Genomic DNA, 55,883 nt, shown 5'->3' with positions numbered 1-55,883 from the left:
TCCGCGACACCGCGGACGCCCTGAACAAGCGCAATCTCCCCCGCGCCGGAGGCGCTTATGGGCACAGCACCGAGGTGCTCCCCCTCTACGCGCGCCTCTCGCACGCCGAGCAGCACCGCGTCTTCCAGCAGCACACGGGGCGGCGGATCGTCCTCGCCACGAACGTCGCCGAGACCTCGCTGACCGTCCCGGGCATCAAGTACGTGATCGACCCGGGCACCGCCCGGATCTCCCGCTACAGCCACCGCACCAAGGTCCAGCGCCTCCCCATCGAGCGGATCTCTCAGGCCAGCGCCAACCAGCGCAAGGGCCGCTGCGGCCGCACCAGCGACGGCATCTGCATCCGGCTGTACTCCGAGGACGACTTCAACGCCCGTCCCGAGTTCACGGACGCCGAGATCCTGCGCACGAACCTCGCCTCCGTCATCCTCCAGATGACCGCGGCCGGCCTCGGCGAGATCGAGAAGTTCCCCTTCATCGACCCGCCGGACCACCGCAACATCCGCGACGGCGTGCAGCTCCTCCAGGAGCTCGGCGCCCTCGACCCGGCGGAAAAGGATCACAAGAAGCGGCTCACGCCCATGGGCCGCCAGCTCTCCCAGCTCCCGGTGGACCCGCGCCTCGCCCGCATGGTCGTGGAGGCGGACAAGAACAACTGCGTGCGCGAGGTCATGGTCATCGCGGCGGCCCTGTCCATCCAGGACCCGCGCGAGCGGCCCTCGGACAAGCAGACCCAGGCCGACCAGAACCATGCCCGGTTCAAGGACGAGACCAGCGACTTCCTGGCCTTCCTGAACATGTGGCGCTACGTCCGGGAGCAGCAGAAGGAGCGCGGCTCCTCGGCCTTCCGCCGGATGTGCAAGCAGGAGTACCTGAACTTCCTGCGGATCCGCGAGTGGCAGGACATCTACTCGCAGCTGCGCACGGTCGCCAAGACGATGGGCATCCACGTCAACGAGGCCGACGCCCCCGAGACGAGCATCCACATCTCGCTGCTGGCCGGCCTGCTCTCGCACATCGGCCTGAAGGACACCGACAAGAACGAGTACCTGGGGGCGCGGTCCGCCAAGTTCGCGGTCTTCCCCGGCTCGGCGCTCTTCAAGAAGCAGCCGAAGTTCCTGATGTCGGCGGAGCTGGTGGAGACCTCGCGGCTGTGGGCGCGGGTGAACGCCAAGGTGGAGCCCGAGTGGGTCGAGCCGCTGGCCCAGCACCTGATCAAGCGCACGTACAGCGAGCCGCACTGGGAGAAGGACCAGGCGGCCGTCATGGCGTACGAGAAGGTCACGCTGTACGGCGTGCCGATCGTCGCCCAGCGGAAGATCAACTACGGCCGCATCGACCCCGAGGTCTCGCGCGAGCTGTTCATCCGCAACGCGCTGGTCGAGGGCGACTGGCGGACCCACCACAAGTTCTACGCCGACAACCGCAAGCTCCTCACCGAGGTCGAGGAGCTGGAGAACCGGGCCCGGCGCCGCGACATCGTGGTCGACGACGAGACGCTCTTCGACTTCTACGACCAGCGGATCCCCGAACACGTGGTCTCCGGTGCGCACTTCGACTCGTGGTGGAAGCACAAGAAGCGCGACGAGCCCGAACCGCTCGACTTCGAGCGCGAGATGCTGCTGACCGAGAAGGCGGCCGGTGTCACCAAGGCCGACTACCCGGACTCCTGGCGGCAGGGGCAGCTGAAGTTCCGGGTGACCTACCAGTTCGAGCCGGGCGCGGACGCGGACGGCGTGACCGTCCACATCCCGCTCCAGGTGCTGAACCAGGTCACCGACGAGGGCTTCGACTGGCAGATCCCGGGCCTGCGCGAAGAGGTCGTCACCGAGCTGATCCGCTCGCTGCCGAAACCGATCCGCCGGCACTACGTGCCCGCGCCGAACTTCGCGACGCGCTTCCTGGCGACCGCCGTGCCCCTGCAGGAGCCCCTGCACGTGACGCTCGCGCGTGAACTCCAGCGGATGGTCGGAGTGCCGGTCACGGCCGAGGACTTCGACCTCGGCCGCATCCCGGACCACCTGAAGATCACCTTCCGGATCGTCGACGAGCGCCGCAAGAACCTCGCCGAGGCCAAGGACCTGGAGGCCCTGCGGCTCCAGCTGAAGCCCAAGGCCCGCCAGGCCCTCTCCAAGGCCGCCGCGGCCACCGCCGAGCGGGCGGGCGGGGAGTCGGTGGAGCGCACCGGGCTGACCGACTGGACGATCGGGACCCTCAGCAGGGTCTTCGAGACCCGGCGGGCCGGCCAGCCGGTGAAGGCGTACCCGGCGCTGGTGGACGAGGGCACGAGCGTCTCCGTACGGCTCTTCGACACCGAGGCCGAGCAGCAGCAGGCGATGTGGCTGGGCACCCGGCGCCTCATCCTGCTGAACATCCCGGTGAACCCGGCGAAGTTCGCCTCGGACCACCTGACCAACCAGCAGAAGCTGGCCCTGTCCAGGAACCCGCACGGCTCGATCCAGGCGCTGTTCGACGACTGCGCGACCGCGGCGACCGACAAGCTGATCGCCGACCACGGCGGCCCCGCGTGGGACGAGGCGGGCTTCCGCAAGCTCTACGAGGCCGTACGCGCCGACCTGGTGGACACGACCGTACGCACGGTGGGCCAGGTGCAGCAGGTGCTGGCCGCCTGGCAGGCCTGTGAGCGCCGTCTGAAGGCCACGAGCAGCCTGGCCCTGGTCGCCAACCTCCAGGACGTCAAGACGCAGCTGGCGGCCCTCGTACCGCCCGGTTTCGTGACACTGACCGGACTGCGCAGGCTGGCCGACCTGATGCGCTACCTGGTGGCGGCGGACCGGCGGCTCCAGCAGATGCCGACGGGCGTCCAGCGCGACACCACGCGCATGGAGAAGGTCCACGAGATGCGGGACGAGTACCTGTGGCTGCTGGAGCAGCTCCCGAAGGGGCGCCCGGTGCCGTCCGAGGTCACCGAGATCCGCTGGATGATCGAGGAACTGCGGGTCAGCTACTTCGCGCACGCGCTCGGGACGGCGTATCCGATCTCCGACAAGCGCATCGTGAAGGCGGTGGACGCGGCGGCCCCGTGATCGGGTTCGACCGCACCCCCTGAGCTGCTGTACAGTCTGATGCGTAGCCGGGAAGTCGGCAACACAGCAAGGACCTGTGGAGCAGTTGGTTAGCTCGCCACCCTGTCAAGGTGGAGGTCGCGGGTTCAAGTCCCGTCAGGTTCGCAGAAACGTCAGGGCCCGCATTCCGCAAGGAATGCGGGCCCTGACGCGTTTCCCCTGGCCGCCGGACCATCGGGACCCCCCGAGGTCGTCCGGGTCGTCCGTTCGGTGGAGCCGACCCTTCGGCCGAGTGCGCGCCGTCTCCAAGAATCCCCCATCCGCATGATGCGGTCTACGACGCGTGTCCCCTTACGGGGTGGATTACGGGATGAACAAGAGTGATCACCTGTGACGGGAGTCACCACACGAGTTTTTGAGACGCACACATTTATCAAGCCCATACGCGGCCTCGATTTAATATGTGCAATTGCACCTACCCTGCGAGGCCCCGCGCGCAGGGCCGATTCCCCCCTGACCTGGGCATAAAAAAGATCGCGCTGGACCCGGCGGAGTCCAGCGCGATCGACGACAGTCGGACCTGTTGGGGCAGGTCCGGTCGTATGAAGCTATGTGGGTTTCATCGGATTGGGGGACCCGATATAGACCCGGTATTAAGCGGTGCTGCGGGACCTCAGGCCTCGCTGCGCTGCTGCGGAATTCCCGCAAGCAGTGCGCGGACCTCAGCCTCGCGGTAACGGCGGTGTCCACCCAGGGTGCGGATGGACGTGAGCTTGCCAGCCTTTGCCCAGCGAGTGACCGTCTTCGGGTCCACGCGGAACATCGTGGCAACCTCAGCCGGGGTCAGCAGCGGCTCGGCATCAGGGGTGCGAGCGGTCATGAGCGGCCTCCTCGGGAGAACCGAACCATCTCGGTTCTTTCCTCTAAATTCTGCACCTTGGCCCGCGTTGCCCGAAATGGACATACGCGGGCCGAGTCGGTTATAGGACGAACGGCTTGTCCTCGGCACTACAACTACACCATCCGTCCAGCCTCGACGGCCAAACCGACGGAATTGCCCTCCGAGGTGTTCATCAGCGGCGGAAGCCGATGGACCGCCCCATAACGGACAGTCACCCCACTGTGACGATCAGTCACAGAGCCATCAGGAGCCGTCAGACCCCCCGTAGCGTGCAATGCCGAGCATTCCGCCCTTAGTTGGGCGGAAGGAACCCTCCCCGGACTCCTTGTCCTATTTTGGCACGAGGGTAGGGGAAGGGCGCAAGGGTGTAGATAGTGCGGTCCGTCACGCTTGGGCCAATGGCCCGTATCGGGACGTAGGTCCTGGAACTAAGTCCTGAATGAGATGATCAAGCACTCGATGGGCGACTTGCACCCACATCCTCGCGCATCGGCCGATCGGCCGATGCGCGAGGGCGGGTCCGGTCCGATCATCCGTCCGACCGATCCCCCGGTCGGGTGTCGGCCGGACGGGTTCCTAGTTGGCGAAGAGCCTCTCCCGGACCGCCCTCCAGCGCTCCGCCAGCTCCCCGTACGCCCCGGCCGCCCCCGGCGCGTCCCCGGCCCGCAGCGCGGCCAGCCCGGCCGCCAGGTCCCGCGCCGAGCGGTCGGCCGCCAGCCGGTCCGCCGGCAGCGCGTGCACCAGCCCGCCGTAGTCCAGCTCGACCATCGAGCGCGGGTGGAACTCCTCCAGCCAGCTCCCGACCTCCACCAGGCCCTCCACGAGCATCCCGTACCCCTCCGCCTCCCGCAGGGCCCGCAGCGCCCGCGCGAGGCGCCGCCGGGCCTGCACCATCGGCGTCCGGTAGCGCAGCAGCTCGCCCGGCGCGTACTCCCGCTCCTCGTCGGCCACCAGCACGAACCAGCGCAGCGGCACCTGCCACACCCCCGTACGGATCCACGGGCGCGCGTCCGGGTTCCGCTCGCGCCAGCGCTCGTAGTCCTCGGCCGCCTGTCGGCGCAGTACGGGCGGCAGGGCCGCGTCCAGCACCGGGGGCGGGAACTGTCCCACCAGCTCCTGGAGCGCCAGCCAGCCGCGCAGCCGGGTGCGCCACGGGCAGACCAGCAGCACCCCGTCCAGCTCGGCCGTGAAGGCGTCCGCGCTCTCGTGGGCCGGCACCCCCACCACGGGCACCCGTACCAAGTCGGACAGGGACCGGCGCAGTTCGTCCTGTGCGGTCGGGGCGACCCCGCGGCGGGCGTAGTCGGCCCAGTGCGTGCGCTCCGGCTCCCGGAAGGCCGCCAGGGGCTCGTAGACGCGCAGGTACGAGGCGTACGGGACGGCGGGCGCGGAACGCGCGGAGGGCAGCCTGGGATCGGCGGATTCGCTCACGCCCTCGTACTCCCCGCTTTGGGGGTCCGGTTCACCTCCGGGCGCCGGGGACTCTCCCGTACTCCGGGAGTGTCCCGATCCCCGGACAGGGCGTTCCCTCGCGCCCCACAGGTCTTACGCTGCTCCCAGCACGCCCTCCCCCACCCGCAGGGCGGGCGTCATTCCGCCGCATCTCTTCCATGGGAGTCACCACCGTGACCGAAATGACCGACGGCGTCCTGCACACCCTGTTCCGCACGGAACAGGGCGGCCACGAGCAAGTCGTGCTGTGCCAGGACCGAGCCACAGGCCTGAAGGCCGTCATCGCGATCCACTCCACCGCCCTGGGCCCCGCCCTCGGCGGTACGCGCTTCCACGCGTACGCCTCCGACGAGGAGGCCGTCCTCGACGCGCTCAACCTCTCGCGCGGCATGTCGTACAAGAACGCTCTCGCCGGGCTCGACCTCGGCGGCGGCAAGGCCGTGATCATCGGCGACCCGGACGTCCTCAAGAGCGAGGAACTCCTGCTGGCCTACGGCCGGTTCGTGGAGTCCCTCGGCGGCCGCTACGTGACCGCCTGCGACGTCGGCACCTACGTGGCGGACATGGACGTCGTGGCCCGCGAGACCCGCTGGGCGACCGGCCGCTCCCCCGAGAACGGCGGCGCCGGCGACTCCTCGGTGCTCACCGCCTTCGGCGTCTTCCAGGGCATGCGCGCCAGCGCCCAGCACCTGTGGGGCGACCCGACCCTGCGCGGCCGCAAGGTCGCGGTGGCGGGCGTCGGCAAGGTCGGCCACCACCTGGTCGAGCACCTGCTGGAGGACGGCGCCGAGGTCGTCATCACGGATGTGCGGGAAGAATCCGTCCGGCGGATCCTCGACAAGCACCCGGGCAAGGTCACCGCGGCCGCCGACACGGACGCGCTGATCCGCGTGGAGGGCCTGGACATCTACGCCCCCTGCGCGCTCGGCGGGGCCCTGAACGACGAGTCCGTGAACGCCCTGACCGCAAAGGTCGTCTGCGGCGCGGCCAACAACCAGCTCGCCCACCCGGGCGTCGAGAAGGACCTCGCGGACCGCGGGATCCTCTACGCGCCGGACTACGTGGTCAACGCGGGCGGGGTCATCCAGGTCGCCGACGAGCTGAACGGCTTCGACTTCGACCGGTGCAAGGCGAAGGCGTCGAAGATCTTCGACACCACTCTGGCCATATTCGCACGTGCGAAGACGGACGGTATTCCGCCGGCCGCCGCGGCCGACCGGATCGCCGAGCAGCGCATGGCCGACGCCCGCGCCGCGCGCCGGGTCTGACCTTTCACAGGCCCTTCACGGGGCCTTGACGGGGATCGCGGGCGGGCCCGCCGGGGCGCGGCGAGACGGAACTCACTGCGCTTCGGCGGGTCGGCCGCCAGGAAAGAGCTAAAATCGCAGCTGACCAGCGAGGACGGGGCGCCTTGCTGGTACTGCACCGGGGCGCGTCATGCGGGCGGCGTACCGTATGGCCGCGGAAGCAGGTACCGTTAAACCCCTACGGACGGTCTCTCCACGGAGAGCCCGCTCCGAACCATGAACGCGTGTCAGACTCTGGGGCCGTCGAGCCCCGTCACCGAGGGGGTCGAGCCATGGGGCGCGGCCGGGCAAAGGCCAAGCAGACGAAGGTCGCCCGCCAGCTGAAGTACAGCAGCGGCGGGACTGACTTGTCGCGTCTGGCCAACGAGCTGGGCGCATCGACCACGGAACCGCTGCCTGTCAGCGAGCCGGTCGAAGTCGATGACGAGCTGGATGACGACGATGACCCGTACGCTCGGTACGCGGAGCTGTACAACAGCGATGACGACGACGAGGACGAAGAGTCCGGTCCGTCGGCACACCGTCGTGGCGCTTGACGCGCTGAGCTGATCACCAGCACGGAATCACTGCTTTACAGCTTCACAGGGTCAAAACATTGAAACCCGGTCCAGGGCATAGCCCCGGACCGGGTTTCCGTGCTGCTCAGCTCGCGTAGGAACCGGTCATGGTCGCGCCCTCGGCGTGATCGCCGCGGTCCAGGATCTCGCCGGCGACCCAGGCGTCGACGCCCCGGTCGGCCAGTGCGGTCAGGGCCACGTCCACCGACTCCTGCGGGACCACGGCCATCATGCCGACGCCCATGTTCAGGGTCTTCTCCAGCTCCAGCTGCTCCACCTGCCCGGCCTTGCCGACCAGGTCGAAGATCGCGCCGGGGGTCCAGGTCGAGCGGTCGACCGTGGCGTGCAGGTGGTCCGGGATCACCCGGGCGAGGTTGGCCGCGAGGCCGCCGCCCGTGATGTGCGAGTACGCGTGGACCTCGGCCGTACGGGTGAGGGCCATGCAGTCCAGCGAGTAGATCTTGGTGGGCTCCAGGAGCTCCTCGCCGAGGGTCCGGCCGAGCTCCTCGACGTGGGCCTCCAGGGACATCCCGGCCCGGTCGAAGAGGACGTGGCGGACCAGCGAGTACCCGTTCGAGTGAAGGCCGGAGGACGCCATGGCGATGACGGCGTCGCCCGTACGGATACGATCCGCGCCCAGCAGCCGGTCGTACTCGACGACGCCCGTGCCCGCGCCCGCCACGTCGAAGTCGTCCGGGCCCAGCAGGCCCGGGTGCTCGGCGGTCTCGCCGCCCACCAGCGCGCAGCCGGCGAGGACGCAGCCCTCGGCGATGCCCTTGACGATCGCCGCGACACGCTCGGGGTGGACCTTGCCGACGCAGATGTAGTCGGTCATGAAGAGCGGCTCGGCGCCGCAGACGACGATGTCGTCCATGACCATCGCGACCAGGTCGTGGCCGATGGTGTCGTACACGCCCAGCTGGCGGGCGATGTCCACCTTGGTGCCGACCCCGTCGGTCGCGGAGGCGAGCAGGGGACGCTCGTAGCGCTTGAGGGCGGAGGCGTCGAAGAGGCCGGCGAAGCCGCCGAGGCCGCCGAGGACCTCGGGGCGCTGCGTCTTCTTCACCCACTCCTTCATCAACTCGACGGCGCGGTCTCCCGCTTCGATGTCGACGCCGGCGGCTGCGTAGCTGGCACCGGTGGTCTTCTCTGTCATGACAGGAGAGAGCTTTCGTGTCGTTTGCTGCGTGGGGTGCCGGGCCCCGGGAGAAGCTTGAAAGACAGGGCCCGGCGCAGGTTGAACCGGAGCTACGGACGACGGAGCGCGTCGGCGGCGTCCGTGCCGCCGGCCAGCTCGGTCTCCAGGAGCTGCTTGCCCAGGAGCTGCGGGTCGGGCAGCTCCATCGGGTACTCGCCGTCGAAGCAGGCACGGCAGAGGTTGGGCTTCTGGATGGTCGTCGCCTCGATCATCGCGTCGAGCGAGATGTAGGAGAGCGAGTCCGCGCCGAGGGACGTGGCGATCTCGTCGACCGTCATGCCGTTGGCGATCAGCTCGGCCCGGGTGGCGAAGTCGATGCCGAAGAAGCACGGCCACTTCACCGGCGGCGAGGAGATCCGGATGTGGACCTCCGCCGCGCCGGCCTCGCGGAGCATCTTCACGAGGGCGCGCTGGGTGTTGCCGCGGACGATCGAGTCGTCGACGACCACCAGGCGCTTGCCCCGGATGACTTCCTTGAGGGGATTGAGCTTCAGCCGGATGCCGAGCTGGCGGATCGTCTGCGAGGGCTGGATGAAGGTCCGGCCGACGTAGGCGTTCTTGACCAGGCCGGAGCCGTACGGGATCCCGCTCGCCTCCGCGTATCCGACGGCGGCGGGCGTGCCGGACTCCGGCGTCGCTATCACCAGGTCGGCGTCGACCGGGGCTTCCTTGGCCAGGCGGCGGCCCATCTCGACACGCGAGAGGTAGACGTTCCGGCCGGCGATGTCGGTGTCCGGGCGCGCCAGGTAGACGTACTCGAAGACACAGCCCTTGGGCTTCGCTTCCGCGAATCGAGAGGTCCGCAGACCGTTCTCGTCGATCGCGATGAGCTCGCCCGGCTCGACCTCGCGGACGAAGCTCGCACCGCAGATGTCGAGGGCGGCGGTCTCACTCGCGACCACCCAGCCGCGCTCCAGGCGGCCGAGGACCAGCGGGCGGATGCCCTGCGGGTCACGGGCGGTGTAGAGGGTCCCCTCGTCCATGAAGACGAGCGAGAACGCGCCCTTGACCTGCGGGAGGACCTTGGTGGCCGACTCCTCGATGGTCAGGGGCCTGCCGTCGTCGTCGACCTGGCCGGCCAGCAGGGCCGTCACGAGATCGGTGTCATTGGTCGCGGCCACCTGGGTGGCGCGGCCGTCCTGACGCGGGAGGTCGGCGACCATCTCGGCGAGCTCGGCGGTGTTCACCAAGTTGCCGTTGTGACCCAGGGCAATGGAGCCGTGGGCGGTCGCACGGAAGGTCGGCTGAGCGTTCTCCCAGACGGAGGCTCCGGTGGTCGAGTAGCGGGCGTGACCGACCGCGATATGACCCTGGAGCGAGCCGAGAGAGGTTTCGTCGAAGACTTGGGAAACGAGGCCCATGTCCTTGAAGACGAGGATCTGGGAACCGTTGCTCACAGCGATTCCCGCGGACTCTTGTCCACGGTGCTGCAGCGCATACAGTCCGAAGTAGGTGAGCTTGGCGACCTCTTCACCCGGAGCCCAGACACCGAAGACGCCGCAAGCGTCCTGGGGGCCTTTCTCACCGGGGAGCAGGTCGTGGTTGAGTCGTCCATCACCACGAGGCACACCACCGAGTGTAGGCGAGATCGACCACTGGTCCGAATTCGGGATGCCCGGGAAATCTCACAGCACAGAGGGTGACCGGACGGCCCCGTCTCGGTGTGCGGGGCCCTTGTCGATATCTACGAGAGCATGCGTACGGGCTCTCGGCCCGTGCCGCCTCTCGGTGACCGATCCGTCACCCTCGCAGAGCGCCGGCGCGTAGACCTGGTCCGTGTCGCGAGCGCTGGGCGGCGCTGTTCCGCGTAGCCGCAACTCGCCTTGTTCCTTTTCGCTTTTCCGGTCCGCCCGGCTCTGACCTGCCGTGCCGCGGGCCGTTCCGCGCGCCGCCCGGGGCGGGTGGGTGAGCCGCACTGGGGAGCGCCTGTGTGTTCGTACAGCTGCAGGCTCACTCCGCGGCCGAGGCGGCCTCGGCCACGATGCCCTTGGCGTCCGGGCCGGGGCCCGTGAGGGTGAGGGTGCCGCCCTGGATCTTCCAGCTGAGCGGGCTGCTTCCGAAGAGCTCGGTGAGGGCCCGCTCGACCTCGCCCTGCGCGCCCTGGCAGGCCATCCGGGTCGTCACCAGCGGCCCGAAGGTGAGCCGCGGGCCGTCGACCGTGGCCTTGGCGGAGAACCGGTTGCAGCCGAGGCTGCCGCCCGCGGACCCGTCGGCGGCGATCGTGAACCGCGCGCTGCCCTGCGCGTCGGCGGGTAGCGAGGCCGCGGTGTCGCCGCTGACCAGGGAGCTCACGATCCACGTGGTGGCGGTGAGCGGGGCGTCCGGGGTGCGGGGCTCCGTGGTCATGGTGACGCTGTCCCCCTCGGCGTTGCTGAGCGTGACGCGGCCGGGCTGTGCCTCGATGGTCAGTCGGCCCTGGAGCAGCCCCGCGAAGGCCGTCTCGAACGGCATGTCCTCGCAGGCCATCGCGGTGGTCGAGCCCGGCTTCACCGTCATCGCGGAAGCACTCTCGAAGGTGACCGCGGCGGTGAAGCCGTTGCAGCCGTAGTTGCCCGTGGCCTCGTAGGGGCGCCGGTCCCCGATGGTCAGCTGCGCAGCGGCGGGCGCGGGCAGGGTCTTCCCGTCCACGGTCAGGCTCTGCACCGACCAGGAGTGCCCGGCCGGGGCGGGCGGCATGAACGTGCCGCTCGGGGAGTGTCCCGCGCAGGCGGTGAGCGTGGGCGCGATGGTGAGTGCGAGGGCGGCGAGGACGTGCCGGTACGTACGCATGCCCCTGGGACGGATCCGCGCCGGAGCCGGTTCCGCCCGGCCCGGCCCCGTCCCGCTCAGGTCAGCTCATCAGCGGGAGCAGCGCCGACAGATCGGCCCGCTCGCCGCTCGCCCTGACCCGGGCCTCGTCCACCGCCTCGGCCCAGCCGGTACGCCCCGTGGCGAGCCGGATCCAGGTCAGCGGGTCGGTCTCCACCACGTTCGGCGGGGTGCCGCGGGTGTGCCGGGGCCCCTCGATGCACTGGACCACCGCGAAGGGCGGGACCCGTACCTCCACCGAGCCGCCCGGCGCCTTGACCGCGAGGGCGTCGGCGAGGAGGCGGCTACAGGCGGCCAGGGCCTGTCGCTCGATCGGGATGTCCAGCCCGGCGGCGCGGTTCAGGTCGTCGGTGTGGACCACGAGCTCGACGGTCCGGGTGACCAGGAAGTCGGCCAGGGTCATGTCGCCGATCCACAGGTCCAGCACGCGGCCGTCCCGGTTCGCCGCCAGCTCCTCGGCCATCCGGGCGCCGGCCCGCTCGTACAGCTCGGGCAGCGGGGCCCCGCTCAGGGTCTCCCTGGCCGCCTCGGAGATGTTCCCGGCGAGGGAGGCGGTGGCGAAGGGCCACTCGACGGCGGGCAGTTCGGCGACGGCGGCGGGCGGCCGGGCGAGGCCGGCGGCCAGCGAGTCGGCGATCCAGGCGATGTGCGCGGCGAGGTCGGCCACGCTCCAGTCCCCGAGCCCGCTGGGAAGTGCGAGCTGCTCGGGGCCCAACTCCCGTACGGCGCCGGTGACATGCGCGAACTGCGCGGTGACGGCCGTACGGATCTTCGCGGAGTCGTAGGTACGCGGCTTCTTCCTGGCGGGCGGCATGGGGCCGACCCTACGCCGCCGGGCGCGGCGCAGCCGCACACCGGCGGCCGAATCTCGACTGCCGGACCTCAGCGGCCGAACCCCGGCGGCACCTCGGGAAGGACGGTCTCGCAGCGCTGCCGGTCAGCGGAGCGCAGGGCGGCCTCCCGGGCCAGCGCGGCCAGTTCCCGGGGGTCGGCGAAGTCGAGACGCTCGTACTCGGAGGTGGCCGTGGCCCGGATGGAGGTCACCCCGGTGCCCTCGACCGCGGTGGCGCACTTCGCCGTCACCGCAACGCTGCGACCGCCGTCGTACTCGAACCGGCCGTCACCGGTGACGGGGCCCTTGGAGTTCTCCACGGTGAGCGAGAAGAACGCGTACATGTCCTCCTGGCCCTCGAACACCCCGGCCCGGCGCAGCACGCACTGGTTCCCCTGCCCGCTGCCGTCCACCTTGTCCGCGGGGCGGCCGAGGCGCATCACCCGTTCCGGGTCCACCAGGCCCTGGCAGGCCTCGATGATCTGCTTCCGGCTGTCCGCGCGGTCCATGCGGGTCAGGGTCCAGTCGTACAGGAACCAGCCGCCCACGCCCACGGCGGCCACGATCGCCAGCACCCCGACCGGACCGAGTCTTCGGCCTCTGTTCTCGGACATGTGTCCCCCCGTCGTCAGTGCGGGCATCATGCCGGAAACTACGAGCCCCCGTCCGGAGAACTCCGAACGGGGGCTCGTGCGCGAAGAGCGGTGATCAGGCGAGGAGCGCCGGGATCGTCCCCTCGTGGGCGGTACGGAGCTCGGCCAGGGGGAGCGTGAACTCGCCCTGGATCTCGATCTCCTCGCCGTCCACCACACCGATGCGCGCGGCCGGGAGGCCCCGGGCGCCGCACATGTCGGTGAAGCGGAGTTCCTCGCTGCGGGGGACGGACACGATGGCCCGGCCGGCCGACTCCGAGAACAGGAAGGTGAAGGCGTCCAGGCCCTCGGGCACCACGATCCGCGCACCGTTGCCGCCGCGCAGGCAGGACTCGGTGAGCGCCTGGATCACGCCGCCGTCGGACAGGTCGTGCGCGGCGTCGATCATGCCGTCGCGCGAGGCCGAGATCAGGATCTCGCCGAGCAGCTTCTCGCGGCCCAGGTCCACCTTCGGCGGCATGCCGCCCAGGTGGTTGTGGACGACCTCGGACCAGGCGGACCCGCCGAACTCCTCGGCCGTGTCGCCGAGCAGGTACAGCAGCTGGCCGGCCTCCGCGAACGCCATCGGCGTACGGCGGTTGACGTCGTCGATCACGCCGAGGACCGCCACGACCGGGGTCGGGTGGATCGCGGTCTCGCCGGTCTGGTTGTAGAGCGAGACGTTGCCGCCGGTCACCGGGGTGCCCAGCTCCAGGCAGCCGTCCGCGAGACCGCGGCAGGCCTCCGCGAACTGCCACATGACGTCCGGGTCCTCGGGGGAGCCGAAGTTCAGGCAGTCGGAGATCGCGAGGGGCTTGGCGCCGGTCGCGGCGACGTTGCGGTAGGACTCGGCCAGGGCCAGCTGCGCGCCCGTGTACGGGTCGAGCTTCGCGAAGCGGCCGTTGCCGTCGGTGGCCATGGCGACGCCGAGGTTGGATTCCTCGTCGATGCGGACCATGCCCGCGTCCTCGGGCTGCGACAGGACGGTGTTGCCCTGCACGAAGCGGTCGTACTGGTCGGTGATCCAGGACTTCGACGCCTGGTTCGGGGAGGAGACCAGGGCCAGGACCTGCGCGCGGAGCTCCTCGGAGGTCTGCGGGCGGGGCAGCTTGCCGGCGTCGTCCGCCTGGAGCGCGTCCTGCCAGGAGGGGCGCGCGTACGGGCGGTTGTAGACCGGGCCCTCGTGGGCGACGGTGCCCGGGGGCACGTCCACGATCTGCTCGCCGTGCCAGAAGATCTCCAGGCGCTCGCCGTCGGTCACCTCACCGATGACGGTGGCGATGACGTCCCACTTCTCGCAGATCTCCATGAAGCGGTCGACGTACTGCGGCTCGACGATCGCGCACATGCGCTCCTGCGACTCGCTCATGAGGATTTCCTCGGGCGAGAGCGTCGCGTCGCGCAGCGGGACGGTGTCGAGCTCGACGCGCATGCCGCCGGAGCCGGCGGAGGCGAGCTCGGAGGTCGCGCAGGAGAGCCCGGCGCCGCCGAGGTCCTGGATGCCCGCGACCAGCTTCTCCTTGAAGATCTCCAGGGTGCACTCGATGAGGAGCTTCTCCTGGAAGGGGTCGCCGACCTGGACGGCGGGGCGCTTGGTGGGCTTGGTGTCGTCGAAGGTCTCGGACGCGAGGACCGAGACGCCGCCGATGCCGTCGCCGCCGGTGCGGGCGCCGTAGAGGATGACCTTGTTGCCGGGGCCGGAGGCCTTGGCGAGGTGGATGTCCTCGTGCTTCATGACGCCGATGCAGCCGGCGTTGACCAGCGGGTTGCCCTGGTAGCAGGCGTCGAAGACGACCTCGCCGCCGATGTTGGGCAGGCCCAGGCAGTTGCCGTAGCCGCCGATGCCCGCGACCACGCCCGGCAGGACGCGCTTGGTGTCGGGGTGGTCGGCCGCGCCGAAGCGCAGCGGGTCCACGACGGCGACCGGGCGGGCGCCCATCGCGAGGATGTCGCGGACGATGCCGCCGATGCCGGTGGCCGCGCCCTGGTAGGGCTCGATGTACGAGGGGTGGTTGTGCGACTCGACCTTGAAGGTGACCGCGTAGCCCTGGCCGACGTCGACGACGCCGGCGTTCTCGCCGATGCCGACGAGCATGGCGTCGTTCTTGGGGGCCTTCTTGCCGAACTGGGCGAGGTGGACCTTGCTGCTCTTGTACGAGCAGTGCTCGGACCACATGACCGAGTACATGGCGAGCTCGGCGCCGGTGGGACGGCGGCCGAGGATCTCGCGGATCCGGGCGTACTCGTCCTCCTTGAGGCCGAGTTCCTTCCAGGGCTGGGAGGCGTCCGGGGTCTCGGTGGCGTTCTTGACGGTGTCGAGGCTCATGCGCTGACCAGCTTCTTCAGGACCGAGGTGAAGAACGGCAGGCCGTCGGTGCGGCCCGTCCCGATCAGGGGCTCGACCGCGTGCTCGGGGTGCGGCATGAGGCCGACGACGTTGCCCGCGGCGTTGGTGATGCCGGCGATGTCGCGCAGCGAACCGTTCGGGTTGACGTCGAGGTAGCGGAAGGCCACTCGGCCTTCGGCCTCCAGTTCGTCGAGCGTGCGCTCGTCGGCGACGTACCGGCCGTCCATGTTCTTGAGCGGTACGGAGATCTCCTGGCCGGCGGTGTAGTCGCCGGTCCACGCGGTCTCCGCGTTCTCCACCCGCAGCTTCTGGTCGCGGCAGATGAAGTGCAGGTGGTTGTTGCGGAGCATCGCCCCCGGCAGCAGGTGGGCCTCGGTGAGGACCTGGAAGCCGTTGCAGATGCCGAGGACGGGCATGCCGCCCTTGGCCTGCTCGATGATGGTCTCCATCACCGGCGAGAACCGGGAGATGGCTCCGGCGCGCAGATAGTCCCCGTAGGAGAACCCGCCCGCGAGGACGACCGCGTCGACCTGGTGCAGGTCCTTGTCGCGGTGCCAGAGCGAGACCGGCTCGGCCCCCGCGAGGCGGACGGCGCGCAGCGAGTCACGGTCGTCGAGCGTTCCGGGGAACGTGACGACTCCGATGCGTGTGGTCACCGTCAGGCCTCGACCTTCACGGTGAAGTCTTCGATGACGGTGTTGGCGAGGAACGTTTCGGCCATCTTGTGGATGCGGTCGAGGGCGGCCTGGTCGACCGGTCCCTCCACTTCCAGCTCGAAACGCTTCCCCTGGCGGACGTCGGCGATCCCATCGAAGCCCAGACGCGGCAGTGCACGCTGCACCGCCTGGCCCTGGGGGTCGAGGATCTCCGGCTTGAGCATGACGTCGACTACGACGCGTGCCACTGGCACTCCCGATGAGGTGGTTGGTGCGAAGGCGGTTCCCTCAGCGTACCCGGCCAAAATTTCTACGCGGGTAGATATCCCTTGGCCGCCATCTCCCGGCGGTTTCGGCTTCACCAACGCTTCGCAAAATCCACCGGAAAACCACGCGCTCGACATTGCGGTGGGACACGCGGAGAGAATTAACTGGGCTTCGCAATACAATGCGAATCGGGGTACAAAGGAATCCTCCGGGGCAGTGGCATTTGTCGCTTCGCGACGGGGGCGGAAAGTTGCATTGCTCCGAAACATCCACACAGGCGACATCACCGCACGTCAGGGCGGAGCGGTGTCGCACGAAGGGACCGATATACGTGGCGCAGCGCGTAGTAGTCACGATCTCCGACGACATCGACGGCGGAGAAGCGGCGGAAACGGTCACCTTCGGGCTGGACGGTAAGTCGTACGAGATCGACCTCAATCTGGCGAACGCAAAGAAACTGCGGAAGAGCCTCGCCCCCTTCGTGGCGGCGGGCCGTCGCCAGTCCCGTTCCGGGAAGACCTTCAAGCACACGGCCATCGCCCCGGACCCCGCGGTGGTGCGCGCCTGGGCGCGGTCGAACCAGCTCGACGTGCCGCCCCGCGGCCGGATCCCCAAGAAGGTCTACGAGGCGTACAACAGCGCCCACTGAGTGCCGATTTGCCATCCACCCCCATGGGTCCGCTAGTGTGTGGATCACGCCAAGGGGCCAGACCGCAGGTCAAAGCCTCGAAGGTCGTGCGGGTGTAGTTCAGTAGCAGAACGTCCCCCTTCCAGGGGGAAGGCGCAGTGTGCGATCCCTGTCACCCGCTCTGCACGCTTTACCGACCACTCCGGTGGATCGGGTAGAGTGATGCACGCATCGCAGCGACATTCGTGTCGCCGCAAGCATGCGGACGTAGCTCAGTTGGTAGAGCACCACCTTGCCAAGGTGGATGTCGCGCGTTCGAGTCGCGTCGTCCGCTCAGAGTGCAAAGGCCCTGATCATTGATCAGGGCCTTTGTCGTATGTCCCCGGCCTCAATGATCCCGGCGATCCCCGATGACAAATGTCATCGGGGGCCATGACACCGCCCACTCCCGTTCCGGCATGATCGCGGCGAGGCTTGGGGCATGAGGACGACGGGGGGACCGGGGCTGTGTCGAGGCTGACCGGATGGTGGAAGAACCGCAGCAGCGCGCAGAAGGTCGAGCTGTACACGCGCTGGTCCTTCCACTTCTTCATGGTGCTGGAAGGTTTCGCGGTCCTGCTCGGGCTCGTGCCCGAGGGCCGGGCCGCCCTCTTCTGGCTGCTGCCCGTCGGCGCGCAGGTCGTCCTGTGCGGGGTCCTGTCCTCCCGGGCGCTGGACTGGGTGCTCGGGCGCCGCGAGCGCCCCGTCCGGCTCGCCGTGACCCTCCTCGCACTGACCTGCGTACTGTCGGCCACCGCGCTGGTCCTGCGGTCCGCCGGCACCATCACCCACGACGGCGTGACCCCGACCCTCGTCGCCAACATGGTGGCCTTCGCCACCGGTTCCCTGACGCTGAGCCTGCGCAAGGTCCGCCACATGACCTACGTCGCACCCGGCGCGGCCCTGGCGACGGCGTTCGCGGCCCTGGCCGCCGGCAACCCCGGCGGGGAGGCCGTCGGCTACGGGGTCGGCATCCTCGTGACCAGCGGATTGCTCGCCGGGGCCTGCGGTTTCTCGTCCTGGCTGCTGAAGACGGTCTACGAGCTGGACCACGCCCGGGAGCTCCAGGCCCAGCTGGCGGTGGCCGAGGAGCGGCTGCGCTTCGGCCGGGACCTGCACGACGTGATGGGCCGCAACCTCGCGGTGATCGCGCTCAAGAGCGAGCTGGCGGTCCAGTTGGCCCGGCGCGGGCGCCCCGAGGCGGTGGACCAGATGGTCGAGGTGCAGCGGATCGCCCGGGAGTCGCAGAAGGAGGTCCGGGACGTGGTCCGCGGATACCGGGAGGCGGACCTCGCGGCGGAACTGGAAGGCGCGCGCGGGGTGCTGTCCGCGGCCGGAATGGACTGCCGGGTCGAGATGGAGGCGGGAGGCGCGCTGCCCTCCGAGGTGCAGTCGGCGCTCGGCTGGGTGGTGCGCGAGGCGACGACGAACGTGCTGCGGCACGGGGACGCGCGCAACTGCGTGATCCGCCTCACGGAGACGGCCCCCGAGGCGGGGGCCCCGGCCCGGCTGACGCTGCTGGTGGAGAACGACGGCGCCCCCGAGGCGCCGGCCGGGCCGCCGGGCTCGGGACTCACCGGGCTGCGGGAGCGGCTCGCGGTGGTGGACGGCACGCTGGACGCCGGCCCGGTGGGCGGCGGCCGGTACCGGCTGACGGCCGTGGTCCCGGGCCGGGAACTGCAACGACTGGAGGCGCGGGCATGAGCCCCGTACGCGTACTGCTGGCCGACGACGAGCACCTGATCCGGGGCGCGCTCGCCGCGCTGCTGGCCCTGGAGGACGATCTGCTGGTCGTCGCCGAGGCGGCCACAGGGCCGGAGGCGCTCGCCATGGCGCGGGCCCACCGGCCGGACGTGGCGGTGCTGGATCTGCAGATGCCGGGGGCGGACGGTGTGAGCGTGGCCACATCCCTGCGGGCCGAACTCCCCGACTGCAAGGTCATGATCGTGACGAGTCACGGACGCCCCGGGCACCTGAAGCGGGCCCTCGCCGCGGGCGTGCGGGCCTTCGCCCCGAAGACGGTTTCGGCGCAGCGGCTGGCCGAGCTGATCCGTACCGTGCAGGCCGGAGGCCGTTATGTGGACCCGGAGTTGGCGGCAGACGCGATCAGCGCGGGGGACTCTCCGCTGACCGCCCGCGAGGCAGAGGTCCTGGAACTCGCGGGGGACGGAGCCCCGATCGCGGAGATCGCGGAGCGGGCCTCGCTGTCGCAGGGGACGGTGCGCAACTACCTGTCCTCGGCGGCGACGAAGCTGGGTGCGGAGAACCGTCACACGGCAGTGCGTCTCGCACGCGAGCGAGGTTGGGTATAGTAGGTCTCGCGTTACGGCGCATGCGGACATAGCTCAGTTGGTAGAGCACCACCTTGCCAAGGTGGATGTCGCGCGTTCGAGTCGCGTTGTCCGCTCTGTAATGCAAGAAGCCCCCCGGTCCTCGGACCGGGGGGCTTCTTCGTGTCTCAGGACCAGGTCTGGCCGGTGAGCCGCTCGTACGCCTCGACGTACTTGGCGCGGGTCTGCTCGACGACCTCCTGCGGGAGGACCGGCGGCGGGAGTTCGCCCTTGGAGCTCCAGCCGGAGGCGGGGGAGGCGAGCCAGTCGCGCACGTACTGCTTGTCGAAGGAGGGCTGGCTGTGGCCCGGCTCCCACAGGTCGGCGGGCCAGAAGCGGGAGGAGTCCGGGGTCAGCACCTCGTCGGCGGCGACGAGCGTGCCGTCGGGCGCGAAGCCGAACTCGAACTTGGTGTCCGCCAGGATGATCCCGCGGTCGCGGGCGATGTCCCGGGCGCGGCCGTACACGGCCAGGGTGGTCTGGCGCAGCCGCGCGGCCGTCTCGGCGCCGGTGGTGCGCGCGACCTCCTCGTACGAGACGTTCTCGTCGTGGTCGCCGACCTCGGCCTTGGCGGCCGGGGTGAAGATCGGGGCGGGCAGCTCGGAGCCGTCCACGAGGCCCTCGGGGAGGGCGAGTCCGCAGACCGTACGGGTCTGCTTGTACTCGGCGAGGCCGGAGCCGGTGAGGTAGCCGCGGGCCACGCACTCGACCGGGACCATCTCCAGGTTCTGGCAGACCAGGGTGCGGCCGGCCCAGTCGGCGGGGGCGCCGGCGGGCAGTTCGGTGCTGATCACGTGGTTCGGGACGAGGTCCGCGAGCTGTTCGAACCACCAGAGGGAGAGCTGCGTGAGGATGCGGCCCTTGTCCGGGATCTCGGTGGGCAGCACCCAGTCGGCGGCGGAGATGCGGTCGCTGGCGACCATGACGAGGTTGCCGTCCTCGTCGCGGTAGAGGTCGCGGACCTTGCCGGTGTGGAGGTGGACGAGGCCGGGCACCTGGACCGGCTCGGGCTTTTCGACGAATCCGGGCACGGAGTCTCCCTGTGTGTCTGTACGAGCGACGAGCGCTGGCTCATTCTCCCGCACGGGAGCCGGTGCCCCTGGCAGGGGGGTCAGTCGCGCTTGCAGATCCGGTCGAGGAGATTGGCGGTGGCCCGCTGGACCCGCTCGTCCACGTGACCGGGCCGGTCCAGGGCCGGTGACCAGGCGAAGGTGCCGGAGGCGAAGACGAGTGCGCCGCTGGGTGCCCGGTACAGCGAGGTCTCCTGGTGGCGGCGGTGGCCCTCGCTGTCCTCGTACGGGGAGTGCGCGAGCAGGATCCGGTCCTGGTGCTCGGGGAGCTGGGTGCGCGGGAAGTACCGGTCGGCCTCGCCCGCGACCAGGCCGGGCAGCTCGTCGTTCTCGGCGGCTCCGGTGGAGTCCCAGAGCCAGTGGGTGGCGTTGCGCACGATCAGGGGCGCGGGCTCGGGGACGCGTCCCGCGTACTGGATGCCGAGCAGTTGCTGCTCCGGGCGGTCCACTTCGCGCCAGAGGCTGGGGCGGCCGGGGCCGCGGCGTTTTCGGCAGGTGAGGAGCCGGTCGGCGACCCCGGAGGGGGAGGGGGCCAGCTCGACCTGCCAGTACATGGTGTTGGCGGAGAGGAAGACGAGGGAGGTGCCGTGGTCGCGGGCCCGCTCGACGGTACGGCGCATGGGCGCCGACCAGTACTCGTCGTGGCCGGGGAAGACCAGGCCGCGGTAGCGGGCGGGGTCGATGCGGCCGGCGTGCAGGTCGCGGGTGTCGGCGTAGGCGAGGTCGTAGCCGTAGCGCTCGGCCCAGCGGATGAAGTCGTAGGCGTGGCCGACGTGCAGGGGAAGGCCCGCGCCCGCGTAGGGGCGGTCGAAGGAGACGGTGATGGCCGCGTCCTGCTCGCCGAGGAGGCGGCCCTCGTCGTCCCAGGCGTGGTAGAGGCTGGCGCCGGTCCGGCCGTCCTCGGGGTAGAGGTTGTAGGCCTGCCAGGTGATGTCGGGCAGCAGCAGGAGCAGGTCGGCGGGGTGGTCGTCGCGGACCGTGAAGGGGATGTGGGAGCGGTAGCCGTCGGCGGTGGTGAGGACGGCCACGTACGCGCCGATGCTCCAGTAGGAGGGGACCTGGAGCCGCCAGGAGAGCCACCAGTGGTGGCAGGAGACGGTGCGGTCGGCGGTGAGGGGGGCCGGCTGGACGATGCCGGACAGCCGGGGGCTGGTGGTGATCTTGGAGGCGCCGTCGCCGCCGTAGTGGCCGATGCGGTAGACGTCGACGGAGAACTGCTGGGGCGGGTCGACGGTGATGTGGAAGTCGATGGCCTCGCCGGGCGCGACGGCTCCGGTGGAGGCGAACCCCTTGATCTGACGGTGCACGTCGTCGGCGGTGCGCGGGCCGCCGCTGCCGCGGACGCGGGGGCTCTGGCCTGCGGCCACCACGGGGTCGACGTACCAGGGGACGACCTGCCCGGTGTCGTCGAAGTACAGCTCGCTGCCCCGGAACCACGGCAGGGGGCCCTGCCCGAAGGGGTCGGTCACCGCGTGCGCGAGCGCACCTGACTCCCAACGCCGGATCTGCTCCGCGCTCATACCGCACCCCTCCCTCGCGCCCCCGAACGTCGCGACCGGTCCCAGCACATCACATAACGCACGCAGTCCGTCACCGTTCGTCGCGAATTGACGAGACCGGAACATTGAAATCCGGTTCTGTGTACGAAGACTTACCCGCGCGGGGGGGCATGGGGGACCGTCAGACGAGGCGAACCGTCACACCAGGCGGACCGGCTTCTCCGGGCGGACGCCGACCGCGGCGAGCCAGTCGCGCAGGGGCTCGGGGTCGCCGTCCTCCACCAGGCACAGCACGCGCGGCGCCAGATCGGCCCGCCGCTCGCCGCCGACCAGCAGCACCGGGCCGTCGAGCCAGTCCAGCCCCGGGGCGGCCCCGGCCGAATCCACGGCCGCGCAGCACACCATCGCCGTCACGTGATCGGCCAGCAGGTCACGCCCGCTGCGCGGCGGCTGGAGCGGGAACAGCGGCAGGGTGTGCGCACCCCGCGCCTTCACCCCGGCGGATCCCGCGGCCGAGTCGGCCCGCTCCTCCCGCGCGAGGTCTCCGCTGAGCCGGCCGGCCAACGCCTCCCCGGCCGTGCCCGTGCCACCGGTGTCGGAGAGGAAGCCCAGCACCCGCTCCACCGTGGAAGCGGCCGGGGTGGACAGTGCGTCCAGCGCGGCGAGCAACCGCGCCGCCTCCGTACGCCACTTGCGGTCCACGACCTCTTCCGGATACGCCGCCCAGTCCACCGGCGACCAGTCCGGCCCGGCCTCGGCCGGACCGCCGTGGAAGAGCCGCGCGGCCAGCAGCGAAGTCGCCTCGTCGACCGTCCCCGGCTGCTCCAGCAGGTCGCACGCCGGGCGCTCGCCCAGCCGCGAGGTGAACCCCTCGGCCAACCGGTCCCGCCGGGACAGCTCGGTCAGCGCCGAGACCACTCCCGCATCGAGGTGCGCCGGCCACCGGCCCATCCGCCAGGCGGGCAGCGCGACCCGGGTCAGCAGCCGGTCCCAGCCCGCGTAGGCCAGGCCGACCTGCTCCTGGGCGACGATGCGCAGCCCGTAGTCCACACCGTGCGCACGCTCGGACGCGGCGGCGGCGACCCCGCGCTCCATCTCGGCGGCGTCCACCCGGCACAGCCGCAGCAGCAGCCGGGCGGGGGCGGCGATCCAGCCCAGGCCGCGCCGGTTGCCCACGTCGACCGCGGCGTCGAGGCCCCGTACGAAACCACGCGCATCGGCTATGTCCGGGTGCGCGGAAGGGCCCGTACCGGCAACGACGGGCGCGAGTACGGCCCGTAGCTCCGCGACCCGCATCCACCACAGGAACGGCGAGCCGATCACCAGCACCGGTGCCGCGCCGGGCTCGGACTCCGGACCGGGCGCTGCGGCTATGCCGGCGGACGTCCGCGCGCCGCCCCGGCGGTGCGCCGCATGGGTGCGGTCCTCCAGCCAGCTGTCGCAGTCCGGGGTCAGCGCTATCGCGGAGGGGGCCGGGACGTCCATCCGGTCCGCCAAGTCCCGCACGAGCCGGTAGAGATCCGGCGCGGCGGCCTCCGACAGCGGCACCGTCGGCGTCACGGCAGGGCTCGCCCGCAGCACCACGGCGGCGAAGATCCCGCCGACCAGCAGCACCAGCGCGGCGACCGCGCACACGACGAGGGTCACCGCCGGCCAGGGGTCACCGGCCAGCCGGCCCGTCATCCGGGCGCTCACCAGCACCACCGCGAAGGCGGCGGGCAGCAGCCCGAGGGCCAGCGCCCTGCTGCGCACGCGCAGCACGGCAAGGGCCCGGGAGCGCGCGGACGGCGCGCCCACTTCCACGATCGAACCGGTTCCGGACACGGCCGGACCTCACCCCCTCTGCCCTGCGGCGGCTTTGCTCACTCCCCCACTGTGACACCAGCCACTGACATCGCAATGCCGGTGGGCCAAGTGCCGGAATGCTTCCGCCGCACCATAGTTGGGGCGCGGGCGGGCGTCAGGCGGACCGGGTGACGATCACCCGATGGAATGGCTTTGGGTAAAGGTGGATGCGCTCGAACGCTGCCGGAGGCAGTCGCGTGCGGCCACGCGCGCGGGCCCGGCCGCACCGTGTGCGTACCGGGCCCGCGCGGGTGCTGAGCCGCCGGTCAGCGGCCTTCGGCCGCCTTGGCCGCGATGTCCGTACGGTGCTGCGAGCCGTCGAGCCTGATGCGGCCGAGCGCCTTATACGCCTTCTCGCGCGCCTGTGCCAGGTCGGAGCCGGTCGCCGTCACCGACAGCACGCGGCCGCCCGCGCTGACGACCGCGTCGCCCTCGCGCCGGGTGCCGGCGTGCAGCACGTACGCGTCGGGGGCGTCCTGTTCGGCCACCTCGGCCAGGCCCTCGATCGGGTCCCCGGTGCGCGGGGTCTGCGGGTAGTTGTGCGAGGCGATGACCACCGTGACGGCGGCGTCCTCGCTCCAGCTCAGCGGCGGTTCGGCGGCCAGGGTGCCGTTGGCCGCGTTCAGCAGCACGCTCGCGAGCGGGGTGCGCAGCCGGGCCAGGACCACCTGGGTCTCGGGGTCGCCGAAGCGGGCGTTGAACTCGATGACCCGGGTCCCGCGGCTGGTGATGGCGAGGCCCGCGTAGAGCAGCCCGGAGAAGGGCGTGCCGCGGTGGCGCAGCTCGTCCACGGTCGGCTGGAGGACCAGCTCCATGACCTCGTCGACCAGCTTGGGGTCGGCCCAGGGCAGCGGGGAGTACGCGCCCATGCCACCGGTGTTGGGGCCCTCGTCCCCGTCCAGCGCGCGCTTGAAGTCCTGCGCGGGCTGGAGCGGCAGCACGGTGACGCCGTCGGTGATGGCGAACAGCGAGACCTCGGGGCCGTCGAGGAACTCCTCGATGACCACCCGGTCGCAGCCGAGCGCGTGCGCGCGGGCGGCGGCCCGGTCCTCGGTGACCACGACGCCCTTGCCGGCGGCGAGGCCGTCGTCCTTGACGACGTACGGGGCGCCGAAGGCGTCGAGGGCCGCGTCCACCTCCTCCGGGGTGGTGCACACGTAGCTGCGCGCGGTCGGGACCCCGGCCGCGGCCATCACGTCCTTGGCGAAGGCCTTGGAGCCCTCCAGCTGGGCCGCCTCGCCGGACGGGCCGAAGACGGGGATGCCGGCGGCGCGCACGGCGTCGGCGACGCCGGCGACGAGCGGGGCCTCCGGGCCGACGACGACCAGGTCGGCGCCGAGTTCGGTGGCGAGAGCGGCCACGGCGTCACCGTCGAGGGCGTCGACCGGGCGCAGCTCGGCCACCTCTGCGATGCCGGCGTTGCCGGGGGCGCAGTACAGCGCGTTGACGTCGGGGTCGAGGGACAGAGAGCGGCACAGGGCATGTTCGCGGGCGCCGCCGCCGATGACGAGGACCTTCACGCTGCTCAGCCTAGCCCGCGCGGCCGGTTCCCTTTCGTGCGGCCACCCAATCCTGGGCCGCTACTCGTTCGTGTATTCCTCCACAACGGTGGCTCCGAGCTCGCGCACGATGAGGTCGTGTCCGGTCAGCGCGCTCTCGACCAGATCGGGATCGTCCTCTTCCGGTACGTCGTCCTCGGGCGCGACCGGCGGGGGCGCCTGCTGTACGGGCGGCTGCGGCGCGGGGGCGGGCTGCTGCGGCTGGTACTGCGGGGCGTGCGGTGCGGGGGCCTGCTGCACCGGGGGCGGCGGGCTGTAGGCGGGGGCGGGCGGTGCGGCGTAGGAGGACGTCTGGAGCGGGGCGGGTGCTCCGCCGCCCACGACGGCGTCGATCTTCCAGTTGACCTGGAACTGCTCGGCCAGGACCGCCTTGAGCACCTCCTCGCTGCCGCTGCTCGCGAAGTTGTCGCGGGCGCCGGCATTGGGGAAGCCGAGCTGGAGGGTGGTGCCGTCGAAGCCGGCGACCTGGGCGTTCTGGCTGAGCAGGATCCAGGTGAAGCGGCGGCGGTTCTTGACGGCCTCCAGGACGGAGGGCCACATCGCCTGGACCTGCCCTGCGCCGGCGGCCATGCCGGGCGACGGCGCGGCGGCGGCCGGGGCGGGCGCGGGGGCGGCGGCCACGGGGGCCGGGGCCGGGGCGGCGGCCTGCGGGGCGGAACCCTGCCCGGCGGCGCTGGGCCAGGCACCGGGGGCGGCGCCACCGCCGGGCTGGGCGGCGCCGGGCCACGCGCCGGGCGCGGGCGCGGCGGGGGCCGGGGCCGCGGGGGCCGGGGCGGGCGCCTCGGGCGCGGGGGCCCGTACGGCGACGGGCGCGGGAGCCGCGGCGGGGGCGACGGGCGCGGGGGGAGCGACCGGGGCGGCGGGAGCCGCGTGCGCGGGCGGGGCCATGACGTGCGCCTCGGGGCCGGGGACGTAGGCCATGGCGGGCGGGGCGGCCGGCGCGGCCACGAACCCGGCGGGCGGGCCGCTGCGCTCCAGGCGGTCGAGCCGGGCCTGGAAGGACCGCTCGTCGCTGAAAGCGGCGGGCAGCAGCACCCGGGCGCAGATCAGCTCCAGCTGCAGGCGGGGCGAGGTCGCGCCGCGCATCTCGGTGAGTCCGGTGTTGACCAGGTCGGCCGCGCGCGACAGCTCGGCGGCGCCGAAGACGGAGGCCTGGGCCTGCATCCGCTCCACGACATCGGCGGGGGCGTCGATCAGCCCCTTCTCCCCGGCGTCGGGCACGGCGGCCAGGATCACCAGGTCGCGCAGGCGCTCCAGCAGGTCGGCGACGAAGCGGCGCGGGTCGTTGCCGCCCTCGACGACGCGGTCGACGACCTCGAAGGCGGCCGCGCCGTCCCCGGCGGCGAAGGCGTCGATGACGGCGTCGAGCAGGGACCCCTCGGTGTAGCCGAGCAGGGAGGTCGCCATGGCATACGTCACACCCTGGTCGGCGGCGCCGGCGAGCAGCTGGTCCATGACGGACATCGAGTCACGCACGGAGCCGGCGCCGGCCCGCACGACCAGCGGCAGCACGCCGTCCTCGACCTTGGCGCCCTCGCGTCCGCAGACCTCGCCGAGGTAGTCGCGCAGGGTGCCGGGCGGGACGAGCCGGAAGGGGTAGTGGTGGGTCCGGGAGCGGATGGTCCCGATCACCTTCTCCGGCTCGGTGGTGGCGAAGATGAACTTGAGGTGCTCCGGCGGCTCCTCGACGACCTTCAGCAGGGCGTTGAAGCCCGCCGAGGTGACCATGTGGGCCTCGTCGATGATGTAGATCTTGTACCGGCTGGAGGCGGGGCCGAAGAAGGCCTTCTCGCGCAGGTCGCGGGCGTCGTCCACACCACCGTGCGAGGCGGCGTCGATCTCGATGACGTCGATGGAGCCCGGCCCGTTGCGCGCCAGGTCCCGGCAGGACTGGCACTCCCCGCAGGGGGTCGGGGTGGGACCCTGCTCACAGTTCAGGCAGCGGGCGAGGATGCGCGCGCTGGTGGTCTTGCCACAGCCGCGGGGGCCGCTGAACAGGTACGCGTGATTGACCCGGTTGTTCCGCAGGGCCTGCATCAGCGGTGCAGTGACATGCTCCTGCCCGATGACCTCGGCGAACGACTCGGGGCGATAGCGGCGGTACAGCGCAAGGGACGACACGTCTACGAGGTTATCCGGGCCCGCCGACAACGGCGGCCCACCGGCGACAGCGGGGCCCGCCCGAACCGTCCCGGAACGCAAAGCGCCCCTCACGCACCCGCCAGAGCCCACTTACCCTTGCTGCCTTCCGGCCCTGGGGGAGTTGGGTGAGATAGCGCCACGTGAGGGGCTGACCCCACCCTAGCGGATGGAGCGCCCCAGAATCGAGCCGGGCACCTCCCCGAACCCCGCTCGGCGATCACGTTCGCGAGCACCCCTCAACGTCTTGTATTGTTTGCGGCGGAGGATTCGCCTAGTGGCCTAGGGCGCACGCTTGGAAAGCGTGTTGGGGGCAACCCCTCACGAGTTCGAATCTCGTATCCTCCGCCAGTGCCTCACCGGGCACTTGAAGGCCCCGACCGGGAAACCGGCCGGGGCCTTCTGCGTTGCCCGGTCCATGGCCTGTCCCGGCGCTGCCCGAACTCCAGACCCTCGAACGGGGCCGCTGCGAGCCGCTCAACGAACCCGTCTGCGCGGCGGGAGCCTGGGTGTGTTGTCCGGGGAGGTTGGTGCCGCGGCTGGCGGGGGTTCGGCCGCCGACGCCCGCGTGGGGTCCTGCGTTCTAGGTTTTTGGCAGGTCATCCCAGATGGGGCCGCCCTCTTCGAAGGCGTGGCCGTCATCATTCGCGATCTGCTGGGCATCTGCCCTACTTCGAATCTCCCGGTGCCAGTGCTCGCTGGTTGTCCAACCAGGAGGCTGCCCGGCTTCGCCTCTTGCGGGAACGGATACCTCGTAGCCGATGCGCCCCGAGCTGCTCCGCACGAGCCGCATGATGGCTCGCGGTAGTCCTCTCTCGTCGCTCATGAAGAAGACGCTAGCCCTGTTCCGGCCTTCTGGCGCGTGGGCCGTGGGACGGTGCACCTCTGCCGGGCATCGGAGGTCGCCGATGAGGCGTGGGTCACATTTCGGGGGGCGGACCTCACAATCCGGGGGCCTGCGTCGCTCGTAGTCCGGAACGCATCCGCGGCGGTGAGAGCCGAGACGACACGCTCTCTCGCGTCACTGAACCCTGAGGAACCAACATGATGCGAAGACTGGCTTCGTTGCCCGGTGGAAGAGTGGGGAAATGGGTCGTCCTCGCCCTCTGGGCGACCTTGCTGATACCGGTCCTGATGCTGGCCGGCCAACTCGGCGACGTCGAGAAGAACGACAATTCGGCTTGGCTGCCCGGTAACGCGGAGTCGACCAAGGTCGTCGCCCGGGCCGAGAACTTCCAGCGTGCCGACACCGTGCCCGCGATCGTGATCTACGACCGGCCCGAGGGCATCACCCCTGCCGACATGGCCGAGGCCCGGGCCGACGTCGACGCCTTCAAGGGCATGGAAGGCGTTGTGGGGCAGCCGCAGGGGCCCTTGAAGGCCCAGGACGGCAAGGCCATCCAGACCGTGGTCCAGCTCCGCAAGGACAAGACGGGCTGGGAGGGGATCGGCAAGAGCGTCGACGCGCTGACCAAGGTCGGCGCCGAGAACGCCAACGGCCTCGGCTTCCACGTCACCGGACCGGCCGGGCACGCGTCCGACTCGATCAAGGCGTTCAGCGGAGGGGGCGCCCTGACCACGATCACCGCATTGGTGGTCGTCGTGATGCTGCTGCTCACCTACCGCAGCCCGTTGCTGCCCCTGCTGCCCCTGCTGACCGTGGGCGTCGCCCTGGTCACGTCGGAGGCGGTGATCTACCTGTTGGCGAAGAACGCCGGACTCGTCGTCAACAAGCAGACCAGTTTCATCCTGACCGTGTTGGTGTTCGGCGCCGCCACCGACTACGCGCTCCTGCTCATCTCGCGGTACCGGGAAGAGCTGCTGCGGCACGAGGACCGGCACGAGGCGATGGCGGAGGCCCTGTACCGCTCCGGTCCCGCGATCATCGCCAGCGCCGCGACCGTCGCGGTCAGCCTGACGCTGCTGACGCTGGCCACCCTCAGCTCCACCCAGGGGCTCGGGCCGGCCTGCGCCGTCGGCATCCTCGTCGGGCTGCTCGCCATGGTCACCCTGATGCCGGCCCTGCTGGTCGTCTGCGGCCGCTGGATCTTCTGGCCGGTGAAGCCGACGTACGGCTCCGCCGAGACGGCGAAGGAAGGCATCTGGACCCGGGTCGGCACCTCGGTCTCCCGCCGACCGCGGATCGTGTGGATCGGCACCACGCTCGTCCTCGGCGTCATGGCGATCGGGATGTTCGGGCTCAAGGCCGACGGACTCTCCAACAAGGACCAGTTCACCGGCACACCGCAGATGGCCGTCGGCGAGAAGATCCAGTCCGAGCACTTCCCGGCCGGGGCGGGCGACCCCGTCCTCGTCGTGGCCAAGGCAGCCTCGGCGGAGCAGGTGCGGACCGCGCTGGCCGGCGTACCGGGAGTCGTCGGCGTCTTGCCGCCGATGGTCAAGGACGGCGAGGCCATCCTGCTCGGGGAGCTCGCGGACGACCCCAGCAGCAAGGCCGCGATACGCACCGTCGAGCGGGCCAGAACCGCGGTCCACGAGGTCGAGGGTGCGGATGCCCAGGTCGGCGGCAGCACGGCGATCATGCTCGACACGCAGAAGGCGGCCGCCCGCGACTCCAGGGTGATCATCCCCATCGTGCTGGTGGTGGTGCTGCTGATCCTCGCGCTGCTGATGCGGGCGATCGTCGCGCCGCTGCTGCTCATGGCGACGGTGGTGCTGTCGTTCGCAGCGGCCATCGGCGTGAGCAGCCTGGTGTTCAACCATGTGTTCGACTTCGCCGGCGCGGAAGCCTCCTTCCCGCTGCTGACGTTCGTGTTCCTGGTCGCCCTGGGCATCGACTACAACATCTTCCTGGTCACCCGCGTACGCGAGGAGGCGCTGCTGCACGGCACCCGGCGCGGCGCGCTGACGGGTCTGTCCACGACCGGGGGCGTGATCACCTCGGCGGGTCTGGTGCTGGCCGGCACCTTCGCGGCGATGGCCTCGCTGCCGCTGGTGTTCGCGGCCGAGCTCGGGTTCGCGGTGGCGTTCGGCGTGCTGCTGGACACCATGATCGTCCGCTCGGTGCTGGTCACCGCGCTGACCGTGGACGTGGGTCGATGGATGTGGTGGCCCAGCAAACTGTTCAGGCAGCACGAGGTCCCCGGGTCGCCGGCGGACAAGCCCGACCTCGAACCCGCGCTCAGCGGCATGTGACCCGAAAGGCCCCGACCGGGAAACCGGGCGGGGCCTTCTGCGCTGCCTGCGGAGCGGCCGGGTCAGAAGAGGTCGGTGAAGAACTGGTAGCTGGTGGGGTCGCCGGGCATCTGCCAGTGGAAGCCCTGGAGGAAGAAGCAGGCGACCAGGTTGCTGACCGCGACGAAGGCCAGGACGGCCAGGGTGACGATGGCCGCCCGCCGCAGGGCGGGGGAGGTCTGTGCGGCGTCCAGGGGCCGGGCCACCTGGGTCAGGACCAGGTTGACGGCGGCGGCGAGGACGGCGACCAGGAAGGTGATGGCGGCCCAGGTGTAGAGGTGCAGGCCGAACAGGGCGCCGGCGTAGCCGGGGTCCGGGGGCACGATGTGCATCAGCACCTGGGCTCCGGAGACGGTGCTGCCGATCAGCGCGGAGACGATGGCGATGCCCCAGCCGGAGGCGAACTCGCCGGTGGTCACCGAACCCTTGCGGGAGCGGGCGATGATCATGGCGGGGCCGAGGGCGCTGAGCAGCATGAACATGCGCTGCAGCAGGCACATGGGGCAGGGGTACTCCCACAGCCCGAACTGGAAGACGTAGGCGCCGCCGATGGTGGCGCACATGCCGAGGACGTAGGCGTGGGCGAACCAGAGGCCGAGGCGGTTCGACAGCCGGGCGGCGGCGACAGGGACGGGGGCGGGGGCGACGGTGGTCATTTTCGGGTCCTCCTCAGAAGCTCAGGTTGAAGGCGCGGTCGAGGTGGGGGAGGAACGCGAGGGTCGTGACGACCAGGGTTCCCGCCCACAGCAGCAGTCGCGCCCTGCGCGACCAGTCGCGCAGCACCGCCCATACGCATATGGAGATCAAGAGGAAGAGGATGGTGTACATGGTGTCCCTGCTTCATCGGAAGGCTCTTGCCTTCACTCTCGGCCGGGTCACCTCGCGCCGGTAGCGCCACCGGATCAATGGATCCATAGGGCCGTTCTATGACCGTCGCGCGATGGCGTACAGGTCCCGGGCGGGACCGGCCAGGCTCTGGCCGGCCGGCCAGACCGCGCGCAGCGAGCGCTCCAGCTCCAGGCCCGCCACCGGGGGCGACTTCAGGGTCCCGGCCGCCAGTTCCGACTCCACCGCGAGCGAGCTGACCACCGCCGGCCCCACCCCCGAGGCCGCCGCCCGCTTGATCGCCGTGGTCGAGGACAGCTCCAGCAGGGCGCTCGGCTCCCAGCCGGGCAGCCGGGCGGCGACGGCCTGCTCGAAGGCCATACGGGTCCCCGAGCCGGGCTCCCGCTGGATGAGCGGCGTACCGGCGAGCTCGTCGAGCGCGACCGCGGTGCGCCGCGCCCACGGGTGGCCCGGGGCCACCACGACGACGAGCCGGTCCCGCGCGACCAGCCGGCTCTGCAGCCCCTTCGGCGCCCGCGGACCCTCGATGAAGCCGATCTCGGCACGGCCCTCCAGGACGGCCTGCGCCACATCGGCCGAGTTCCCGGACTGGAGCGCGATGGCGGTGGCGGGCGCGTGCGTGCGCAGGGCCACCAGCCACTCGGGGAAGAGGTACTCGGCGATGGTCTGGCTCGCGGCCACGTGCAGGTGGGAATGGCGCTGGGCGCGGAGCGTGTCGATGCCCGCGTCCAGTTGCCGGGCCGCCGCCATCACGGTCTGCGCCCACTCGGCGATCAGCGCCCCGGCCTCGGTGGGCCTGGACCCGAGGGTGGTGCGCTCCAGCACGGGCACGCCGACCAGCTTCTCCAGGTAGCGGATCCGGGAGCTGGCCGAGGGCTGGCTGATGCCGTGCGCCTCGGCGGCCCGGCCCATGCTGCCCAGCTCGATGACGCTGAGGAGGAGGTCGAGGGCGGAGAGGTCGGGGACCCGCGGGGAGAGACGCATAGAACGATCCTATGGATCCATCGATCCGTTGGCGCTACCCGCGGCGGCGCGTCCGCCGGAGCGTGGGGTTCGCCTCGGTGATGGGTACCGGCATCGTCGCCAACGCGGCCGCCGCCCTGCCCCTCCGGTTCCCCGGGCTGCGTACCGCCGCCACCGTCGTACGGGCCGTCGCCGCCCTGCTGCTGGCCGCGCTGGCGGTCGCCTGGGCCGTGCAGTGGGTACGGCACCGGGACGCCGTCCGCGGCCACGGCGCCCACCCCGTGATGTCGCCGTTCTACGGCGCCCCTCCGATGGCCCTGATGACCATCGGCGCGGGCACCCTGCTGCTGGGCCGCGACGTCATCGGCCCCGACGCCGCGGTGGCCGTCGACTGGGTGCTGTGGCTGGCCGGTACGGCGCTCGGCCCGCTGGTCGCGTTCACCGTTCCGTACCGCATGATCACCCGTCACCGGATGGCGCCCGACGCGGCGTTCGGCGGCTGGCTGATGCCCGTCGTGCCCCCGATGGTCTCGGCCGCGATGGGCGGCTGCTCATCGCGCACACCCCCGCCGGGCAGCTGCGGCTGACCATGGTCCTGGCCTGGTGGGGCTCCACCTTCCCCGTCGGCACCAGCGTCACCGGAACCACCGGCTTCGCCGTACGCACCGCCCGCGCCGCACTGAGCGGGACCCTCTTCCTGGCCCCCGCAGCGGCCCCCGCCGCCGTCAGGCCGTCCGGGGCAGCAGCGTCCCGCGCAGGAGTCCGCGCAGGGTGAAGCAGGCCGTCACGGCCCAGGCCGCGAGCAGGAACGCGTACAGGGCGACGGTCAGCCAGTCGAAGGCGTGCAGTCCCGTGTGCCGGGCCAGCCCCTCCGCGCCGGTCACGCAGGTGCCGACGGGGAAGGTGAAGGCCCACCACGTCATGGCGAAGCCCATCCCCTGCCGCCGGGCGCGCAGGACGGCCGCGCTCGCGAGCGCGAGCCACAGCAGCGCGAAGCCCGTCACCGGGACCCCGTAGAGCACCGCGAGCATCCCGAACCCCTGCGCGTACGGGTCCTGGACCACGTGGGGCGCCACGTCGGCGAACTTGTTGGCCGCGGTCACGGACTGCCCGAGCGGCCCGAGTACGAGGAACAGCGTCGGCACGAGGAACAGCGGCAGCCGCGGGCCCGTCAGCAGCCGCGTGAAGACGACGGGCAGCATCACCAGCGTCGCCAGCAGGCTCAGCCCGAACATGCCGTAGCAGCCGAGCAGCAGGGCCTCCCGCCACTGCCCGGCCGGCACGTGCGGCAGCAGCAGGGGGCCGAGCGCCGCGGAGACCATGGGCGCGACGATCGGCAGCAGCCAGACGGGTGAGGCGCTGCCGGGCCGCAGGCCGTGCCGGGCGGCCATGAGGTACGGGATCGCGACCGCGGCCCCCAGCCCGACGACCGTGCCGGCCGTGAACAGCACCGTGTCCACGGCGACGGCCGCACGCAGGCCGATCCAGTCCTTGCCGACGAGCATCGTGCCGCCGCCGACCGCCAGCAGGGCCATGGCGAGGCATCCGTAGAACGGGGCCATCGCGGGGTCGAGCAGATGGGCGCGGGCCTGGTCGCGGTGGTGGATCCAGTGCGCGCCGCGGGCGGTGAGCAGCAGGGCGAGCATCACGAGGGACAACGCCCAGAAGAGCAGGCAGAACGTGCGCAGGCCCGGGAAGGACAGCGGCAGGCCGGCGCCCGCGTTGGCGACGATGGCGGTGCCCATCACCGAGGCGTACCAGTTCGGTCCGAGGTGGCGCGCGAAGGCGGCCCTACCGCCCTCCTGGCGTGGCACCGGCTATCCCGTCAGGCGTCCGACATGCTCGGCATCTCGCCCACCGTTGTCGACATGTCGATCACGGCGAAGGCCGCGCCCTGGGGATCCGTCACCGCTGCGAAGCGGCCGAACGGGCTGTCCATCGGGCCGAAGTGCAGCTTGCCCCCGAGGGCCTTGGTCTTCGCGACCGCCTCGTCGCAGTTCGGGACCGCGAAGTAGACCTGGACGTAGGAGGGGATCTGCGGCGGGAACTCGTCGCCCATCTTCATCCGGCCCAGCACCGGGTTGTCCTTGCCGCCCACGCTGAAGACCTTGAAGTCCATGCCCTCCGTCCCGGGGTCGTCGCCGGCCTCCATCTGCTGGGCCCCGTACGGGAAGACCTTCGCCAGGAAGCCGTCCGCCTTGTCGGGCTCCCGGGTGAAGACCTCGGCCCACGCGTACGAGCCCGGCTCGCCCATCTTCTCGAAGCCCTTGTGCTCACCCGGCTGCCAGACGCCGAAGACCGCGCCGCTCGGCTCCTTCGCGATCAGCATCGTGCCGAAGCTGCCCACCTGCATCGGCTCCATCAGGAGCTCACCGCCCGCGGCCTTGACCTTCTCGGCGGTGGCCGCCGCGTCGGGCGAGGCGAAGTACAGGCACCACTGCGAAGGCGCCTCGCCCCCCGGCATCGGCGGGACCACGGCCGCCACGGCCTTGCCGTCGGAGTAGGCCTGCGTGTAGTTGCCGAACTCGGTCGACGCCTCTCCGAAGGTCCAGCCCAGCACGTCGCCGTAGAAGGTCTTGGCGCCCTCCACGTCGGAGAACATCGCGTCCACCCAGCAGGGCGCGCCTTCCTTGAACTCAGCCATGATCGATCGACTCCTGTGTCGTGTGCACATGCCTGTCGTACGTGTCGCACATGTCGTACGTGTCGCTCCCACGCTAGGCGCGCGGTGCGCCGACCGCGCGGGGAGCGCCGCCCCGCGGGACGCTGGAGGCATGGACAAGAAGGACATCACCATCCGGCTGGCCCAGCAGCCGGAGGCCGACGAGCTGCTCGGCCGCAGCCCGCTCGCCGCGCTGGTCGGGATGCTGCTCGACCAGCAGGTGCCGATGGAGTGGGCGTTCTCCGGGCCCTACACGATCGCCCGGCGGCTCGGCGCGGACGACCTCGACGCCCACGCCATCGCCGCGTACGACCCGGAGGCCTTCGCGGCGCTGCTCTCGCAGAAGCCGGCCGTGCACCGCTACCCCGGTTCCATGGCGAAGCGGGTGCAGCAGCTGTGCGCGTACCTGGTGGAGCACTACGACGGGGACGCCGCGGCACTGTGGGCGGACGCCGGTACCGGCGCCGAGTTGCTGGACCGGCTGAAGGCGCTGCCCGGCTTCGGCGAGCAGAAGGCACAGATCTTCCTGGCACTGCTGGGCAAGCGGCTCGGCGTCCGGCCCAAGGGCTGGCGCGAGGCCGCCGGGGGCTACGGACCGGCGAACGTCTACCGCTCGGCGGCCGACATCACGGGTCCCGAGTCGCTGGCCAAGGTGCGGGCGCACAAGCAGGAGATGAAGGCGGCCGCCAAGGCGAAGAAGGCTGCTCAGGGACCGAGTTGACGCACGGAGCGGAGGCCGCGGCCCCGGCGATTGTCAGACCCGGCCCGTAAGATCATTTCCATGACGGAAACGACTGTTGACCTGACCCGCTCGGCGACGGCCGAGACCATCTCCGACGGCCCCGGCAGCCTCATCACCCTGCTCACCGACACCCCCGAACTCACCTGCAACACCGCGACCTTCGAGGCGGGCGCGGCCGGCGCCCCGGTGCACTTCCACACCAAGGCCACCGAGTTCTTCCACGTCACCGAGGGCCGCCTCGACGTGCTCGTCGGGGACGAGATACACACCCTGACGAAGGGCGACTTCCTCTCCGTCCCGCCCGGTGTGAAGCACGCCTTCGCCCCCGCCGCGGACAGCACCGCCGAGGTGCTCGTCGGGTTCACCCCCGGCATGGCGCGCTTCGACTACTACCGCCTGCTGGGCCGGGTGCGCGCGGGCGAGGCCACCGTCCAGGACATCATCGACAGCCAGCCCACCTACGACAACCACTACGCGGAGAGCGACGCCTGGGCCGGGCGCCTGCGCAGCGCCGAGGCGTAGGTCTCGTCGGCGTCGAGCCTGCGCAGCTCCTCCGCGATGAGCTCGGCACTGCTGCGGATCTTCAGGGCCACCTTGCGGTCGGGGCTGCCCGGCAGGACCAGGGTGGCCAGGACCCCGTCCGGGCGGTCCACCCGTATCTCCCCGCCCGGGGTGTCCAGCCGGACCCGCGTGATGACCGGCCCCTCGGTGGCCACCCGGGCCACGGGCACCCCCAGGCGGTCCTCCAGCCAGCGCGCCAGCAGTTCGGCGCTCGCGTTGCCGGGCTCGCTCTCGACCGCCGCGCCCGTCACCGGGAGCGGCCGCTGGTCCAGGGCAGCGGCCAGCAGCGAGCGCCACGGCGTGAGCCGGGTCCAGGCGAGGTCGGTGTCACCGGAGGCGTAGGCCTCGGAGCGCGCGTCGAGGATCGCGACCGGGTCCGGGGCCGCCTCCGCGTCCGTGATCCGGCGCTGCGCGAGCGCCCCGAGCTGGTCGCGCGCAGGGTCCTCGGGGGCGTCGGCCGGCCACCAGGCCACCACCGGCGCGTCGGGCACCAGCAGCGGGAGCACCACCGAGCCCGCCTGCGCGGTGAGCGCCCCGTGCAGGCGCAGGATCACGATCTCCCCGGTCCCTGCGTCCGAGCCGACCCGCAGCTCCGCGTCGAGGCGGGCCTGGCGGAGCCGCCGCGGGCCCCGCGGGGTGCGCTTGATCACCGCGATGATCCGGCACGGGTGCTCGCGCGAGGTCTCGGAGGCCGCGCGGACGGCGTCGTAGGCGTTCTCCTCATCGGTGACCACGACGAGGTTCAGCACGAGCCCCATGGTGGGGCTGCCGATGGCCCGGCGGGCTTCGAGCAGGGCGAGGTTGACCTTGCTGGACGTGGTGTCGGTGAGTTCGGTCCGCATGCGCCGAGTCTGTCAGCGACGCGGCGCCCGCCGTCACCCGGTTGCCGCAATCGTGGAGATTGCTCCTGCGGGACGCGAGTCACCTCCGACGGCGCGCCGTCCCGAAGATCGACCGCGAGATCTCCCGGCCCAGCTGGGTGCCGATCGAGCGGGCCAGCGAGCGGAACAGCCCGCTCCCCACCACCTGCTCCGCCAGCGAGGGGTCCGGCTTCGGCGCGTTGCGCGCGGCCTTCTGCGCCTCCTTCGCCTGCTTCTCCGCCTCGGCAGCGGCCGCGGCCGCCTCCGCCTCGGCCTCCGCGGCGGCCTGCTCGGCGCTGATCTTCTCGTACGCCGACTCCCGGTCGACCGGCTCCGCGTAGCGCGAGTACAGCAGCGAGCCCTTCACCGCGCTGTCCAGGGCGGCCGCGTCGATCGGCCCCATCAGCGACTGCGGCGCGCGCAGTCTGGTCGCCGCGACCGGTGTCGGGGCGCCCTTCTCGCTGAGCACCGTGATCACCGCCTCGCCGGTGCCCAGCTGGGTGAGCAGCTCCTCCAGGTCGTACTCGGAGTTGGGGAAGGTCTTCACGGTGGCCTTCAGCGCCTTCGCGTCGTCCGGGGTGAAGGCGCGCAGCGCGTGCTGCACCCGGTTGCCGAGCTGGGCCAGCACGTCCGCCGGTACGTCCTTCGGGGTCTGGGTGACGAAGAAGACGCCGATGCCCTTGGACCGGATCAGCCGGACGGTCTGGGTGATGGATTCCAGGAAGGCCTTCGAGGCGCCGTTGAAGAGCAGGTGCGCCTCGTCGAAGAAGAAGACGAGCTTGGGCTGCTCCAGGTCGCCGACTTCCGGCAGGTCGGTGTAGAGGTCGGCCAGCAGCCACATGAGGAAGGTGGAGAAGAGCTGCGGTTTGTCCTGGACGGCCGCCAGTTCCAGTACGGAGACCAGTCCGCGCCCGTCCGCGGCCGTCCGGAGGAATTCGCTGGTGTCGAACTCCGGCTCGCCGAAGAATTCGGCGGCGCCCTGCTGCTCGAAGGCGGTCAGCGCCCGCAGGATCACCCCGGCGGTCACCGTGGACAGTCCGCCGATGCCCTTGAGCTCGGCCTTGCCCTTGTCTGAGACGAGGAAGGCGACGACCGCCCGCAGGTCCTTGAGGTCGATGAGCTCCAGACCCTTGGAATCGGCGTAGTGGAAGATCAGTCCGAGGGACTGCTCCTGCGTCTGGTTGAGCTGGAGCACCTTCGACATCAGCACGGGGCCGAAACTGGTGACGGTGGCGCGCAGCGGAATGCCCGGCCCGATTCCGCCCAGCGAATAGAACTCGCTGGGACATCCGGTGGCCTCCCAGTCCTGGGCGACGTCCTTGGCCCGCTCCTCGACCTTCTCGTTGGCCGCGCCCGGCGCCGAGATCCCCGAGACGTCGCCCTTGATGTCCGCGAGGAAGACGGGGACGCCGCCTGCCGACAACTGCTCGGCGATGAGCTGGAGGGTCTTGGTCTTTCCGGTGCCGGTGGCTCCCGCGACCAGCCCGTGGCGGTTGAGCATCGACAGCGGGATGCGGATCTGCCGCTCCGGCAGACAGGCCCCGTCCCAGAGCAGGGCCCCCAGGTCGAGCGCGGGTCCGGTAAAGGCGTACCCGGCGGCGATCTGCCCGGCCGGGTCGGTGCTCTCGCTCATACATCACTCCCGAATTGGCGCTGTTTGCCACTTTTGCACCAACATTGCGAGGCTGCGCCCGCAGGCACCGGCCCGGTAGGCTTTCCGTGTGATCTTCAAGCGCATCGGAAACGGGCGGCCGTACCCCGACCACGGCAGGGAAACCACCCGGCAGTGGGCGGATGTCGCGCCGCGCCCGGTCCGGCTCGACCAGCTGGTGACGACCAAGGGCCAGCTGGACCTCGAGACGCTGCTCGCCGAGGACTCCACCTTCTACGGCGACCTCTTCGCCCACGTCGTCAAGTGGCAGGGCGACCTCTACCTGGAGGACGGGCTGCACCGCGCCGTCCGCGCGGCCCTTCAGCAGCGCCAGGTGCTGCACGCGCGCGTCCTCGAAATGGGCTGACACCGGGCCCCCCGGGCGCCGGTTGCGTCCCGGTTGCGCCTTTCGGGTCAGCCTTGCCCTATCAACAGATGATTCAGTGGGCATCGGGAGCGGGCGGCATTACGCTGCGCTCATGAGCATGCTCACTCCCCCCGGCATGGGCGGAAAGTACCGCGTCACGGGAGCGGCTTACCCCCGCATGGCGCGCCCGCGACGCCGCCGCCGGATCGTCCTCGCCGTGCTCGGATCGCTCCTCGGGCTCGCCCTTCTCGGCTACGGGGCCGTGCAGCTCATCGGCGTGTTCCGCGGTGACGACGGCAAACGGAACGCCTCTGCGGCCGCGAAGGACTGCGCCACCACGGCGCCCAAGGCCGGCTCCGGACCCGCGGCCTCGGCCAAACCGGCCGTCGCGCTCCCCCAGCCGGGCCAGATCACGGTCAACGTCTACAACGCGACCCCGCGCGCGGGCCTCGCCAAGGCGGTCGGCGACGAGCTGAAGAAGCGCGGGTTCACCATCGGCCAGGTCGGCAACGCCCCCGCCGACTTCGACAAGAAGGTGCCGGGCGCCGGGATACTGGTCGGCTCGCCCAAGACCGACCAGGCGGCCTTCTCCGTACTCGGCGTCAATCTGGCCGGGTCCACGCACCAGACCGATGCCCGCGAGACCGCGGACATCGACCTGATCCTCGGCGACGCCTTCAAGGAGCTCACGACGAAGGAGGACGCGGACAAGGCGCTGGCCCTCCTGGCCAACCCCGCGCCCGCGCCCGCCAAGAAGTGCTGAGCCGCCTCGGCTGAGCCGAGGCGGCTGAGCCCCGTCAGCCGAGCCGTCTCCTACGCAGTTACTCCGCGGAGCCGTACATGCGGTCGCCCGCGTCGCCCAGGCCCGGCACGATGTAGCCGTGCTCGTTGAGCCGCTCGTCCACCGCGGCCGTCACCACCGTCACCGGCGTGCCCGCCAGTTCGCGCTCCATGACCTCGACGCCCTCGGGCGCGGCCAGCAGCACCACGGCGGTCACGTCGTCCGCGCCGCGCTTGATCAGCTCCTGGATGGCCGCGACCAGCGTGCCGCCGGTGGCGAGCATCGGGTCCACGACGTAGACCTGGCGGCCCGAGAGGTCCTCCGGCATGCGCGTCGCGTACGTGGAGGCCTCAAGGGTCTCCTCGTTGCGGACCATGCCCAGGAAGCCCACCTCGGCGGTCGGCAGCAGCCGCACCATGCCGTCGAGCATGCCGAGACCGGCGCGCAGGATCGGCACGACCAGCGGGCGCGGGTGGGAGAGCTTGACGCCGGTGGTCGGGCCGACCGGGGTCACGATGTCGGCCTGCTCCGTGCGCACGTCCCGGGTGGCCTCGTACGCGAGCAGGGTCACCAGCTCGTCGGCGAGGCGCCGGAAGGTGGGGGAGTCGGTGCGCTTGTCGCGCAGGGTGGTGAGTTTGTGCGCCACCAAGGGGTGATCGACGACCTGCAAACGCACAACTTCCTCCAAGACTCAGCTGCCGGGTTTCGACCTGCGACCAGCGACCCCGCTACCTGCAAAAACGGCCGCAAACACGCGACCCACACCCAAAAGGCTACGCGCTGTGCCCGCCCCTTCGTGCCCGAAGGGGCGGGCACGCCCGGAAAGCCCTGGAGATGCGACCCGCCCGGGCGCCCAGCAGGCTGGATTGATGAGCAACGGACTGGTGGTCGCGGCCGTCGACGGATCCGAACACAGCCTCAAGGCCCTGGAGTGGGCGAGGGCCGCGGCGCTCCGGCACGGCACCGGGCTGCTCGTCGCGCATGTACTCCCCGACAGCGTCCAGTTGTACGCCGCACGCCGCTCCGCGCTGCACGACGCCTCCGAGCCCGACGAGCTCGCCGACCCGGTGAGCGAGCGCGTCCGGGCCCTGCTCGGCGCGGCCCCCGACGCGCCGGCCGATGTGCGGTACGAGTCGCTGGAGGGTTCCGTCCCGGAAGCGCTGCGGGCCGTCGGCGCCGACGCCCGGATGCTCGTGATGGGCTCCCGGGGCCGCGGCGGGTTCGCCGCCCTGCTGCTCGGCTCGAACAGCCGCGCACTGGCCACCAGCGCCGCCTGCCCGGTGGTGGTGGTCCCGCACGAGGGGCGCACCGTGGAGGCCGCCGCCGAGGCTTCGGCCGGGCGGGTGGTCCTCGGGCTGCACGCCTCGGAGACGCCCGACGACGTACTGGACTTCGCGTTCGCGGAGGCGGCCGCACAGGGGACCACCGTCCAGGTGGTCTCGGCGTACGCCATCCCGCCGGCCCCCACGATGGTCGTCGACGCCCCGTTCGTGGTGATCCCGCCCGAGGGCCTCGCCGACGGCGGGGACGACGGCGTACCGGCCGAGCGGGAGATGCTGCGCTCCCAGACCGAGCGGCTGGCCCCGCTGCGCGCCCGCTACCCGGACGTGCCCGTGGAGCAGGCCGCCGTGCCCGGGGACGCGGCGGGGCGGCTCGTCACCGCCTCCCGGTCGGCGGCACTGGTCGTGGTCGGCCGCCACCATCCGCGCCGACAGGTCCGGTCGCTGCTGATCGGCTCGGTGGCGCACGCGCTGCTCCAGCACGCGCACGGGCCGGTGGCCGTCGTACCCACGCTGCACGAAGACGTGCCCTGACCTGGTCCTGGGTGGCATCAATCGGGCCGTCCGGGGGAAGGTGGGGTGAGGGGGTCTGCTTCGCGCCGGCGGAGGAGGACGACCGGACCAGCCGGGGTGGTGGCCGATGCCCGACACGCAACCGAGTGAAGAGCGCAACCAGTACGAGGCGCCGGAGACAGCGGCGCAGCGCAGAGCGCGGCGCGCGCAGTTCCTCCGCGATCTTTTGGAGGCCCGGGAACTGCGCGACCGGGTGCAGCCCAGACGTGCCCGCGCGGCCCGGATGCGCCAGCAAATGCGGATGCGCACCTTCCGCTGGTGACCGGCGGCCCCGCACCGCCGCGCCGGGGCGCGACACGGCCGCAGCGCAACCGGATCACCGGCGTCCGACGGGCCCCCGAGCGGCCCCCGTACAGCCCGCGGAGCGCACGGCACGGCACGACGCAAGCGCGGAAGACCTCTCGCAAAGCCGCTGTTTCTGCCACGATGCCGATTGGGCGGGGCACGAAACGGCGAGCACGGCGGCCGTTCCACCCCCCAACCTCCGGCCGGGGGGACCTCCAACCGGCACGCCTATGACCAGTGGGAGAGTCACGGTGTATTTCGCCGCACTGCTCGCGCGCACCGAAGACGGGTGGGAAGCGAGCGACATGGAACTCGACGATGTCGAGTCTCTGAGTGATCTGATCGATCTCGCCCGCGCCGCCGCTGTCGACGACGACACGGTGGTCGCCCTCATCGAACAGGAGGACGCCTGGTTCGGCGTCGTCCGTGTGGACGGCGAGGAGGACCCGCGGTACTTCGTCTCCAACGCCTCCGCGGCCTCCCGCAGCTCCTACGGCTCGATGCTGACCGACGAGCTGCTGGGCAGCGACGAGGAGGACGACGAACTCGACGAACTCGACCTCGACGGCACCGAGGACGGCGAGGCCGACCCCATCGCCTCGTTCACGGACGAAGAAGACGACGACGAGGACGAGGAGGCCGGGTCCGGCGCCGAACCCGTACCCGCCGGTCCGCTCGGCGACCCCCGGCTCCTGGACGACCTCGGGGTGAGCCACAAGCAACTGATGACCTTGGACGGGGACGCGCTCTCGGAGATCGCCGAATCGCTCGGCGCCACCGATGTCCTGGAGGCCGTCCGCTAGTGATCGGCACGCAGCACCCCGATCCCGTACGGGACCCGTGGCGGGACTCCATGCGCCTGGCGCTCAAGGAGGCCGCCCGGGCGGCGGCGGCCGGCGACGTGCCGGTCGGCGCCGTCGTGCTCGGCCCGGCCGGGGAACTCCTGGCCACCGGGTACAACGAGCGGGAGGCGACCGGCGACCCGACGGCGCACGCCGAGGTACTGGCGCTGCGCCGGGCAGCCGCCGAGCTCGGGGAATGGAGGCTTCCGGGGTGCACCCTCGTGGTGACCCTGGAGCCGTGCGTGATGTGCGCGGGCGCGCTCGTGCAGTCGCGGGTGGCCCGGGTCGTCTTCGGCGCGGGCGACGAGAAGGCGGGCGCGGCCGGGTCGCTCTGGGACCTCGTACGCGACCGGCGGCTCAACCACCGCCCGGAGGTGATCCGGGGCGTGCTGGAGCAGGAGTGCGCGCGGCAGCTGACGGACTTCTTCCGCGAGCTCTGAGGGTCGCGCCCGATACGGATTTCAGCGCAGGGCGGTCCTTGGGCTAAGCTCTCTCTCGGTAGCGTGTCCGAGCGGCCGAAGGAGCACGCCTCGAAAGCGTGTGATGGTGCAAGCTATCCGTGGGTTCAAATCCCACCGCTACCGCTCTGATCGAGAGCCCCGCCCCGCAAGGGTCGGGGCTCTCGGCGTTTGCGGACGCCCGCGCGCGCCCCCGCGCGTCCCCGGACGTCGCCGCACGTACGCGCGTCCCCGCACGTCCGCGCCCCGTGTCTGCTCTCCGGGGGACATCCGCGTGACCGGCCGCCCCCTCGGCCGTTGACACGGCATGACCAAGACCCAGCGCATGCTCGCCGCCATCGCCCTCGCGGGGGCCGCCGCGGGCCTCGCCGCACCGGCCGCCACGGCCGCACCGATCTCGCCCCTCACCCTCCCGGACCTGCCGTCGGCCCCGGGAATGCCGGCGGGCGCCCAGCCGGCCTCCGTCCAGGAGATCGGCGGACAGCTCAGCAGCGGCCTCAACCAGCTCAACCAGCTGATGGACCTGCCGAACCAGCTCGCGCCCGTGATCGCACCCGTACAGCCCCTCACCGACCTGGCCGGCGGCATCGAATAGCCGAATGCCCCAAGGGGACGGCAGCCGGAAGACGAAGAAGGCCCCGACCGGGGTCGGGACCTTCGACGGTGGGGACGGGGGAAGTGGCATCGGGGGGACAAGCCACTTCCCCCGATGAGGACGGAACCTGCCAGTCCGAGCCGCAGTCAGGGGGGAAGCTTGCGGCTCGGACCCCGCAGTGAGGTCCTGTCCCTCACCCACCGATTTCCTGCCAGAACCGGTGGGCTCATCACCAATCCTGCGCCTTCCCGGACCCCGGCCCCACCGGCAAAGGGCCTGGAGTGCCGGGTCATTGGTCCTTAAAGGACAGGTGAGGGTTCAAACACGACCGGTTAGACTCACCCGACTTTGCAGGACCGGTTGGGGAGGCCGACACCGCACGTGGACACCAAGAAGATCATCACGGGCGCCCTCGTCGTGTTCGTTCTCTTCGTCATCATCACCCAACCCGTCAAAGCCGCCGATATGGTGCAAATAGGCTTCCAAGGGATTTCGGACGCCGCCAACGGCATCGGCGAGTTCATGACCGAACTGGTGCGCTGAACCCGTACGCTGAAGCGGCTTCCGGACTTCCCGGCCCCCCACTCCGACGGGTGGGGGGCTTTTTGCATTCCCACCCTTAGGGCGCGATGCCCCTATATGCCCAACTTGCCCTCAACACGGCGATATACGGTGCTTGCACACAGTGCACATGTCTTGTGATGCTATGACCGCTTTTGACGGATGGTTGACGACTTGAAGGGGTGGCGTGACAGTGCCGGCCAGTACTGCGCCTCAGGTGCCACCCCAGCAGGACCCTCAGCAGGGGACCCACGCCCCGCACGGCTCTCACGACTCCCAGGTGCCGCCCCAGCTGGAGTCCCGCCCTGACGCCCGCCCTGACGCCCGCCCTGACGCCCGCCCTGACGCCCGCCCTGACGCCCGCCCGGAGTCGCCCCAGGAGCCCGCCGAGGAGCCCCCGCCCGCCCCCCGGCCGCAGAGCCGGGGCGCGGACACCCGGGCCCTCACCCAGGTGCTCTTCGGGCAGCTGAAGGGCCTGCAACCGGGCACCAGCGAGCACACCCGGGTGCGCGGGGCCCTCATCGAGGCGAACCTCCCGCTCGTCCGGTACGCGGCCGCCCGCTTCCGCAGCCGCAACGAGCCGATGGAGGACGTGGTCCAGGTCGGCACCATCGGCCTGATCAACGCCATCGACCGCTTCGACCCGGAGCGCGGCGTGCAGTTCCCGACCTTCGCGATGCCCACGGTCGTCGGCGAGATCAAACGGTACTTCCGGGACAACGTCCGCACCGTCCACGTCCCGCGCCGCCTCCACGAGCTGTGGGTACAGGTCAACGCGGCCACCGAGGACCTCACGACCCTCCACGGGCGCACCCCGACCACCCCGGAGATCGCCGAGCGGCTGCGGATCACCGAGGACGAGGTCCTCTCCTGCATCGAGGCCGGCCGGAGCTACCACGCAACCTCGCTGGAGGCCGCCCAGGAGGGCGATGGACTCCCCGGGCTGCTGGACCGCCTCGGGTACGAGGATCCCGCGCTCGCCGGGGTCGAGCACCGCGACCTCGTACGGCATCTCCTCGTACAACTGCCCGAGCGCGAACAGCGGATCCTGCTCCTGCGGTACTACAACAATCTGACGCAATCGCAGATCAGCGCGGAGCTCGGCGTCTCACAGATGCACGTGTCCCGGCTCCTCGCCCGGAGTTTCGCCCGATTGAGATCCGCAAACAGGATCGAGGCGTAACCGGAACGAGTGGTGATCATCCACGCGATTCCAGACAGAACGGGCTGATCCCCTCCTGAGGCCTTCTGTCGCTGGAGATATATGTCGACTTGGCGCTACAGCGTGTTGCCGACATGTGACATTCTGCTGGAACCGCGTTTGCCGCAGCCCCGCCTCCGGTATTCAGGTGGAGGCTGCGTTCCTCCGACGGGCGCGCCGTACGCGACCGTCCGCGACCTCAAGGGGGTGGCATGTCCGTAGACCAGGGCAGCTCCAAGGTGCTCACGCTCGTCAAGAGCGCGGCGCCCACAGCGCCGGCAGCGCCCGTAGCGACTGACCGCTCGGAAGCCATCGACACCCGCACCCTCTCCCGCTCCCTCTTCCAGCGACTTGCCGCCCTGGACGCGGACAGCCCCGACCGGGCGTACGTACGCGACACGCTGATCGAACTGAACCTGCCCCTCGTGCGGTACGCCGCGGCCCGCTTCCGCAGCCGCAACGAGCCGATGGAGGACATCGTCCAGGTCGGCACGATCGGCCTGATCAAGGCCATCGACCGCTTCGACTGCGAACGCGGCGTGGAGTTCCCGACGTTCGCGATGCCCACGGTCGTCGGCGAGATCAAACGGTTCTTCCGGGACACCTCCTGGTCCGTCCGCGTCCCGCGGCGCCTCCAGGAGCTGCGCCTCGCCCTCACCAAGGCCAGTGACGAGCTGGCCCAGAAGCTGGACCGCTCGCCGACCGTGCCGGAGCTCGCAGCCGTGCTCGGGGTCTCCGAGGAGGACGTCGTCGACGGCCTCGCCGTGGGCAACGCCTACACCGCCTCCTCGCTCGACTCGCCCTCCCCCGAGGACGAGGGCGGCGAGGGCTCGCTCGCGGACCGCCTCGGGTACGAGGACACCGCGCTCGAAGGCGTCGAGTACCGCGAGTCGCTGAAGCCGCTGCTGGCCAAACTCCCGCCCCGGGAACGGCAGATCATCATGCTCCGGTTCTTCGCGAACATGACGCAGTCGCAGATCGGCGAAGAGGTCGGCATCTCCCAGATGCACGTCTCCCGACTGCTCACCCGCACACTGGCGCAACTCCGCGTCGGCCTGATCGGCGAGTAACCGCGCACAGCGGCTTCCTAATTGACGGTCCGTCAGTGAAACTGCCGGGATGCGAAAGGCATCCCGTGCGGCCGCCCTCCTGACCCTGTGCGCCACGGCTGCCGCCGCCCTCACCGGCTGCGGCGGCCCGGCGCGCGACGGCTACCTGGCCGTGGGCGCCGCGGCCCCCGGCCCCGAACGGAGCCCGGGGGAGAACGTCGCCCCACAGGGCCGGGTCGAGTTCCAGCCGCTCGGAGGCGCGCCCGCGACGGGCTCGTCCAGCGCTTCCACCAGTACGTCGACCACGACTCCGGGGTCCGAGCCCCCCGGCGGCTCCGCCCAGGGTGGAGCGACGTCCACCGCCCCCGGCGGCTCCGCGGCACCGCCCGCCGCCGCCCCCGGGGCCGGGCCGACCACCAGGCCACCCGGCACCCCCACCGCGCCGACGAGCCCGGGCGCGGGCTCGGGATCGTCGCAGCCCGGCACCACGCCGCCGGCCACCCCGGCGAAGCTGTCGCTGAGCACGCCGACCCGCGCCCCGGCGGCCGACCGCTGGTGCGAGCAGGTGACGGTGGCGTTCACCAACACCGGGTCCACGGCGGCGCGTTCCGGCACGGTCGCCTTCGCGACGCACATCATCGGCGCCCTCGGCATCGACTGGGCCACGATCACGACGACCCAGCCCCTGCCCGGGCCGATCGCGGGCGGCGCCACGAAGACGCAGACCTACACGGTCTGCGTGGAGTCCTGGCGCGTCCCGCTCGGCATGCACGTGGAGACACAGAAGGTCACGGCCACCTGGAGCTGAGCTCCGGGGAGCCGAGCCCGGGGAGCCGAGCCCCGGGAGGCCGAGCCCCGGGCGGCCGAGCCCCGGGCAGCCGAGCCCCGGGCGGCCGAGCCCTGCGGCCCTGAGTGCCCGAGCGGCGCCGGCCGGGCCTCAGCCCAGCGCCAGCCAGGCCGCCGCGCCGGCGACGAGCACCAGGGCGAGGGTCAGCCCGAGCCACAGGCCCGTCTTCGAGCCGGACTTGCGCTGCCCGCGCTGCTGCATGCGGGACCCGGGCACCGTCGGCACCGGCGGGGCAGCCTCGGGCTCCTCGACGAACGCCCTGAACATCTGAGTGCTGCCCGCGGGGTCGTAGTCACCCTCGGGGGCCTGTGAGTTGTGGTTCGCAGCCATGCGCAGGACCCTAGCCGGTTTTCCGATTCCTTTACCGCCCCACCCCCCGATTCATTTGCCTGTAACAACCATCTGCTCCTATGGTTGCCCGAAGCAACAAGCTGAGGAGGGGCTGCCGGTGCCCACGGACACGGACACGACGGTCACGGAAACGACGGACGGGGAAACGGCCACCCGCTACGCGGAGCTGGCCCGCCAGCTCACCGGAATCGGCTCGGTCAACCGCGACCTCGCCCGCATCCTGCCCCCGGACTGCCCGCCCGGCGCGGCCGTCGTCCTCACCCTCCTCGGCCGCCACGGCGAGATGCGGCTCAGCCGCCTCGCCGCGTTCATGGCCATCGACATCTCCGTGACCAGCCGCCACGTCGCCCAGGTCGCCGAGCGCGGCTGGATCGCCCGCGAGGCCGACCCCGGCGACGGCCGCTGCCGCATCCTGCGGCTCACCCCGGCCGGCCGGGCGCTCCTCGCCGACCTCGGCGCGCGCTACACCGGCGCGCTGGAGAAGGCCCTGGCCGACTGGTCCGCGCAGGACATCGACGTACTCACCACCCTGCTGGCCCGACTCCGATCGAGCTTCTAGAAAAAGGAAAAACATGGCCGACACGGCTACGAACACACCGACCGGTGGGCGGGGAGGCGGCCAGTCGGAGACCACCTCCGACGCCACTGCCATGACCCACGCGCAGATCATGAGGGCGCTCTCCGGGCTGATGCTCGGCATGTTCGTGGCGATCCTGTCGTCCACGATCGTCTCCAACGCCCTCCCCCAGATCATCAGCGACCTGGGCGGCACCCAGTCCTCGTACACCTGGGTGGTCACCGCGGCCCTGCTCTCGATGACGGCGGCGACCCCGCTGTGGGGCAAGCTGTCCGACCTCTTCAGCAAGAAGCTGCTGGTCCAGATATCCCTGGTGATCTACGTCCTCGGCTCGGTGGTCGCGGGCATGTCCCAGAACACCGGCATGCTCATCGCCTGCCGCGTGGTCCAGGGCATCGGCGTCGGCGGCCTGTCCGCCCTCGCCCAGATCGTGATGGCCGCGATGATCTCCCCGCGCGAGCGCGGCCGCTACAGCGGCTACCTCGGCGCGGTCTTCGCCGTCGCCACCGTCGGCGGCCCGCTGCTCGGCGGCGTCATCACCGACACCGAGTGGCTCGGCTGGCGCTGGTGCTTCTACGTCGGCGTGCCCTTCGCGATCATCGCGCTGATCGTGCTCCAGAAGACCCTGCGGCTGCCCGTGGTCAGGCGCGACGTCAAGGTCGACTGGCTGGGCGCCTTCCTGATCAGCGGCGCCGTGTCGCTGCTGCTGATCTGGGTCACGCAGGCCGGCGACTCCTACGACTGGATCTCCTGGACGTCCCTGGCGATGACCGGCGGCGCCGTCCTGCTGGGCCTGCTGTTCGTCTACGTCGAGTCCCGCGCGAGCGACCCGATCATCCCGCTGCGGCTGTTCCGCAACAAGACCATCAGCCTCGCCTCGGCGGCCTCGCTGTTCGTGGGCATCGCGATGTTCTCGGGCACGGTCTTTTTCAGCCAGTTCTTCCAGTTGGCCCGGGGCGAGTCCCCGACGATGTCCGGAATCCTCACGATTCCGATGATCGCCGGCCTCTTCGTCTCCTCCACCGTTTCCGGTCAGGTGATCACCAAGACCGGCAAGTGGAAGGCGTGGCTCGTCTCCGGCGGTGTCCTGCTGACCGCCGGCATGGGGCTCCTGGGCACCCTGCGCTACGACACCCCGTACTGGCACATCGCGGTCTACATGGCGCTGACCGGCCTCGGTCTCGGCATGATGATGCAGAACCTCGTCCTCGCCACCCAGAACCAGGTGGCCCCCGAGGACCTGGGCGCGGCCAGCTCGGTCGTGACCTTCTTCCGCTCGCTCGGCGGCGCGATGGGCGTCTCGGCGCTCGGTGCGGTCATGGCCAACCGGGTCACGCACTACGTCCAGGACGGGCTGGCCGCGCTCGGCCCGAAGGCGGCGGCGATGGGGCACGGCGGCACCGGCGGTGGCGGGATCCCCGACCTCGACAAGCTGCCCGCGCCGTTCCGCACGGTCGTGGAGTCCGCGTACGGGCACGGCGTCGGCGACGTCTTCCTCTACGCCGCCCCCACCGCGCTGCTGGCGCTGGTGCTGGTGCTGTTCATCAAGGAGGTCGCGCTGAAGTCGAAGCCGGCGGCGCACGCCCCGGCGGCCTCGGACTCGGCTTCGGGTTCGGGTTCGGCGCCCGCTTCGGCTCCTTCGGCTCCCGGTTCGGCTTCGGCCGAGGCGTCCGCGGCCGCCGTTCAGGGCTGAGCGGGGGCCGCCTTCGCCTCGATGCCCGCGATCAGGACGTCGAGCGCGAGGCCGAAGTCCCCTTCGGGCGCCCGCCGGACCGTGCTCCCGCAGCCGAGCAGGAACTGCGAGACGGCCAGGTGGGCGCCGGTCCGGGCGGCGTCCGCCAGGCCGGTGGCGTCCAACAGCCGCTGCAGGGCGGCGTCGAAGGCCCGCGCGTGCGGGCCGATGTTCGGATACGCGGCGGTGAGCGGAGCCACCCACGGGTGCTCCGCCACCAGCCCGCGGTAGCCGCGGGCCAGCGCCCGCAGCCGGCCGGGCCAGCCCGCCTCGGGCGTCCCGGCCGCCAGCGCGAGCTCGCCCAGGGCGCGGTCCAGGGCGAGCTCCAGCAGGTCGTGCTTGGTGTCCACGTACCAGTACAGGGACATCGCGGTCACCCCGAGCCCGGCGGCGAGGCGCCGCATCGAGAACCGGGCCAGTCCCTCGGCGTCGAGCAGCCGCACGGTGGCGGCGGTGATCCGGTCCCGGTCGAGGCCGGACGGGGCCTCGCTCCGGCGTCTGGCGGGTGCGGCGGGCCTGGCGGCCAGCCACACACTGGTCCGGGTCTTGCCGGGATCGGCCGCGGTCGCCATGAGGCACCCTCCTCACGCCAGGTGGATCAGCCCGGAATGCCCGGTCCGCCCTCTTGATGCTAGGGGGTGCCCCTTGGATTCCGGTGGGATCAGGACGCGCCGCCCGCGGAAGCCGTCAGGTCGTAGAAGGTGGCTCCGCCGATCGTGGTCGCCGTGAAGTTGGCCTTGACCCAGGTCTCGATCGCACTGCTCGTGCCCCCGCCGGGACCGCCGATCCGGGTCGGCCCCTGGGCCTCGCCGTCCGGGCCGGGGCCTTGCGCGCTGCTCTGGCCGAGGAACCAGTGGATCTTCCCCGTCTTCACGTACTCCTGGAACTGGGCCAGGGTCGGGGAGGGGTCACTGCCGTTGAAGCCGCCGATCGGCATCACGGGCTCGCCCGAGGCGAGCTGGTAGCTCGCCGCGTTCTGCGAGCCGATGGCGGCCCCCGCCCACGTGTACTTGTCCGCGTCGGCGCGCAGCGCGGCCGTGGCCTCGGCGCTCGCCTTCGTACCGCCCAGCAGGCCGCCGGGACCGACGAACCGCTCCAGGACCGGTCCGCCCTGGCCGCCCTGGCCGCCCTGGGGCGCACCCTGCGGCGGGGTCATGCCGCCCCCGCGGCTGGTCTGCTGGCCACCGGCGGGAGCGCCGCCGGGGCCACCGCCGGGAGCGGCGCCGCCGCCCGGACCGCCCTGGAGCTGCTCGCCGTCGGGGAGTCGCATCGCCATCCCGCCGGGTCCGCCCCGGCCGCCCGCCACCGCCGGACCGGCGGTCACGATGGATCCGGTGTGCCCGGTGCTGACGGTGGTCAGGCAGTACGCGAACGGCCCCGCGAACGCGGCCGCCAGCCCCAGGCCGGCCACGGCCAGCACCGCCCGGTGCCCGGCCCGGGCCGCGAACGGCAGTGCCGCCGCGGCGAGGACTCCGGCCGCCAGGACCGTCCAGCGCAGCCACGGGAGATAGCCGGTGGCCCGGCCGAGCAGGACGTAGGACCAGACGGCGGTCAGGACGAGGGTGCCGGACAGCGTCAGCACGGCGGCCCGGCCGCCCCGCTCCTCCCACAGCACGGCGATGCCCATGCCGACGAGCGCGGCCACGAAGGGCGCGAGGGCCACGGTGTAGTACTCGTGGAAGATGCCCTGCATGTAGCTGAAGACGAGCGCGGTGACCAGCAGCGAGCCGCCCCAGGCCAGGAAGGCCGCGCGGGCCATGCTCGGCAGCGAGTCGGTGGTCCGGCGGGCCCGCCAGGTGACGACCAGCCCGGCAACGAGCAGGACCAGCGCGGCGGGCATCAGCCAGGAGATCTGGCCTCCGATATTGGCCGAGAACAGCCGATCGATGCCGGTCTCTCCCCAGCCGCCTCCGCCACCGCCGCCACCCGCACGGCCGCCCCCGCCGACGCTGCCGGTCTCGTTGCCGTTGATCCGGCCGAGGCCGTTGTAGCCGAGGGTCAGCTCCAGGAAGGAGTTGGTCTGCGAACCGCCGATGTACGGGCGCGAGTCCGCGGGCCAGAGCTCCACGACGGCCACCCACCAGCCGCCGGCCACCACCATGGCGACTCCGGAGAGCAGCAGCTGCCCGAGCCTCCTGCGCAGCCGGGTCGGCGCGCACACGGCGTACAGCAGGGCGAGCGGCGGCAGGATGACGAAGGCCTGAAGGGTCTTGGTCAGGAAGGCGAAGCCGACCGCGACGCCCGCCCAGACGAGCCAACGGGTGTGCGCGCCGTCGAGGGCCCGCAGCACGCAGTACACGGTGACCGTCATCAGCAGGGTCAGCAGCGCGTCGGGGTTGTTGAAGCGGAACATCAGCGCGGCCACGGGCGTGAGCGCGAAGGCCGCGCCGCTGATCAGCCCGGCCGCCGGCCCGAACTGGCGGCGTACGGCGGCGTGGAGCACCGCGGTGGTGGCGACGCCCATCAGGGCCTGGGGGACCAGGATCTGCCAGGAGCCGAGCCCGAACAGCCGGACCGACAGCATCATCGGCCACAGGGCCGCCGGGGGCTTGTCGACGGTGATGGAGTTCCCGGCGTCGGAGGAGCCGAAGAAGAAGGCCTTCCAGCTCTCGCTGCCGGCCTGGACGGCCGCGGAGTAGAAGGAGTTGGCGTAGCCGGAGGAGCCCAGGTCCCACAGCATCAGGACGGCGGTGAGGAGCAGGAGCCCGGCGAGGGCCGGGCGTTCCCAGCGGGGCCGCGCGACGGCTGCCTCTGCCGCCGCGGCCGGCGGGGCGGGCGGGGCGGGCGGGGTCGGTGGAAAGAGCGGCAGTGCTGCCGTGGTCATCGGGTGTCGTCCTTCGCGTGGGTTCCGCGCCGCTCGGGGAAGACCCAGGCGCGGAAGAGGAGGAACCGCAGCACGGTGGCGGCGAGGTTGGCGGTGATCAGGACGGCCAGTTCGGTGCCGTGGGCGGGCCGGTCGGTGGCGGCTTCCAGTGCGGCGAGCGAACCGCTCGTCAGCACCAGTCCGATCGCGAACACCACGAGTCCCTGGGCCTGGTGGCGCACGGCCCGGTCCCGGCCCCGGACACCGAAGGTGAGGCGGCGGTTGGCGGCGGTGTTGGCGACCGCGGAGAGCAGCAGCGCGGCCGCATTGGCGAGCTGCGGTCCGGCCGCCGACCGGAAGACGGTGTACAGCAGCAGGTAGAGCAGGGTGGAGAGCGCTCCGACGGCGCAGAAGCCGAGGAGCTGGCGGGCCAGCCCGCGCGGGAGGCCGGGCAGCGCGGTGCGGTCGCGAGGGTCGTCGCCGAAGGGGCGGGCGAGCCGGTCGAGCGGAAGCGCGCCGACCGCCAGCGCCCGGCCCACCCGCCAGACCCCTTTGAGGTCCTCGGTGGCGGTGCGCACGATGTGGACGGTGGAGTCGGGGTCGTCGACCCAGTCCACCGGGACCTCGTGGATCCGCAGCCCGGCCCGCTCGGCGAGCACCAGCAGCTCGGTGTCGAAGAACCAGCCGGAGTCCTCCACGAGCGGGAGCAGCCGCTCGGCCACCTCGCGGCGGATGGCTTTGAACCCGCACTGCGCGTCGCTGAACCGGGCGGAGAGGGAGGAGCGCAGGAGGAGGTTGTAGGCGCGGGAGATGAACTCCCGCTTCGCTCCGCGGACCACGCGGGAGGAGCGGGCGAGCCGGGTGCCGATGGCGAGGTCGGAGTGGCCGGAGATCAGCGGGGCGACCAGCGGCAGCAGGGCGTTGAGGTCGGTGGAGAGGTCCACGTCCATGTACGCGAGGACGGGCGCGTCGGAGGCGGCCCAGACGGTGCGCAGGGCGCGGCCGCGGCCCTTCTCCTCCAGCCTGATGCTGCGTACTGCGGGGGCCGCGGCGGCGAGCCCGGCCGCGACCTCGGGGGTGCGGTCGGTGCTCGCGTTGTCGGCGATGGTGATGCGGAAGGGGTACGGGAAGGTCCGGGTGAGGTGCTCGTGCAGCCGACGCACGCACGGGCCCAGGTCCTTCTCCTCGTTGAAGACCGGGATCACCACGTCGAGGACGGGCTCGCCTGGCACGGGCGCGAGGTGCGCCCGCGCCGGAAGGGCGCCGGAAGAGGTGTCGGTTGTCATGCTCCGACCCTCGCCGGGCGGGCTGTCACCGTTGTGTGGTGAGCCTGTGCCCCGTCTGTGAGTCCGCCGAGCCGTCCTCCGGTGCGAGGGGCAGCAAGACCTCGAAGCAGGTCCGCCCGGGCTCGCTCTGTACCTCGACTCGCCCGCCGTGCGCCGAGACCACGGCCTGGACGATGGCCAGACCGAGGCCGGTGGAGCCCGCCGCCCGGGAGCGGGAGGCGTCGCCGCGGGCGAAGCGCTCGAAGACGTGGGGCAGCAGCTCGGGCGGGATGCCCGGCCCGTCGTCCTCGATCCGGAGCCGGACGGCGGATGTTTCACGTGAAACACGCGCAGTGACGGTGGTGCCGGGCGGGGTGTGGGTACGGGCGTTGGCGAGCAGGTTGACCAGCACCTGCTGGATCCGGGCCGGGTCCACGCGTACGGGCGCGGGCTCATCGGGCAGTTCCAGGCGCCAGTGGTGCCCGGGTCCGGCAGCGCGGGCATCGCTGACGGCGTCGACGACGAGCGGGGCGAGATCGGTGTCGGCGGTGGACAGCGGCCGCCCGGCGTCGAGCCGGGCCAGCAGCAGCAGGTCCTCCACCAGGCCGGTCATCCGGGTGGCCTCGGACTCGATCCGGCCCAGTGCGTGCCGGGTGTCGGGGCCGGGCTCCTCGCGTCCCCTGCGCGTCAGTTCGGCGTAGCCGCGGATGGACGCGAGGGGTGTGCGCAGCTCGTGGCTGGCGTCGGCGACGAACTGCCGGACTCGCATCTCGCTCTGCTGTCGGGCCGTGAGGGCCGACGAGACGTGCCCCAGCATCCGGTTGAGCGCGGCGCCGACCTGTCCGACCTCGGTACGGGGGTCGGCCTCGGCGTCGCGCACCCGCTCGTGCAGGGCGGGCTCGCCGCTGTGCAGCGGGAGTTCGGAGACGCGTGTGGCGGTCGAGGCGACCCGGCGCAGCGGGCGCAGGGCGACCCCGACCAGGGCCTGTCCGGCGAGGGAGGCGGCGATCAGCCCGGCGAGCGTGACGCAGACCTCGACCGCGACCAGGCGGTGGACGATGGAGTCGACCCCGCTCAGCGGGAAGCCGATGAGGAGGCTGCCGTCAGAGGCGGCGAGCACCCGGTATCCGCCGAGGTCGGGCAGGTCCAGCGCGACCGGGTCGGACGTGCCCGGGGCGGCCTTGCCGGGGTCGTAGGTGCCGGAGTCGGAGGTGCCGGAATCGGAGGTGCCCGGGGCGGTCTTGAGGGCAGCCTTGCGGGCGGCCTCGGCGAGCGCTGCCTTCTGGGCTTCCGTGAGGGGCTGGCTGTGGTCGAGCGCGGCCGCTTCGACGGGCGCGCTGCGGGCGGCCCCGGTCACCTTGCCGGCGGGGTCGAGCCGGATGCCGACGGTCCCCAGCGGGGTCCCGGGGGCAAGCACGAAGCCGAGGGAGCTGTCCCGGGCGGCCTTCCCCGCCCCGGGACCCCGGGTGGCCATCTCCAGGGACGTACGCAGCTGGTCGTCGAGCTGGTCGACCAGGTACGAGCGGAGCGCGAGGGTGGTGACGGCGCCGATGGCCGCGCCGACCACGGCGATCAGGGTCACGGCGGAGACGACGAGCCTGGTCCGCAGCGACCAGCTGCGGCGCAGCCGGGGTGCCCGGGGCGACCGGCGTCGCCGCTGGAGACGAACGGCCACTATTCGGCCGGCTTGATCAGATAGCCCGCGCCCCGCCGGGTGTGGATCATCGGCGGGTGGCCGGGGCCG

51 protein-coding genes, 6 tRNA genes, 1 other RNA gene and 1 pseudogene (2 of these 59 only partly in view) are annotated in these 55,883 nt (G+C 71.5%); 29 read left to right on the top strand and 30 right to left on the bottom strand.

Going from position 1 to position 55,883, the window contains the following annotated elements; genetic code table 11:
* Both hrpA and ACZ7GJ_RS19950 read left to right on the top strand, forming a co-directional pair.
* Positions 1-3,047, top strand: partial view of an ATP-dependent RNA helicase HrpA gene (gene hrpA / locus ACZ7GJ_RS19955; protein WP_470753326.1) — the 3' portion only. Its footprint begins 901 nt before the window's first position; only the last 3,047 of its 3,948 coding nucleotides appear in the window; its start codon lies beyond the left edge, outside the window; it ends in the stop codon at positions 3,045-3,047.
* 70 nt (positions 3,048-3,117) lie between these two features.
* Positions 3,118-3,191, top strand: a tRNA-Asp gene (locus ACZ7GJ_RS19950).
* A gap of 508 nt (positions 3,192-3,699) precedes the next feature.
* Here ACZ7GJ_RS19950 and bldC read toward each other — a convergent pair.
* Positions 3,700-3,906, bottom strand: coding sequence for a developmental transcriptional regulator BldC (bldC, locus tag ACZ7GJ_RS19945; protein ID WP_003949541.1), 207 nt, complete (start codon positions 3,904-3,906; stop codon positions 3,700-3,702).
* 597 nt (positions 3,907-4,503) lie between these two features.
* Positions 4,504-5,358, bottom strand: a complete 855-nt coding sequence (locus ACZ7GJ_RS19940) for a DUF8083 family protein (RefSeq protein ID WP_470753325.1) — start codon at positions 5,356-5,358, stop codon at positions 4,504-4,506.
* Between the two features lie 179 nt (positions 5,359-5,537).
* On the opposite strand from ACZ7GJ_RS19940, the gene ACZ7GJ_RS19935 reads away from it, so the two are divergent.
* Both ACZ7GJ_RS19935 and ACZ7GJ_RS19930 read left to right on the top strand, forming a co-directional pair.
* Positions 5,538-6,647, top strand: coding sequence for a Leu/Phe/Val dehydrogenase (locus ACZ7GJ_RS19935; protein ID WP_470753324.1), 1,110 nt, complete (start codon positions 5,538-5,540; stop codon positions 6,645-6,647).
* Between the two features lie 311 nt (positions 6,648-6,958).
* Positions 6,959-7,222, top strand: a complete 264-nt coding sequence (locus ACZ7GJ_RS19930) for a DUF3073 domain-containing protein (RefSeq protein WP_365924501.1) — start codon at positions 6,959-6,961, stop codon at positions 7,220-7,222.
* 106 nt (positions 7,223-7,328) lie between these two features.
* Here the strand turns inward: ACZ7GJ_RS19930 and purM are convergent, their stop codons facing one another.
* From purM to purS, 8 genes are all read right to left on the bottom strand, one after another.
* Positions 7,329-8,399, bottom strand: a complete 1,071-nt coding sequence (purM, locus tag ACZ7GJ_RS19925) for a phosphoribosylformylglycinamidine cyclo-ligase (RefSeq protein ID WP_470753321.1) — start codon at positions 8,397-8,399, stop codon at positions 7,329-7,331.
* A 92-nt stretch (positions 8,400-8,491) separates the two neighbouring features.
* Entirely contained in the window at positions 8,492-10,009 is a 1,518-nt protein-coding gene (gene purF / locus ACZ7GJ_RS19920; protein ID WP_365924497.1) for an amidophosphoribosyltransferase, read from the bottom strand.
* A 382-nt stretch (positions 10,010-10,391) separates the two neighbouring features.
* Complete coding sequence (locus ACZ7GJ_RS19915) at positions 10,392-11,210, bottom strand: META domain-containing protein (RefSeq protein WP_470753318.1); 819 nt, start codon at positions 11,208-11,210, stop codon at positions 10,392-10,394.
* A 61-nt stretch (positions 11,211-11,271) separates the two neighbouring features.
* Complete coding sequence (locus tag ACZ7GJ_RS19910; protein ID WP_470753316.1) at positions 11,272-12,063, bottom strand: maleylpyruvate isomerase family mycothiol-dependent enzyme; 792 nt, start codon at positions 12,061-12,063, stop codon at positions 11,272-11,274.
* Positions 12,064-12,131: 68 nt separating this feature from the next.
* Entirely contained in the window at positions 12,132-12,695 is a 564-nt protein-coding gene (locus ACZ7GJ_RS19905) for a hypothetical protein (RefSeq protein WP_470753314.1), read from the bottom strand.
* A gap of 94 nt (positions 12,696-12,789) precedes the next feature.
* Positions 12,790-15,039, bottom strand: coding sequence for a phosphoribosylformylglycinamidine synthase subunit PurL (gene purL / locus ACZ7GJ_RS19900; protein ID WP_365924489.1), 2,250 nt, complete (start codon positions 15,037-15,039; stop codon positions 12,790-12,792).
* Positions 15,036-15,716 carry a phosphoribosylformylglycinamidine synthase subunit PurQ gene (gene purQ / locus ACZ7GJ_RS19895; RefSeq protein WP_384585275.1) on the bottom strand — a complete coding sequence of 227 codons (681 nt, stop codon included), beginning with the start codon at positions 15,714-15,716 and terminating at the stop codon, positions 15,036-15,038. Before purQ ends, purL begins: the two co-directional genes overlap by 4 nt.
* Before the next feature lie 2 nt (positions 15,717-15,718).
* The gene (gene purS / locus ACZ7GJ_RS19890; RefSeq protein ID WP_042801325.1) at positions 15,719-15,964 is read right to left on the bottom strand and encodes a phosphoribosylformylglycinamidine synthase subunit PurS; all 246 of its coding nucleotides are present in this window, start codon (positions 15,962-15,964) and stop codon (positions 15,719-15,721) included.
* Between the two features lie 350 nt (positions 15,965-16,314).
* Here purS and ACZ7GJ_RS19885 point away from each other — a divergent pair, with 350 nt between their 5' ends.
* From ACZ7GJ_RS19885 to ACZ7GJ_RS19860, 6 genes are all read left to right on the top strand, one after another.
* Entirely contained in the window at positions 16,315-16,632 is a 318-nt protein-coding gene (locus tag ACZ7GJ_RS19885) for a histone-like nucleoid-structuring protein Lsr2 (protein WP_470753308.1), read from the top strand.
* Between the two features lie 88 nt (positions 16,633-16,720).
* A tRNA-Gly gene (locus ACZ7GJ_RS19880) sits at positions 16,721-16,792 on the top strand.
* Positions 16,793-16,872: 80 nt separating this feature from the next.
* A tRNA-Gly gene (locus ACZ7GJ_RS19875) sits at positions 16,873-16,945 on the top strand.
* Between the two features lie 173 nt (positions 16,946-17,118).
* Positions 17,119-18,354: a sensor histidine kinase gene (locus tag ACZ7GJ_RS19870; protein WP_470753306.1), complete on the top strand. Its 1,236-nt coding sequence runs from the start codon at positions 17,119-17,121 to the stop codon at positions 18,352-18,354.
* Complete coding sequence (locus tag ACZ7GJ_RS19865; RefSeq protein ID WP_393817870.1) at positions 18,351-18,962, top strand: response regulator; 612 nt, start codon at positions 18,351-18,353, stop codon at positions 18,960-18,962. The genes ACZ7GJ_RS19870 and ACZ7GJ_RS19865 overlap by 4 nt, the downstream gene beginning before the upstream one ends.
* Before the next feature lie 22 nt (positions 18,963-18,984).
* Positions 18,985-19,057, top strand: a tRNA-Gly gene (locus ACZ7GJ_RS19860).
* 51 nt (positions 19,058-19,108) lie between these two features.
* On the opposite strand, the gene ACZ7GJ_RS19855 is transcribed toward ACZ7GJ_RS19860, so the two are convergent.
* The 6 genes from ACZ7GJ_RS19855 to ffs form a co-directional block, all read right to left on the bottom strand.
* Positions 19,109-20,011, bottom strand: a complete 903-nt coding sequence (locus ACZ7GJ_RS19855; RefSeq protein ID WP_470753304.1) for a phosphoribosylaminoimidazolesuccinocarboxamide synthase — start codon at positions 20,009-20,011, stop codon at positions 19,109-19,111.
* Between the two features lie 80 nt (positions 20,012-20,091).
* Entirely contained in the window at positions 20,092-21,570 is a 1,479-nt protein-coding gene (locus tag ACZ7GJ_RS19850; RefSeq protein WP_470753303.1) for a N,N-dimethylformamidase beta subunit family domain-containing protein, read from the bottom strand.
* 177 nt (positions 21,571-21,747) lie between these two features.
* Positions 21,748-23,373 carry a M48 family metalloprotease gene (locus ACZ7GJ_RS19845; RefSeq protein ID WP_470753302.1) on the bottom strand — a complete coding sequence of 542 codons (1,626 nt, stop codon included), beginning with the start codon at positions 23,371-23,373 and terminating at the stop codon, positions 21,748-21,750.
* 287 nt (positions 23,374-23,660) lie between these two features.
* Positions 23,661-24,914, bottom strand: a complete 1,254-nt coding sequence (purD, locus tag ACZ7GJ_RS19840) for a phosphoribosylamine--glycine ligase (protein ID WP_470753300.1) — start codon at positions 24,912-24,914, stop codon at positions 23,661-23,663.
* A 60-nt stretch (positions 24,915-24,974) separates the two neighbouring features.
* Complete coding sequence (locus tag ACZ7GJ_RS19835) at positions 24,975-27,074, bottom strand: DNA polymerase III subunit gamma and tau (RefSeq protein WP_470753299.1); 2,100 nt, start codon at positions 27,072-27,074, stop codon at positions 24,975-24,977.
* Positions 27,075-27,149: 75 nt separating this feature from the next.
* An RNA gene (gene ffs / locus ACZ7GJ_RS19830) (signal recognition particle sRNA small type) lies at positions 27,150-27,248 on the bottom strand.
* Between the two features lie 107 nt (positions 27,249-27,355).
* On the opposite strand from ffs, the gene ACZ7GJ_RS19825 reads away from it, so the two are divergent.
* Both ACZ7GJ_RS19825 and ACZ7GJ_RS19820 read left to right on the top strand, forming a co-directional pair.
* Positions 27,356-27,443 (top strand) — tRNA-Ser (locus ACZ7GJ_RS19825).
* Between the two features lie 693 nt (positions 27,444-28,136).
* Positions 28,137-30,248, top strand: a complete 2,112-nt coding sequence (locus ACZ7GJ_RS19820; protein ID WP_470753297.1) for an MMPL family transporter — start codon at positions 28,137-28,139, stop codon at positions 30,246-30,248.
* Between the two features lie 62 nt (positions 30,249-30,310).
* On the opposite strand, the gene ACZ7GJ_RS19815 is transcribed toward ACZ7GJ_RS19820, so the two are convergent.
* The 3 genes from ACZ7GJ_RS19815 to ACZ7GJ_RS19805 form a co-directional block, all read right to left on the bottom strand.
* Entirely contained in the window at positions 30,311-30,943 is a 633-nt protein-coding gene (locus tag ACZ7GJ_RS19815) for a disulfide bond formation protein B (RefSeq protein WP_470753296.1), read from the bottom strand.
* A 13-nt stretch (positions 30,944-30,956) separates the two neighbouring features.
* Positions 30,957-31,115 (bottom strand): hypothetical protein, encoded by a 159-nt coding sequence (locus ACZ7GJ_RS19810; RefSeq protein WP_470753294.1) that lies wholly within the window; start codon positions 31,113-31,115, stop codon positions 30,957-30,959.
* 96 nt (positions 31,116-31,211) lie between these two features.
* Entirely contained in the window at positions 31,212-32,117 is a 906-nt protein-coding gene (locus ACZ7GJ_RS19805) for a LysR family transcriptional regulator (RefSeq protein ID WP_470753292.1), read from the bottom strand.
* A gap of 11 nt (positions 32,118-32,128) precedes the next feature.
* Here ACZ7GJ_RS19805 and ACZ7GJ_RS19800 point away from each other — a divergent pair, with 11 nt between their 5' ends.
* Positions 32,129-32,683: an SLAC1 family transporter gene (locus ACZ7GJ_RS19800; RefSeq protein ID WP_470753290.1), complete on the top strand. Its 555-nt coding sequence runs from the start codon at positions 32,129-32,131 to the stop codon at positions 32,681-32,683.
* 138 nt (positions 32,684-32,821) lie between these two features.
* Here ACZ7GJ_RS19800 and ACZ7GJ_RS19795 read toward each other — a convergent pair whose 3' ends face one another.
* Both ACZ7GJ_RS19795 and ACZ7GJ_RS19790 read right to left on the bottom strand, forming a co-directional pair.
* Positions 32,822-33,910, bottom strand: coding sequence for a TDT family transporter (locus ACZ7GJ_RS19795; RefSeq protein ID WP_470753289.1), 1,089 nt, complete (start codon positions 33,908-33,910; stop codon positions 32,822-32,824).
* An 11-nt stretch (positions 33,911-33,921) separates the two neighbouring features.
* Positions 33,922-34,740 carry a VOC family protein gene (locus ACZ7GJ_RS19790; protein WP_470753288.1) on the bottom strand — a complete coding sequence of 273 codons (819 nt, stop codon included), beginning with the start codon at positions 34,738-34,740 and terminating at the stop codon, positions 33,922-33,924.
* 130 nt (positions 34,741-34,870) lie between these two features.
* Between ACZ7GJ_RS19790 and ACZ7GJ_RS19785 the strand changes: the two genes are divergently transcribed.
* Entirely contained in the window at positions 34,871-35,479 is a 609-nt protein-coding gene (locus tag ACZ7GJ_RS19785; RefSeq protein WP_470753286.1) for an HhH-GPD-type base excision DNA repair protein, read from the top strand.
* 60 nt (positions 35,480-35,539) lie between these two features.
* A complete protein-coding gene (locus ACZ7GJ_RS19780; protein WP_470753284.1) occupies positions 35,540-36,022 on the top strand; it encodes a cupin domain-containing protein in 483 nt (160 codons plus the stop codon).
* On the opposite strand, the gene opcA is transcribed toward ACZ7GJ_RS19780, so the two are convergent.
* Together opcA and ACZ7GJ_RS19770 are read right to left on the bottom strand one after the other, a co-directional pair.
* On the bottom strand, positions 35,971-36,903 hold the full coding sequence (gene opcA, locus ACZ7GJ_RS19775) for a glucose-6-phosphate dehydrogenase assembly protein OpcA (protein ID WP_470753282.1): 933 nt from the start codon (positions 36,901-36,903) through the stop codon (positions 35,971-35,973). The genes ACZ7GJ_RS19780 and opcA overlap by 52 nt on opposite strands.
* 79 nt (positions 36,904-36,982) lie before the next feature.
* Positions 36,983-38,554 carry a helicase HerA-like domain-containing protein gene (locus tag ACZ7GJ_RS19770; protein WP_470753281.1) on the bottom strand — a complete coding sequence of 524 codons (1,572 nt, stop codon included), beginning with the start codon at positions 38,552-38,554 and terminating at the stop codon, positions 36,983-36,985.
* Between the two features lie 88 nt (positions 38,555-38,642).
* On the opposite strand from ACZ7GJ_RS19770, the gene ACZ7GJ_RS19765 reads away from it, so the two are divergent.
* Both ACZ7GJ_RS19765 and ACZ7GJ_RS19760 read left to right on the top strand, forming a co-directional pair.
* Positions 38,643-38,939 carry a type II toxin-antitoxin system VapB family antitoxin gene (locus tag ACZ7GJ_RS19765; protein ID WP_365924426.1) on the top strand — a complete coding sequence of 99 codons (297 nt, stop codon included), beginning with the start codon at positions 38,643-38,645 and terminating at the stop codon, positions 38,937-38,939.
* A 112-nt stretch (positions 38,940-39,051) separates the two neighbouring features.
* The gene (locus ACZ7GJ_RS19760) at positions 39,052-39,702 is read left to right on the top strand and encodes a LytR C-terminal domain-containing protein (protein ID WP_470753279.1); all 651 of its coding nucleotides are present in this window, start codon (positions 39,052-39,054) and stop codon (positions 39,700-39,702) included.
* Between the two features lie 58 nt (positions 39,703-39,760).
* Here ACZ7GJ_RS19760 and upp read toward each other — a convergent pair whose 3' ends face one another.
* Positions 39,761-40,396: a uracil phosphoribosyltransferase gene (upp, locus tag ACZ7GJ_RS19755; RefSeq protein ID WP_267033738.1), complete on the bottom strand. Its 636-nt coding sequence runs from the start codon at positions 40,394-40,396 to the stop codon at positions 39,761-39,763.
* A 193-nt stretch (positions 40,397-40,589) separates the two neighbouring features.
* On the opposite strand from upp, the gene ACZ7GJ_RS19750 reads away from it, so the two are divergent.
* The 10 genes from ACZ7GJ_RS19750 to ACZ7GJ_RS19705 all read left to right on the top strand — a co-directional run bounded on the left by ACZ7GJ_RS19750 (position 40,590) and on the right by ACZ7GJ_RS19705 (position 47,372).
* Positions 40,590-41,534 carry a universal stress protein gene (locus ACZ7GJ_RS19750; protein WP_470753277.1) on the top strand — a complete coding sequence of 315 codons (945 nt, stop codon included), beginning with the start codon at positions 40,590-40,592 and terminating at the stop codon, positions 41,532-41,534.
* Between the two features lie 106 nt (positions 41,535-41,640).
* Positions 41,641-41,835, top strand: coding sequence for a hypothetical protein (locus ACZ7GJ_RS19745; RefSeq protein ID WP_470753276.1), 195 nt, complete (start codon positions 41,641-41,643; stop codon positions 41,833-41,835).
* Positions 41,836-42,109: 274 nt separating this feature from the next.
* The gene (locus ACZ7GJ_RS19740; RefSeq protein WP_393817855.1) at positions 42,110-42,661 is read left to right on the top strand and encodes a tRNA adenosine deaminase-associated protein; all 552 of its coding nucleotides are present in this window, start codon (positions 42,110-42,112) and stop codon (positions 42,659-42,661) included.
* A gap of 50 nt (positions 42,662-42,711) precedes the next feature.
* Positions 42,712-43,140: a tRNA adenosine(34) deaminase TadA gene (gene tadA / locus ACZ7GJ_RS19735; RefSeq protein WP_470753366.1), complete on the top strand. Its 429-nt coding sequence runs from the start codon at positions 42,712-42,714 to the stop codon at positions 43,138-43,140.
* A 57-nt stretch (positions 43,141-43,197) separates the two neighbouring features.
* Positions 43,198-43,284 (top strand) — tRNA-Ser (locus tag ACZ7GJ_RS19730).
* 181 nt (positions 43,285-43,465) lie between these two features.
* Positions 43,466-43,753, top strand: coding sequence for a hypothetical protein (locus ACZ7GJ_RS19725; protein ID WP_470753275.1), 288 nt, complete (start codon positions 43,466-43,468; stop codon positions 43,751-43,753).
* 381 nt (positions 43,754-44,134) lie between these two features.
* Positions 44,135-44,296 (top strand): hypothetical protein, encoded by a 162-nt coding sequence (locus ACZ7GJ_RS19720; RefSeq protein ID WP_365924412.1) that lies wholly within the window; start codon positions 44,135-44,137, stop codon positions 44,294-44,296.
* Positions 44,297-44,531: 235 nt separating this feature from the next.
* Positions 44,532-45,497, top strand: coding sequence for an RNA polymerase sigma factor SigF (locus ACZ7GJ_RS19715; protein ID WP_470753272.1), 966 nt, complete (start codon positions 44,532-44,534; stop codon positions 45,495-45,497).
* A gap of 230 nt (positions 45,498-45,727) precedes the next feature.
* Complete coding sequence (locus ACZ7GJ_RS19710; protein ID WP_470753271.1) at positions 45,728-46,585, top strand: RNA polymerase sigma factor SigF; 858 nt, start codon at positions 45,728-45,730, stop codon at positions 46,583-46,585.
* 49 nt (positions 46,586-46,634) lie between these two features.
* Entirely contained in the window at positions 46,635-47,372 is a 738-nt protein-coding gene (locus ACZ7GJ_RS19705; protein ID WP_470753270.1) for a hypothetical protein, read from the top strand.
* Between the two features lie 129 nt (positions 47,373-47,501).
* Here the strand turns inward: ACZ7GJ_RS19705 and ACZ7GJ_RS19700 are convergent, their stop codons facing one another.
* Complete coding sequence (locus tag ACZ7GJ_RS19700) at positions 47,502-47,741, bottom strand: hypothetical protein (protein WP_470753269.1); 240 nt, start codon at positions 47,739-47,741, stop codon at positions 47,502-47,504.
* A gap of 118 nt (positions 47,742-47,859) precedes the next feature.
* On the opposite strand from ACZ7GJ_RS19700, the gene ACZ7GJ_RS19695 reads away from it, so the two are divergent.
* Positions 47,860-48,321 (top strand): MarR family winged helix-turn-helix transcriptional regulator, encoded by a 462-nt coding sequence (locus tag ACZ7GJ_RS19695; protein ID WP_470753267.1) that lies wholly within the window; start codon positions 47,860-47,862, stop codon positions 48,319-48,321.
* Between the two features lie 91 nt (positions 48,322-48,412).
* Positions 48,413-49,907 (top strand): annotated as a pseudogene (locus ACZ7GJ_RS19690) (MDR family MFS transporter); the annotation flags it as partial.
* A gap of 115 nt (positions 49,908-50,022) precedes the next feature.
* Here the strand turns inward: ACZ7GJ_RS19690 and ACZ7GJ_RS19685 are convergent.
* The 5 genes from ACZ7GJ_RS19685 to ACZ7GJ_RS19665 form a co-directional block, all read right to left on the bottom strand.
* Positions 50,023-50,643: a TetR/AcrR family transcriptional regulator gene (locus ACZ7GJ_RS19685; protein WP_470753266.1), complete on the bottom strand. Its 621-nt coding sequence runs from the start codon at positions 50,641-50,643 to the stop codon at positions 50,023-50,025.
* Between the two features lie 89 nt (positions 50,644-50,732).
* Positions 50,733-52,895 carry an ArnT family glycosyltransferase gene (locus ACZ7GJ_RS19680; RefSeq protein ID WP_470753264.1) on the bottom strand — a complete coding sequence of 721 codons (2,163 nt, stop codon included), beginning with the start codon at positions 52,893-52,895 and terminating at the stop codon, positions 50,733-50,735.
* Positions 52,892-54,160: a bifunctional glycosyltransferase family 2/GtrA family protein gene (locus tag ACZ7GJ_RS19675; protein WP_470753262.1), complete on the bottom strand. Its 1,269-nt coding sequence runs from the start codon at positions 54,158-54,160 to the stop codon at positions 52,892-52,894. The genes ACZ7GJ_RS19680 and ACZ7GJ_RS19675 overlap by 4 nt, the downstream gene beginning before the upstream one ends.
* Positions 54,161-54,185: 25 nt before the next feature.
* On the bottom strand, positions 54,186-55,766 hold the full coding sequence (locus tag ACZ7GJ_RS19670; protein WP_470753365.1) for a sensor histidine kinase: 1,581 nt from the start codon (positions 55,764-55,766) through the stop codon (positions 54,186-54,188).
* 47 nt (positions 55,767-55,813) lie between these two features.
* Positions 55,814-55,883, bottom strand: partial view of a response regulator transcription factor gene (locus ACZ7GJ_RS19665; RefSeq protein WP_470753260.1) — the 3' end only. The gene runs 698 nt beyond the window's last position; only the last 70 of its 768 coding nucleotides appear in the window; its start codon lies off the right edge, out of view; the stop codon is at positions 55,814-55,816.

This window comes from Streptomyces sp. NPDC037242 (assembly GCF_055604165.1).
Note: the sequence above shows the minus strand (reverse complement) of the source record. Positions and strands in the feature narration are given on the sequence as shown.

What these genes read in the sequence shown, in the direction of transcription:
- ACZ7GJ_RS19750 (WP_470753277.1), top strand. Translation starts at nt 40,590, where the DNA reads ATGAGCAACGGACTGGTGGTCGCGGCCGTCGACGGATCCGAACACAGC.
- ACZ7GJ_RS19700 (WP_470753269.1), bottom strand. Translation starts at nt 47,741, where the DNA reads ATGGCTGCGAACCACAACTCACAGGCCCCCGAGGGTGACTACGACCCC.
- ACZ7GJ_RS19935 (WP_470753324.1), top strand. Translation starts at nt 5,538, where the DNA reads ATGGGAGTCACCACCGTGACCGAAATGACCGACGGCGTCCTGCACACC.
- ACZ7GJ_RS19790 (WP_470753288.1), bottom strand. Translation starts at nt 34,740, where the DNA reads ATGGCTGAGTTCAAGGAAGGCGCGCCCTGCTGGGTGGACGCGATGTTC.
- ACZ7GJ_RS19820 (WP_470753297.1), top strand. Translation starts at nt 28,137, where the DNA reads ATGATGCGAAGACTGGCTTCGTTGCCCGGTGGAAGAGTGGGGAAATGG.
- ACZ7GJ_RS19810 (WP_470753294.1), bottom strand. Translation starts at nt 31,115, where the DNA reads ATGTACACCATCCTCTTCCTCTTGATCTCCATATGCGTATGGGCGGTG.
- ACZ7GJ_RS19680 (WP_470753264.1), bottom strand. Translation starts at nt 52,895, where the DNA reads ATGACCACGGCAGCACTGCCGCTCTTTCCACCGACCCCGCCCGCCCCG.
- ACZ7GJ_RS19805 (WP_470753292.1), bottom strand. Translation starts at nt 32,117, where the DNA reads ATGCGTCTCTCCCCGCGGGTCCCCGACCTCTCCGCCCTCGACCTCCTC.
- ACZ7GJ_RS19785 (WP_470753286.1), top strand. Translation starts at nt 34,871, where the DNA reads ATGGACAAGAAGGACATCACCATCCGGCTGGCCCAGCAGCCGGAGGCC.
- ACZ7GJ_RS19930 (WP_365924501.1), top strand. Translation starts at nt 6,959, where the DNA reads ATGGGGCGCGGCCGGGCAAAGGCCAAGCAGACGAAGGTCGCCCGCCAG.
- ACZ7GJ_RS19725 (WP_470753275.1), top strand. Translation starts at nt 43,466, where the DNA reads ATGACCAAGACCCAGCGCATGCTCGCCGCCATCGCCCTCGCGGGGGCC.
- ACZ7GJ_RS19770 (WP_470753281.1), bottom strand. Translation starts at nt 38,554, where the DNA reads ATGAGCGAGAGCACCGACCCGGCCGGGCAGATCGCCGCCGGGTACGCC.
- ACZ7GJ_RS19675 (WP_470753262.1), bottom strand. Translation starts at nt 54,160, where the DNA reads ATGACAACCGACACCTCTTCCGGCGCCCTTCCGGCGCGGGCGCACCTC.
- ACZ7GJ_RS19915 (WP_470753318.1), bottom strand. Translation starts at nt 11,210, where the DNA reads ATGCGTACGTACCGGCACGTCCTCGCCGCCCTCGCACTCACCATCGCG.
- ACZ7GJ_RS19905 (WP_470753314.1), bottom strand. Translation starts at nt 12,695, where the DNA reads ATGTCCGAGAACAGAGGCCGAAGACTCGGTCCGGTCGGGGTGCTGGCG.
- purL (WP_365924489.1), bottom strand. Translation starts at nt 15,039, where the DNA reads ATGAGCCTCGACACCGTCAAGAACGCCACCGAGACCCCGGACGCCTCC.
- ACZ7GJ_RS19705 (WP_470753270.1), top strand. Translation starts at nt 46,635, where the DNA reads ATGCGAAAGGCATCCCGTGCGGCCGCCCTCCTGACCCTGTGCGCCACG.
- bldC (WP_003949541.1), bottom strand. Translation starts at nt 3,906, where the DNA reads ATGACCGCTCGCACCCCTGATGCCGAGCCGCTGCTGACCCCGGCTGAG.
- ACZ7GJ_RS19710 (WP_470753271.1), top strand. Translation starts at nt 45,728, where the DNA reads ATGTCCGTAGACCAGGGCAGCTCCAAGGTGCTCACGCTCGTCAAGAGC.
- ACZ7GJ_RS19800 (WP_470753290.1), top strand. Translation starts at nt 32,129, where the DNA reads ATGGATCCATCGATCCGTTGGCGCTACCCGCGGCGGCGCGTCCGCCGG.
- ACZ7GJ_RS19865 (WP_393817870.1), top strand. Translation starts at nt 18,351, where the DNA reads ATGAGCCCCGTACGCGTACTGCTGGCCGACGACGAGCACCTGATCCGG.
- purM (WP_470753321.1), bottom strand. Translation starts at nt 8,399, where the DNA reads ATGACAGAGAAGACCACCGGTGCCAGCTACGCAGCCGCCGGCGTCGAC.
- ACZ7GJ_RS19780 (WP_470753284.1), top strand. Translation starts at nt 35,540, where the DNA reads ATGACGGAAACGACTGTTGACCTGACCCGCTCGGCGACGGCCGAGACC.
- opcA (WP_470753282.1), bottom strand. Translation starts at nt 36,903, where the DNA reads ATGCGGACCGAACTCACCGACACCACGTCCAGCAAGGTCAACCTCGCC.
- ACZ7GJ_RS19910 (WP_470753316.1), bottom strand. Translation starts at nt 12,063, where the DNA reads ATGCCGCCCGCCAGGAAGAAGCCGCGTACCTACGACTCCGCGAAGATC.
- ACZ7GJ_RS19815 (WP_470753296.1), bottom strand. Translation starts at nt 30,943, where the DNA reads ATGACCACCGTCGCCCCCGCCCCCGTCCCTGTCGCCGCCGCCCGGCTG.
- ACZ7GJ_RS19685 (WP_470753266.1), bottom strand. Translation starts at nt 50,643, where the DNA reads ATGGCGACCGCGGCCGATCCCGGCAAGACCCGGACCAGTGTGTGGCTG.
- tadA (WP_470753366.1), top strand. Translation starts at nt 42,712, where the DNA reads ATGCGCCTGGCGCTCAAGGAGGCCGCCCGGGCGGCGGCGGCCGGCGAC.
- ACZ7GJ_RS19760 (WP_470753279.1), top strand. Translation starts at nt 39,052, where the DNA reads ATGAGCATGCTCACTCCCCCCGGCATGGGCGGAAAGTACCGCGTCACG.
- ACZ7GJ_RS19850 (WP_470753303.1), bottom strand. Translation starts at nt 21,570, where the DNA reads ATGAGCGCGGAGCAGATCCGGCGTTGGGAGTCAGGTGCGCTCGCGCAC.
- ACZ7GJ_RS19745 (WP_470753276.1), top strand. Translation starts at nt 41,641, where the DNA reads ATGCCCGACACGCAACCGAGTGAAGAGCGCAACCAGTACGAGGCGCCG.